Origin of the sequence: Candidatus Hartigia pinicola (genome assembly GCA_020541205.1) — a bacterium.
GTDB lineage: Bacteria > Pseudomonadota > Gammaproteobacteria > Enterobacterales > Enterobacteriaceae > Hartigia > Hartigia pinicola.
This window is the reverse complement of the sequence record CP048208.1, coordinates 173,015-230,685: the sequence shown is the minus strand read 5'-3', so window position 1 is coordinate 230,685 and position 57,671 is coordinate 173,015. Positions and strand designations below refer to the sequence as shown.

Annotated in this window: 15 protein-coding genes; 8 read left to right on the top strand and 7 right to left on the bottom strand. The window is 24.3% G+C overall.

Annotation, left to right across the window (positions count from 1 at the left end; all coding sequences use genetic code 11):
- Positions 1–2,370 precede the first annotated feature (2,370 nt).
- On the bottom strand, positions 2,371–4,029 hold the full coding sequence (glnS, locus tag GFV14_RS00475) for a glutamine--tRNA ligase (protein ID WP_457914398.1): 1,659 nt from the start codon (positions 4,027–4,029) through the stop codon (positions 2,371–2,373).
- A 1,882-nt stretch (positions 4,030–5,911) separates the two neighbouring features.
- The gene (fis, locus tag GFV14_RS00470; RefSeq protein ID WP_457914397.1) at positions 5,912–6,208 is read right to left on the bottom strand and encodes a DNA-binding transcriptional regulator Fis; all 297 of its coding nucleotides are present in this window, start codon (positions 6,206–6,208) and stop codon (positions 5,912–5,914) included.
- Positions 6,209–9,530: 3,322 nt separating this feature from the next.
- Between fis and tusA the strand changes: the two genes are divergently transcribed.
- The 5 genes from tusA (at position 9,531) to GFV14_RS00445 (ending at position 29,048) form a co-directional block, all read left to right on the top strand.
- Positions 9,531–9,773 carry a sulfurtransferase TusA gene (tusA, locus tag GFV14_RS00465; protein WP_457914396.1) on the top strand — a complete coding sequence of 81 codons (243 nt, stop codon included), beginning with the start codon at positions 9,531–9,533 and terminating at the stop codon, positions 9,771–9,773.
- An 8,228-nt stretch (positions 9,774–18,001) separates the two neighbouring features.
- Positions 18,002–18,868: an RNA polymerase sigma factor RpoH gene (gene rpoH, locus GFV14_RS00460; protein ID WP_457914395.1), complete on the top strand. Its 867-nt coding sequence runs from the start codon at positions 18,002–18,004 to the stop codon at positions 18,866–18,868.
- Between the two features lie 2,349 nt (positions 18,869–21,217).
- Positions 21,218–22,144, top strand: coding sequence for a high-affinity branched-chain amino acid ABC transporter permease LivH (livH, locus tag GFV14_RS00455; protein WP_457914394.1), 927 nt, complete (start codon positions 21,218–21,220; stop codon positions 22,142–22,144).
- Positions 22,141–23,439, top strand: coding sequence for a high-affinity branched-chain amino acid ABC transporter permease LivM (gene livM, locus GFV14_RS00450; RefSeq protein WP_457914393.1), 1,299 nt, complete (start codon positions 22,141–22,143; stop codon positions 23,437–23,439). Before livH ends, livM begins: the two co-directional genes overlap by 4 nt.
- Positions 23,440–28,445: 5,006 nt before the next feature.
- Entirely contained in the window at positions 28,446–29,048 is a 603-nt protein-coding gene (locus GFV14_RS00445) for a peroxiredoxin C (protein WP_457914392.1), read from the top strand.
- 5,255 nt (positions 29,049–34,303) lie between these two features.
- On the opposite strand, the gene fabB is transcribed toward GFV14_RS00445, so the two are convergent.
- Entirely contained in the window at positions 34,304–35,518 is a 1,215-nt protein-coding gene (fabB, locus tag GFV14_RS00440; RefSeq protein ID WP_457914391.1) for a beta-ketoacyl-ACP synthase I, read from the bottom strand.
- Positions 35,519–38,452: 2,934 nt separating this feature from the next.
- On the opposite strand from fabB, the gene sixA reads away from it, so the two are divergent.
- Positions 38,453–38,917, top strand: coding sequence for a phosphohistidine phosphatase SixA (gene sixA / locus GFV14_RS00435; RefSeq protein WP_457914390.1), 465 nt, complete (start codon positions 38,453–38,455; stop codon positions 38,915–38,917).
- A 9,277-nt stretch (positions 38,918–48,194) separates the two neighbouring features.
- On the opposite strand, the gene era is transcribed toward sixA, so the two are convergent.
- From era to lepA, 4 genes are all read right to left on the bottom strand, one after another.
- Complete coding sequence (gene era, locus GFV14_RS00430) at positions 48,195–49,103, bottom strand: GTPase Era (protein ID WP_457914389.1); 909 nt, start codon at positions 49,101–49,103, stop codon at positions 48,195–48,197.
- Positions 49,100–49,780 (bottom strand): ribonuclease III, encoded by a 681-nt coding sequence (gene rnc, locus GFV14_RS00425; protein WP_457914388.1) that lies wholly within the window; start codon positions 49,778–49,780, stop codon positions 49,100–49,102. Before rnc ends, era begins: the two co-directional genes overlap by 4 nt.
- A 401-nt stretch (positions 49,781–50,181) precedes the next feature.
- The gene (gene lepB / locus GFV14_RS00420) at positions 50,182–51,150 is read right to left on the bottom strand and encodes a signal peptidase I (protein ID WP_457914387.1); all 969 of its coding nucleotides are present in this window, start codon (positions 51,148–51,150) and stop codon (positions 50,182–50,184) included.
- A gap of 20 nt (positions 51,151–51,170) precedes the next feature.
- A complete protein-coding gene (gene lepA / locus GFV14_RS00415) occupies positions 51,171–52,964 on the bottom strand; it encodes a translation elongation factor 4 (RefSeq protein ID WP_457914655.1) in 1,794 nt (597 codons plus the stop codon).
- Positions 52,965–54,611: 1,647 nt separating this feature from the next.
- On the opposite strand from lepA, the gene pdxJ reads away from it, so the two are divergent.
- Together pdxJ and acpS are read left to right on the top strand one after the other, a co-directional pair.
- The gene (gene pdxJ, locus GFV14_RS00410; protein WP_457914386.1) at positions 54,612–55,343 is read left to right on the top strand and encodes a pyridoxine 5'-phosphate synthase; all 732 of its coding nucleotides are present in this window, start codon (positions 54,612–54,614) and stop codon (positions 55,341–55,343) included.
- The gene (acpS, locus tag GFV14_RS00405; protein ID WP_457914385.1) at positions 55,343–55,738 is read left to right on the top strand and encodes a holo-ACP synthase; all 396 of its coding nucleotides are present in this window, start codon (positions 55,343–55,345) and stop codon (positions 55,736–55,738) included. The genes pdxJ and acpS overlap by 1 nt, the downstream gene beginning before the upstream one ends.
- Positions 55,739–57,671 lie beyond the last annotated feature (1,933 nt).

Here is a 57,671-nt window from a genome sequence, read left to right as displayed (position 1 = left end):
TAAGATAATTGATAATTATTTTAAAAAATAACACTCTCACTGAGAGACTAATATAAAATAACACCAAAGATGAGTATGCATAAATCTTTTGTGCATTCACTATTCTATCTATAAAAGCCTAATGAACCTTATTTCGTTATCAAACTCGATTTAGATCGTCATTTTTATTTTTTTAGAATTTATTGCAATACCAAATACAATGTAAATATTCATGATATATTTTATATAATACTAAAAACATAAATGAATAGTACTGAATTTGGATCTAACATATACCCACGCACTTAGTTAGAAAGATTAACAATCCGTCCCATCAATCTATCTTAAAATTATAAACAAAAATCACTATCTGTACAGTTGTCGATTACGTTCTGTATTTTGCATCCAATAACAACGTAAAATTTTTTAAACACAGTCTTAGGTTAATAAATAGCCAAGTTATTCATTTTCTTTCTATATTTAACAAAATTGATATATTCATCGAGGCTATGCGCTAATAATTTGAATTCATCAAATAGTACTATTACATAAAGTCGTATTTATCTTCTTTAAGAAGTTTTACAATAAAATAAAAATTCTTTTTTTAAGATACCGATGAATTATAGTCTTGCTACGAGCACTAACACACCAAGACTCTTGAAATAAACTATACTCACTGCACATAATTTTTGCTTTTTTGTCATATTATCTTCATAACATTATTTCAAACGATAAATAATAACAACTTTTTTAAAAAAAATTACAAATTATAAACGAAGATATTATAAATTAATTAAAATATAACTTTGATTATATTTTAAAAATTAAATAAAAAGCATAATCACTACAATTAATACAAATATTCAATAAATAACTTAATTGCAATAAATTTAAGTATTTCATAGCGATTTAAGATCTACATCAATCTAGTTTAGCACTTTTGATAGTTAAAATTATTCATTAAAATTTAATATAATCAATCATACAATATACTTACCACACCTCTCACAACATATAAAAATTATATCAAATTTTTAATAGTATTTAAACTTGTAAGTTTCACGGTAAGTAGTGAACAACTTAAAACACTGTTCTACTGTACTTATCAACAATATATATGTATTGTCTATTATAACATTGCATTAAGATACTAAACATAAGAATATTAACTCAATCATAGTATGATGATAAAATTAACTAAAGAATTAAACATGATATAATAAGAATGATAGTTGAGTACATAAAATACTATTTATTATAAACAGCACTGACTGACAAAAATAAACTTTATAATATGATTAACTTAATAAACTGAGTAAAATATCAAACAGAGAGTCTTATTCATGCCTATATAAAACAACGTTGAGTTTGAAGTTAATTGCATCATCATTGAGGAATATTAACTGAGTTTCACAAATGATTGTATCTATTTTTTTTAGTGATAATCACAATGTTTTATTGAGAGATAAGTAAAATCTTAACAACACCTAAAGTTATGTCTATTGACACATACATGAAGTATTAAGTGTTAGGTATATTGATATAAAATATTAATTTAATATAAAATAACCTTAATACACAAAAACTCTAAGTTATATCGAAAAATTACAAGTATTGAAAAGCGTAATTTACATTTGCAAGATCAAAAAATACTTGTAATAATACATGTTAAGTATTATTACATAAATTATATGCATTAGCACTTAATACTAAAAATTAGTTATTATAAAGAGATATTTTAAAAAAAGATATAGATTATTTCTCAACCAATAGTAAAATTAATGACTAATATTAATACAATTCATTTAACTACCAAGTAAATATCACTAATAATTAATATTATTTTTGCAACATATCAAACAATCAATCTTATTTTAATTTATTGAAATAAGTAGTAATAAAAATCTACTCTTTGTCAGTTTTATAAATACTACTTTGCAATAATACTGATCTCCTACAATTATTTATCTACTTAAATAAATTGCAAAAATATTAGATAATGATTGAGCGCTTACAGAATTATACTTGACATATTGGATGATAATTACTTAGAATATACTATATTAGATAGAAGTCTTACTTATACACATATACTGTACTTCTACAGAAAAAACTAAAAATAAATTTTTAACCTGAATCACCTGTGATCCAAACAAAAAAATAACTACTGTTAATGATACTATAATCATTAACACTTACTAATTATATCAAAAGATAGATTCATAATTCAAGATTTTATAAAACATAATTACTGAAATTATTTATAAAATAATCCGAATTGCAAGCTAACCGTTAATTCATCAAGTTTAAATAATCTACAATGGTTATTATTTAGATCAATTAACGTCATCAAAAGTATGCTACCGCAGGAATAATAGAGAATGATTAATTTTAAATCTTAGCCCATACATCACGTAACCCAACAGTGCGATTAAATACTAATTTACCTTTACTGTTGAAACTCTTATCCAGACAAAAATAACCTATACGCTCAAACTGATACGGTGTATCTGTTTTTGCTGTACGCAGGCTAGGCTCTACGAAACCATGACAAATAACCAATGATTCAGGGTTAATCACAGACAAAAAATTCTCTATTTCTCCAGGATTTGGCACAGTAAATAATCGATCATAAAGACGAAATTCTGCTGGTAGCGCATGTGCGATACTCACCCAATGAATAACTCCTTTTATTTTTCGACCATCCCTAGGATCTTTATTACGTGTCAATGGATCATAAGTGCAATGTATAGTCGTAATATTACCTTTTTTATCTTTCTCAAGATATTCAGCTTTAATAATGTACGAAGAACGTAGACGCACTTCTTGACCTAGAACTAAACGTTTATATTGATCTTTTGCTGTTTCACGAAAATCAGCACGATCAATATACAACTCACGGCTAAATGGTACTTGACGTACACCCATCTTCAGTTTATTTGGATGATTAGGAATTGCTAAAATTTCTTCACTTGTCGACATATTGTTAATGACTAAACGAATTGGATTCATTACCGCCATTGCGCGCGGTGCATTCTCATTCAGATCGTCACGAATACAAGACTCTAATAACGCCATTTCAACATTATTATTTTGCTTAGTTACACCAATACGCTTACAAAATTCACGAATAGATGCAGCTGTATAACCACGACGACGTAAACCTGAAATAGTTAACATACGTGGATCGTCCCAACCATCAACTAATTTCTCAAACACTATTTGATTTAACTTACGCTTAGACATGATAGTATATTCAAGATTTAAACGTGAAAATTCATACTGACGAGGATGACAATCAATGCTAATATTGTCTAGAACCCAGTCATATAAACGACGGTTATCTTGAAACTCCAACGTACACAATGAATGCGTAATACCTTCTAACGCATCAGAAATAGAATGTGTAAAATCATACATTGGGTAAATACACCATTTATTTCCAGATTGATGATGCTCTGCAAATTTAATACGATAAAAAATAGGGTCACGCATTACAATAAAAGGTGATGCCATATCAATTTTAGCACGTAAACAAGCTTTACCTTCCTTAAAACCACCAGCTCGCATTTTTTCAAAAAGTACTAAATTTTCTTCGATATCACGATTACGATAAGGGCTATTCTTACCGGGTTCTTTTAGTGTTCCACGATATTCGCGAATTTTCTCAGCGCTCAGTTCATCAACATAAGCCAAGCCTTTTTTAATCAATTCTATAGCGTATTGATAAATCACATCAAAATAATCTGAAGAGTAATGAACCTTACCGCTCCATTGAAAATTTAACCAATGCACATCGTATTGAATTGATTTTACATATTCAATATTTTCTTTTATGGGATTAGTGTCATCAAACCGTAAATTGCACTGTCCCTGATAGTCCTGCGCAATACCAAAATTTAAGCAAAGTGATTTGGCATGACCAATATGTAAGTAACCATTAGGTTCAGGTGGAAATCGTGTTTTCACGGAAGTATGTTTTCCACTCGATAGATCTTTATCTATGATCTGACGGATGAAATTTGTTTGTCGAGTTTTTACTTTATTCACTATTATAATTCCTTAATACAAAACGTATAACAACAAAATATCTTTTTACTATAAAAATTAGGAAATCACTATTTAATCAGTAACCTTTATAATACTGAGTAATATAATAATTGTTACAAACCTGTAAATAACTAAATAAACAAATTATATAGCAAAAATAAACCACATCACCTATTTTATGACAGGTATAACATATGAATTATTTAAATAACATATATCCTAATGAATATATTGAATATTTTTTATGATATAACGTGATTATTAAGAAATTACTCTTATAAAAATTTCATATTCTCTATTCAACAATTAGGTAATCAGTGCTACTGTAATATATACTAAAATCGTACATTTGAATATCATTGATCTTATTTTAAATTTTAATTATTTTTCTATCAATACGATACTCATTAAAACGAAAAAGCTTTTAGAATCATATTGCACATATAAAATGTATTATGTCTAGACACCTTAAGAATTATATCTAGTTTAGAGTATTACACTATTCAAAAATGTTTTATATATATCAGCATTATTCACCAATATATTGTCATATAAACCAGTGGTTTTTGCACAGACTAAGAATTATTAAATCATATCTCTTTCTTTAAAGATGCCGGCATAACTACAATTGTATTGAGATAATATTTCAACAATCTACCGCGAAAACTGTTATTAAATTATGCACCCCTTTTTGAAAGGTATTTAAACTTTTATAAGTCACCTGCGGATTTTTAATACTTTCAACTGTATCATTACTACAGTAATTTATAGCATTTTAGACGCATCTAAACTTTATATATTCTCTTTAGAAAACTTAGATTTGTTTTTGATTAGTTTCTACGTTTTAAATAGTGATGATGAATATATAACACCTTTTCTTAAAATTACTAAAAATACCTTATCAGTACATACTTTTTTGAATATATAATAGCACTAGAGATACCTTACGTATGATACAGTGACAAAAAAGGACGATTACAATTAGCTAAGTAACAAAAGTTCCATTAATTGCGACATGTCTTAACTCATACAATAACTATAAATTTTTCTTCGTCTGAAAAAATATATAAAATAATGACTTGTAAAAATAATCATAAAGATATTCTAAAGTTTCTCTCTCATGACCAGTCAAAAAAACATTAAAATCACAATCTAATTAAAAATATTAAACACCAAAGATAATAAGTTTTTATATCAATTAAAATTTATCTGCAGGAACTGACTAGTCAATATCATACTTTACTTTTTTACTATTACTTTTTAAAAAACAGTATTAAAAATAAATAAAAATTATTTTATGAAAACTATAAAATGATTAACAAATAGAAAAGAAGCTATAGACTTAATGCTAATTCCAAATAATAGATTATAAAATATATATTTTTTATTTCTACTTAAAGCGATTCTTATAATAAAAATATAAAAATGTAATCTTCATGTAATAGGTGACAAAAATTAAAGAGAGAAAGCTAATACCTAACTAATAATATATGCATTCAAAAAGATTAGATTGTTTACAACAATATGCTTCATCAAGAACGCTAAAAAAATATTTAAAAATTAACTTTATAATATAAAGTAATTTAATATTTAAATGTTTTTAGTTTTAACAATACTCTCTATCTTATTTTTAAGCACCTTGTTAACTTGCTTATTGCAATAAAAATATCAGCACTTAATATATATCTCAATAAAATTCACAAAAAAAATATAAATATATTTATTTATAAAATCTGTAGTGATATTGCTATTTATCTCAGAAGCTGATAGCGCAATTGTTTAAATAGATCTGTATTATCACATATTAATATAATGATATCAACAAAACAGCCTACTGTGTGAAATAGCAAATTCTTTTATAAATAACAATATCTGATAAAATTTAGTTCATGCAATATTTTTTCAGTTTCTTACGCAAAGTACCACGATTGATACCCATCATTAGAGCTGCGCGAGTCTGGTTTCCGCGAGTATATTGCATAACCATATTTAACAAAGGTTGTTCTACTTCAGCCAGTACTAACGCATATAAATTGTTAATATTTTGATTATGTAACTGAGCGAAATAATGTTTCAGTGCTTTCTTTACTGAATCACACAACGGTTTTTGTGTGACTTGGTCTTGTGAATTTACAGTAGAAATAGTTAATACATCAGAATTTACGCGTTGTTCGAACATAGTTCTGTTAGCTCTTATCTTTGTTTACACCCAATATTTAAAAAATGCTTTCAACACTTCAACTACTTACTGATATCATAAATCGTGTTGAATTAGCGCCGGAATTGATCATTAAGTACATAACTTTTATAAATAACAAAAATTCTATTCCCATACATGCTTATTTATATTCAATATCACAGTCATTAAGCGCCTGTACGTAGGCTATTATAATACACTTTATTTTTCTATTGAAATTAGCGGAAACACATTGCTTGCTTTCAGATAATGTTGGTTTTCCGAAAGATCTAAAATCTTACTTAAGAAACCACTCTTATGGTAAAAAATTAAACTTTATATAAGCTAAGATAACTCTGATTTTAGCGGGTTTATACTAATTTTACTACTAAAAGTAAACAGGGATCAAAAACACCGATTCTTAACTTTAAAAGGCTGAATGCTTAAATAGCAAAATTTTAGTTAACGTAATATTATCTATAGAATTCCGTTTTACAGTAACTAAATTCTGCGATTAGCTCGTGATACTAACACATCAACCGTCTTAATTATATTTTACAAAGGATAAATACACCACTTGAAAATAACGCAAGAACACTAAACTATAAGTGTAGACTTCATTTTTAGATCTTCATATCTAATATTAATGCTCATGATATACTCGACACTTATAACCTTTATATAAATAGTAATTTAAACAAAATATATTCTTATCTGATTAAAGTAAATAATATAAATCTTCAATTTATCAAATTCGTATAATAAAAATACATTTATACTGTAATTATCACAACTGATATATTACAATCTTAAGATATAGAAAATAAATGTTGAGTATATTTTAATAAATTGATAATTTTTCTGCATTGTTTTAAATATAAAAATAATTACAAATAACAATTAATCTACTTGATTTCAATAAATAAAATTTGTCATTATTATTTTTGAAATATAGACATATATTCACTGGTTAAAAGCGAAAAAACCTTTTCTTAGAAAAGGAACTTATTTTTATTCTTCATTTCAAAGAAGTTATTTTTTGATTTTTATTATAATCTGTAAAAATTTTATATTAGTGCGCATATTAATACTCCTAGCGTTTAATTTTTCTGAATACAATACTAAAATCTGTATGAAACACATAATGAACAATATATTTAATAATATTTTATCGATTTTAATCAAATACTAAAAGTGTTAATAAAAAGCCGAAATATACGAATGACTTTCATCATTCATGAAAGTGTATTAAAATTTTTCTAAACTATAAATCACTATAGTGTCAGCGTAATACTTTTTGGTTGACTGTCTGTATAGAAAAAACAAATAATAACCTAAAATATTATGTAGCTCTACATTTTATTATTACGACCTACTTTATAACTTTAAACTCAATCTTAATATTTTAAGATTCATTTAACTATTAATTAACAAATACTAATAGTATTACATTCACAACTAAAGTCAATAAAAATTTCTTTTTTATTCACTTAAAGCCATTTTGTCCATAAAAATATTTAATTAATGACAGTATTAAATGAAAAAACTTTTGAGCATAACTTAGTCAAAAAAAAGATCAAGAAAATCAGATTAACTTAGCTGATTCTTAATCATTTTTTTTAAACATATTGGCTATAGTTATCTATTGATCTATTTGCTTTCTTGGCATTTATTTTTTATCATTATATTTAGTAGCTCAACTAATCTCCAAAGAATAGAGAAACGTTTTTATTGAATAAGAAGACTTTTATCTTTATTCTAAAAGTACATAAACTAATAATATACGCGTCACTATCATAGATAATCTTCACACAGTGAGAACTGAACTCAAGACGTCATATCATAAAGATTTTAAAATATAAAACAAATAACGCTGCTTTTAATAAGTTGTTATTCTAAAGATGAACATCTACAACAGATTGAATTAAATTGTCACTTCACCTCATAAGTATTATATTCTTTTTTTCTAAAAGAAGAGTCTTTAAAAACGTCTTAAATTTTTTATATTGACCGATATTATACTATAATTCCATAAACTTTTACAAATTATGTTTCAGTATGACATTAAATATATAACGTTCATTGTATTTTTCTATTTTAATAATTAAGTATGGCGTCTGTAATACAAGACTATTCACGAATGTTATTCGCTTATGGTCTGAATTAATTCAATATACTTTTACACAAAAATTCTTTTATACAGACTGTATGTCTTAGTAAGACATCTTTTGTCCGCAACATTACTAGTATTGACTACAATAGTATAATATAATCTTAAAAAGATGGAATGATATATCTCTTAATACGCTAAAAACTTTTTACTCATATGATAAAATGTTAACTAGAACTATTTATATTTTAATATCTTTTATATCAATAATAAAAGTATTCTTTATGTTCTGTGGCTACTGCTAATAAAAACCTAAATAAGTATTTTTAAAATTTACTCCAGAAAACTTGATTTACTTCAGCGATTTCTGTTTTTCAGGCTTTAAAATAATAATATATTATATTCTTTCTAAGAAGCCTCTCGCTAGTATCTTCTATCGAAAACTATTTTTACAAATATACAGAAATATAAAACACTCAATATATTTTCGTTATTTAACACTATCTTCATATCTTTTCTTACTATACGTTTGAATTTATTAAAATATTTGGACTGATATTAATATATAGCCTTTTCTTGTTCTCAAACATATACAGAAAAAATATATTAAAATAAATCCCACATTAGTTTAAGATTAGGTAATCTTGATGTGTGACTTTAGCATGTAATATTTTCTTATAATACTATTATTAGAATGTTCATAAACACATAGGTAAGAATAGATTTTCCAAAAATATTGGAAATAAAAATCATTTTATTGTGACTGCATAACACAAACACTTATATAGTAAAAAAATTATATTATTAAATATCAATGTTAATTTTTAGTTAAGCAACTGACTCTCAGTAAAGAGAAGTGTTTACCACATAAGTGTACTAATCTTAAAATGTATCTTATACTGAAAAAAAAGAAACTACTTCAACTTCTAATGAAGTTAATAGACAAATTTTTTAAATCCTCTGACACTCTTTATATATTAATTGCAAAGAGATGACTGAAATGCAGAACGCTTATAACTATTTAGTTATAAATTCTATTAATTTTACGTAAAACTTTAAAAAAGATAAAATAATTTTTTTAAAATTATCATGATTATTATAAATGTATAAATACTATTATTACAGTAAGTGTACTTATTAAAAAAATAAAATTATTTATTAAATAAGGATTTTATCTTATCATTACAAATGTATTTATTTTTTAGAAGAATTGTGATGTCTCATTTATTTGTAAATGTAAATAAAACCTTGCATATAATTGGATTACGTTGTCCTGATCCTATTATGTTAGTTCGCAAAACAATTCGTAGCATGGATACTGGTCAGACATTATTAATTATTGCAGATGACCCTGCTACAGTACGAGATATACCCAGTTTTTGTCGATTTATGCATCATGAGCTCCTAGAAATTAAAAAAGAAAAAGAATTTTATCGTTATCTAATACGTAAAAAATAACAAAACTATAAATTGCATTGCAACATACATATACACCCATGTATTAACATCTATCAATAATAATTTCATGAGAATTTTCTAGTTGTTTGAAACTAGCTTCACGAGAAATTACACGTAAATTTTTGCATTTAATATCAATCAGTATTCGTTATTATTAATATACTTTACATTATCCTTGTATCGATAACATTTCAAAAAGTTAGCAAAGATCAAATTTTCCTATATCATTATACTTAATATTTATTAATCAATATGTATAGTTCTTTAAATGTAATTTAATATTTTATTTTTTAAATTTTAATAATAATTAAATACAATTAGTTATGAAAAACATTTGTATTTATCATAAAAAGTATCTCCAAGGTATTTGGATAAGTATTCAAAAAATGTTTTTAAATCTAAATATTTTATTTTTAATACAAATAAACCACAGCTAACTCAAAAAACTATACAATGTCACTTCAATCAACTATTGTTTAAAAACAATTATCACACGATATAAAATAACCTCTCATAATTTATAGTAATTGATTATAAGAGAATGATACAGATAAATACGTTAAATAATTTTAGATAAGTAAAGAATATTACATATTATTAACATAATATCTGTACACTTTAATTGCAAATTAATACTAGAGTAATTTTTTGTAAAAGAATAATTAATTCCATGTTTAAATATTATTATAAAATAATAATTCAATCTCATTGCCTAAATGAGGTGTATTTTCTAGTAAAAACTAGTCCGATAAATAGCCATGCTAAATATAACTATTAGTGATACTAGTTATACATCGGTATATATTCTATGCATATAATAGACATTAAAGTTATCTTTTAATATTACTGATACCTTAAAAGCATTCATTAGATCATGTACATTTCTTGCATAACAATCAATCTATCCTTAGATTATATTTAAGAATTGCAAATAATTATTTTAATTTATATTTTTACTTTTTAAAGTATATTTTATCAAACAGTCTTTAGCATTATATTTAATTAATTTAACTTATTTTCTAAAATATATTTACTATGAAAATGACATCAAAACTATCTTAGCTAACTCTTTACAATTCTCTGATTGCATTACAGTGCATAATTATCTTTTCAGCTATATAAATTGCAGATTTTACAAGAAGTAGTGATAGAAATCAAGCTAAAATAGTAATCTTCAATACTAACCTCCTTTTTGATAAACTGTTAATACAAGCATATATTGTAATATGCAAAGACTTTTAATCAAAATAGCTTTTCAATTATAGAACATTTATTATTGTTATAAAATATTAAAAAATGACTATAAAATAGCTGTTAATATAACATAACATAATATATAAGTCTATTAATACTGCTGAAACTGGTATCGTATTATATCTTCAAAAACAGCGTGATGTTATTTAAAATTTTACATACGTTGTAAAATACACTTTATGAATCTCTAACCTTAATCTGATATAATTTTACTTGTATTGCATTATCTTTTAATACGTAACCTTCTGTTCTTTTAATTATATTAGATTTAAAAAGAATAAATTAACCAGTGAAAAAATCTCATCACAGTTTGAAAAACTATATATCCGTTCAGCACAAACAAAATAAACAATCTACTCATCATTCTTATAATGATATCAATTTATTATAACAATAGCGCTAGGTATCTATACTTTTCTGCTGACATTTTATTACAACTGAATCTTTTAAAAATAACGTTATTGATACACTGGTAGTATCAAAATAATTATTTTAAGTTTTTAGTAATATAAATTAAAAAATAATACTACTAAAAACACTATCATTAATATTAAGCAGCTAAGATAAACCTGTAACATCAAGCTTCATGACTGATAAGTGCTTTCAACTATCACTTACACAGAGTGTCGATAATTAAAAATTAAATAATAATGTCTTGGACTTCATTCATAAATCTTTATATAGTATGATAATTCTCTATATTATTACTGATATTTTAGTAGTGTACAATATACTAAATTAAGTTGTTTAACAAGAGTTAAGAATTTTACTTATGTAATCCTCTGTAATTTACTTAATAATCTTTGCAATCTTTTACGACATTTCAAAATCTATTATATAAATAATTAAGTTAAAACATTCACTGCCGTTTGTATAAAATAAAATAATTAAGTAGAATTTATGAATAAGTTGCAACTACTTTTTATATTAGTAGTAGTCTTTATAATTATAATTTTTATAAAAATGCAGTAGCATATCTACTTTACATATAGAGATAATAGTAATGCCGAAGTCTTTCCATTGTTTCTAATTTGCATATCAATAAGCATACATTATGTATTTTTTTATAAATCAAATGTAGATAAACTATTACCACTAAATCAGGCAAAACTCACTGTTTATATAATGCTTTATAGGTATAGGTTTATCTATATCTTATTATTCAATCATTAGTTTTGACTTATTTTATATTAATCAATGAATATTGTAGAATTTACTATATAGCTATAATTACAATAAAAATAAAAACCTATTAAAATACAACATTTTTAAGAATTTTATAAAATTTCACAATAATCTAATTATACTCAGATTATACTGACAATAAACTATTCCCAAAATAATTCAGTGAATTGTACAATAATTTTTACGGAATTTAAACATTTACAGTTAGCTTAATACAATTAAAGATAACCAATAGAAATAGCATGATAATAATTGTAAATGTGTCATCGTGAGTAAATTTATCAAATGAATCACCTGTTACCATACTATTCTAATGCTCATTATAAACTAAACCAGAATTATTATTCTAAAGTTTTAAATTGACTCTAAATTATCACTACAACAATTAGGAAAATGATGAAAAGCTAACAAGTAACGGAATACACAAGTTACACAAAGATATATATTAAAAGTTATGCATCAAGAGAATAGATGGTAATTTTAAACCTTATAGAAAAAATATTCATTGGATAATATTTTAATTGTATTAACATACCAACAACTACTAAAAAGTATACATTTAGTATCTTTTTAAAACAATCAATCGACATTACATTCTCAAAAAATATAATAATATAAATAAAATACAATAAACAAAATGATTATTTAATTAAAGGAATTAACCATGTACGATAAAAATCATCAGAGAAGATTTCTAAAATTAGTTGTAACGATGTATAAATATAGCCTGATAAATGTACGTAAATAAAATAATTATAATAATATTATTATAATATCAATTACATTAAAAATACTGAGTATAATAAACCTTTATCGTTATTAATAATATTTAACAAACTCAAATTATGTTATTTCTAGTATAAATGCAAGATTCATTTCTTACTGAAATATAACATATATTTTATAATATTATAATCAATTTGTAAATCATTCTATTTTATTAATTATATGTCTTAGCATTATAATAATATTAGAAAATACGTATTGTTATTCTCTTAATCAAAATCACATTAACGATAACGTTTGATTTGTGAAGTCTCTGCTTGTTATAAATAAGCAAAAAATAATCCGAATATGTATAAGATATTTTACACACAATACAGTATCATCAAACGCTTTTACTATGCAGCTCATTTTCAGTCATGAAATCATGCAACACATTATTTATATACTTATACATAAAACCCTATGAGTAAAATGCTGATTAAAACACATTGACATCACTCTTTTGTATAAAAGAAAAATATTTTATTTGTTTTCATAAGACTTAATACGTGTCAGATCTAGTTTCTATGATCTTGACCAATAGAAAATCAATAACTTTTAGTTAAACTAATATTTGTAAAATAAATACCTGAAACATCTCTTGAAACTTTTACATCCAGTGATAGTTTCTACATACCATGCTATTTTCTAGAAATATTAACGTGAGGGTATAATTTTTAAAATATCCAGTGTATGAATTATATTTTTATAATTAATGATTAGCACTACTATATAATACAAATTATCTGAAAATATGTTTTCTAACACATTGGTTGGAAGACATCGCAGACATAAAACGTACACATAAAAGTGTTTTTATAAGTTAATTACTGGTGAAACTTTTTACTCAAATAACCTATTTGCTATTTAATATTCCATATTCTCACTTTAATGTTATGAATGAACTTTTAGTTTCTACAGAGATTTTATATTCATACGAAAGTTTTGACCTGTATTGTAGATGTTTTTAAAATATGTTTATATACTTAACTCTATACACATCAATAATTATTGAAGTAATCCTAAAACTTTGATCACCGCAATATAAAATTTGCTAATCATATTTTTAACGTCTAATTTAACAAACTTGATTTTATTCTTGAAAAATATTTTCTAAAATTAAAAAACAATCATTCATAGATACTCTTTAGTACAAATGATTCATGAGCAATAATAATGTAATATGTTAAAATATTTTAGATGAATGTCCATTCTATATATTTTTTTGTAATTCTAATAAACACATAAAAATAATTAGCTTTTCAAAAAATTTGAATGAAATATGGTTAATACATTATCTTATTAAGTCATTCTTTATACAATGCAAGCCAATAAAACACATCAAAATTATTTACTATCTTACTTAGTACTGCTATGTACGTACGATTTATTATCTAGAAACATGTCACTATCCTTTATTTTTTAGAGCATAACTGAGATTTTTGTTTAGTACAATAAAGAATATGTTATCAAAAAAACGATATATAATTAACAAAATCACTCTTTGTTATTTAGATAAAAATTTAAAAACTAGAATCTATCACAATAGTCATTAGCTGATGCAATCAGATGTTGATAATGTCATTATCCTTAGGAACTAGACTTTTAGTGTCACGAAAAATCAACTCTATTTTGCAATCAACTATGCTAGAACTATTTTCTATATTTAAACTAATGTGTCAGTTTATATTTTCACTTCAAAATTAGATTACATAAATATCATTTTTAAGATATATATTCCTATACTAAAATACAGTAAACTCTATCTCATTGCATTATAATTTACAAGAAAAATAATATAAGTTTCATGCAAGACAATACCAAATTTATTTTAGTTAAAGAATACGCATAATCGTACATAAATTATCTTTTTATTATTCTCATAAACCTAATGCATACTAACTTGAACTATGATAAATATAATTTAAGTTTAGGTTGTTAAAATGAAAACACTACTTAACGACTTACAAATAACAAGTTAAATAATAAACAATCAGACACTGGAAAAGAAAAAATTCAATAAATCAGGAAATTCAATCACTGTTAAATCTTTAAAAATCAATATTAAAAATAGAACTAAATAAAAGTATCAATTGAAAATTGATAGTGCAAATAGAATATGAACACAATAAATTTAAAGGTAATAACAGTCAGATTAACTTCGATTAAAAAGAAAACGTATAATAAGAGCAGTAAAAGAATTAAAAAATAATATATTTTTTAAAAGAAAAAACAAAATTATATATAAAAAATCTATAGAGCATTAGCAGTAAACAACATGAATACTTCTGAAGATTAAGTAAAAAATAAAAACAATCTGCCATAGTAGATAGAATGAAATGGCAAAATAAAATCTTAAATAAGCAAAAATGGATACTTTAACACATTAAATAAAATAACCTAAATAATAAAAAATTGTATTAATTTAAAAGCACTTACTTAAACCTTGGTTAAATACAGGCGTAATTTTTATAACTAGTTATTTACAAAATAATTAATAATTTTCTTTTTTTCAAATCAACCGTAAATTATTAATAATTTCACTGAATCAAGAAACTGTTGTAGAAATCTAAAAAATATTAAAACACTATATATTAAACTTTATTACAAAATATAATCAGTGATCCAGCGTGAATAAATAATGAGTTATTAAAAACGATATTCGTTTATATAAAAAGTGAAGTATATTAAAGATATATTGTAGTTATCAATACACTAATCTCAAATATCTTTAATCAGAAATAAAATATGATATTTAAAAATGTTATATATAATTCATGCCATTTCTGTTAATAAAATAATGTGTTGAGAAAAACTATAACTAAATTTCTATTTTTATATAAAAGATGAAGAATACTCTTAATTTTGTTATATTGATCTAATTTAATCGGTTCAAAAAAAGCAATATCTATTTAGCTCTAAACATCACCATGTTTTCATATAATAAAAATTAAATATAATGACATCATTATTAAATTCTTTTAAAATTCAAGGTAAATATAAAAATAAATTACTATCAGTTAGATAAAGTGTTTTATGTTATAGAAAATATCAGTCTAACTTTTATAAAATAAATTCAACTAAATAATACAAAATAGAATAAATTTTTTCTAGAACTAAGTCATTTAGTATTTTTATCAAAAAAAATTACTCTAGATAAAAAATCTACAGATGTACATTTATTTAAATTGCATAACTATTTTGAAATTCTGCTTGTACAAAAGAGCTCATTTAATACTTAATTTTAATAAATTGATAAAAGTTATTAAGAACAGTTGATCATATTTCTAAAATTAAGATACTATTTCTAGATCATAGAATAGTATTGTTAATAGATAATTAAATAATAGAAAAAAAGAAAATTATCTAAATATGTTTTTTCTATTAAATAATTATACATAAGATCTGTATTTCATAGGTTATACTACAAGTATTTAGAAAATCTACGTTATTTTTTTAGATAGACACTTAAAATAATAGTATGATAATGTAAAAATACAGCTGATTATTTAAATATAATTTCCACAATACTCGTAAAAAATTTTTTTCGAGTTTTAAAAAAATTTTGTTTATTTGATAACAGTAAAAATATTTTTTAATTTCCTATGATCGTATAATAAAAAACACGTCAGCATTATTCATAAGTTATCAGTAAACTAATTATACCACTTAACTAATGAGCTATTTTTAAATATTAATAGTTATCTCTAAAGCTGAAGCCTTGGGTTATTTCAAAACAATTACTATCTTTTATGATTATGTTAATGGCTGCTCATGTTGTTTTTCCTAATGATACAACGACACACCTCGAGCTCTCTGAATTAAAAAAAGATTATCAGAAAGTAACATGATTAAAAATGATCATAAAGATACACTTAACCACTACATACAAATACAAAGTAATGCATTTAAAATTCAATAACGTAAACAATTATGTTATGATGAACTAAATAGATTGATCGATATATTTAAACGCTCTTTAGTTATCTTCTTAACTATAGTCCTTATTGCAACTTCACTGATTTTTTCAAGTCTTTTATATCTTATGGAATATTTCTCAAGAAAGACAGCAATAATATCTAACCCCACAACCAACTATTATCTAGATTAAGCCTTAGGCAAGTAAGGAGAATAAAATATAGTCACTTAGCTGCAAACACTAAATGTAGCCTAGGTTATATGAATTATGTATCTCTAGATCAAGCTATAAGCGAGTTGCGTGTTTAGTTAAAATTTAGTACGAATTAGGTATATTATTAAAACCTATTACCTGAAGTAACGAATATTGCCTAAGAAATTAATTTCCAAAACTTGGATCTCATATCTACTGTGGACTATTAAATAAGAAAACATAATGGCATGAAAGCAATACACATGCATGATGATTAGTTCTTTTGCTTAACGACACGTTAACCTAATTAATTGAGAACATCATATGATATTACTGTCTTGATGATAATCTAACTATTTCTAATTATCAGTAATAGTGTACATTTAAATATCTTTGCACGAAAAACAATTATAGTTATAAATCCAATCGATGAAACATGGTTTAATTATACGAGAATTTCTATAATAACGCTCTACTTATAAAGATGTTTTATACAGTGATCTCACTGCTATTATGAGAGTTATTGCTTTAGAAGTTATCTGATACTATAACACCGTAGCCCATATTTTTGATACGAAATACTATATTAACACGCTGATATGAAAAGAGTCATTGCTGGTAATTTTAATTTCTGCTATAATTATTGAAATTGCAGTATAAATTATTAACACTCAAGACTCGTGTGACGTTTACCCTTGAATCACATCTAAATGCATCAGAAATACAATGTATATTCTTATTCAAGATACATATCATGAAAATTTTTATATATACAATATATCCGAGATTGACCTATTCTGAACTGTACAAGTTTAATTGATTAAATCTATTAAAATTAATATAGTCATACTAATCACATTTATGTATTACTATCAAATTAATTTCTTTTCTGTTATTTCCAAAGAGGATTTTAATGACTAAAACTATACAATCATTAGTATTTGTTCCGAAAGGAAGTATTGAAGCTTATATACAAATTGCAAATTCTTATCCTATCCTTACTGCTGAAGAAGAAAAAAAACTTGCTGAACGCCTGCATTACAACAGTGATTTAGATGCAGCAAAGTTTCTTATTCTATCGCATTTACGTTTTGTGATTCATGTAGCTCGCAGCTATGCTGGTTATGGCCTACCGCAAGCTGACTTAATTCAAGAAGGTAATATTGGGTTAATGAAAGCCGTGCGCCGTTTTAAAGCTGAAGTTGATGTCCGTTTAGTTTCTTTTGCTGTTCATTGGATTAAAGCTGAAATTCATGAATATGTTTTACGTAATTGGCGCATTGTTAAAGTTGCCACAACCAAATCTCAACGTAAATTATTTTTTAATCTAAGAAAAAATAAAAAACGTCTTGGATGGTTTAATCAAGATGAAGTAGATATAGTTGCTCGAGAGTTAGGAGTAAGCACAAAAGATGTACGTGAAATGGAATCACGAATGGCTGCTCAGGATATGGCATTTGATATATCTGATAATGATGATTCTAATGAGTTCAGCCAATCGGTTTCTCCAGTGTTATTTTTACAAGATAAGTCGTCTGATTTTGCAGATTTTATTGAAGAAAATAACTGGGAAAATTATGCAACAGATCGTCTTACAAACGCTCTGAATTCTCTTGATCATCGTAGTCAAGATATCATTCGTTCGCGTTGGCTTGATGAGAACAGTAAAACTACGCTCCAAGCGTTAGCAGATAAGTACAAAGTTTCTGCTGAACGAATTCGACAACTTGAAAAAAATGCTATGAAAAAATTGCGCGTAGCAATGGAAAAAAGCAAATAAAATTATTTTTATATCACACAAGGATTAGCGACATTAATTATAATATATCTATTAAAATAGATACATCCAGATACGTAAAATAAAATATTGTATGTATATAAAGATTTATCCTTTTGTATCTTAAATACATACGACATATTTTCTGAAATATACAATCTACTGATTAAAAATAATCTACACAAAATTGAAATCCTTTACGTCATAAATTTTAAAATAGATGTACATAAAGTGCATATTAAATCACTTAGTGTGATTGATAAATTTTATCAATTGTAAACATGTTTTTCTAAGACTTTATATTCAATCTAACAGCACTATTCTAATTATCTTAATCTTATAATGAAAAATATATTAAATACAATAATAATCTTATCTAATAATAGAGATTTATTGATTCTATTTACATTGTATGCACTTCAAGTTCTTTTTCTATTTTTCTGTATTGTATATATCTTATATTAAGTAAAATTCACAATATGTAATAAATAAATGCATTATATTTTTTTCTAAACATTTTATAAACTAAAAATCCTAATATTTATTTTAAAAGTTTTAGTGATACTTTTTATTTATAAAAATAGAAGAATCATCTTAAGGATATTTGAGATAACGTACTATCAAATTAATTAACATTTCTTCATGGTTATTGATATGTATTTTATGACGAAAATGAACAAATTATTAAAATCTGTTTCAGAAATTTTCTCATAAACTTTTCCGCTTTATAATCTATTTTCATTGTATTTTATCTAGTTTTTTTTAATTTAAGGCATGATTAATTAACAAGATTTATTTAAAAATAACAATAAAATTAAGATGCTTTATCTATTTCATCTTTTATTTTTAATTACCCTGATATACGCAGTAATCTATAATTAGTATTTGTATTTTAGAAAGAAAGTTTCTATATAACTTCGTTTTCCTTTATCACTTATATTCATTTAAATATAATTAAAACATACAATTAGTATTGCGTCAAACAATATTGAATCACACTTAGTTTATTATTCTGCTTATTGTATAATAATCTAACATATTAATTTTCTATTCACCATATTTATGTTGTTTAATATTATGGATGTATAACATTATTAAATACAGAATACAATATTGAGTGTTATCACTAATAAATATAATAATTTACTACAAAGCGAATATGTGCATTCAGAGCTATTAAAGAGAACAATAAAATTAAAAAAAATTAAAAAATAAATAAGATATTATTAGTAATATATAGTTCGGTCGTATTAGTTTTATTAAAATAAATATAAAAATTAAAATTACAATAGTTTTAATACTATAATCAAGCTGCGTTACTTGCTATAGAATATGAAAAGCATGCATAAATATCATATCATTTCACATCTTATCTTTTAAAGAAGATAGAAAATAGTGTACAGTTATTTTAGTTAAATATGATCACACTATTTTACCCACAAAGTCATCATAATTTCTAATAAAATAACTAATAATAATATTAACTGTCTAATTAAATACCTTTAAAATTGATTAATGAAAATATTATCGTAAACATACGACTAGTAACAACGAATATGATTTTAACTAAACGTCATGAATGAGTAGCTATGCCACACCACAAACGTTTACCCAGGTTTAACATCTAGTATAATAAAATTATATTATCAAAAAAAATTCAACCGAAACGTGGTAGTGTAATACATGATAAACTGTAGTAATAATTCAAGGTTGTTACGTTCAACACATACAAAGTTAAATAAAAGAAAGTGTAAGGAAATAATATGTAAAAAGTAATTATAGGTAATAAAACTTCTATCAAATCTGAGTTAATCTTAAAAAATAAAATATCGATTTTATATGCTTCAAAGGTTATTATCCAAAATAGTCACATGTTGTATGCAGAGATATAACTTAATTTCAATATTCATCTTCTTAAACCAGCAATTATACAATAACACTGTGATAGTAAATATTAATGGTAAGTACGCATTTTCTGATATGTTAGGAAGATAAAAATAACATCACGACCTAGTTACGAGAATAAAAATGTCATCCAAAAGATTTTTTTATTTAAACTCTTTATGCCATAAAGTAGGGATTGATAAAAGTTATAAAGTATACAGACGCATTGGGGCTGAAAATTTATCTAAATTTAATCTCGTTTAGTAAGCGCGATTATAAAAATATTAACTTTGGAACCTCATAACCACCCTACAGGTTTTGAATTTAATGTATTCTAATATCATGGATATAATACATTATTCCGTGAAATAGTCGTCATTATTGAAGTGATGAAATAAATCTATAGTAAACTTAGTTCTTCTAGGAAGTTTTTTGTATTAAAAGACTGTAGCATAAAAGGATAGTTATATGTCAAATCAAATGCTTTATTTTATTCAACATGTGATTGATGGTTTCACTTTAGGTAGCACTTATGCATTAATTGCCATTGGTTATAGTATGGTGTATGGCATTCTTGGTATGATTAACTTTGCACACGGTGAAGTGTATATGATTGGTAGCTATATCTCTTTTATTGTGATTGCTGGATTAATGATGCTAGGTGTTGATGTGACGTGGATCCTTATCACTGCAGCCTTAATATCTTCAATTGTAGTTGCTAGTTTTTATGGCTGGAGTATCGAACGTATTGCTTATCGACCAGTGCGTCAATCTAAAAAATTAATTGCTCTAATTTCAGCAATCGGGGTATCAATTTTCCTGCAGAATTATGTCAGCCTTTTACAAGGATGCAGTGATCTGAGATTGGAAAATTTGATAACTGGTCAATGGATTCTCGGTGAAAGTGATGGTTTTAAAGCTACAATCACTAAAATTCAGCTAACGATTTGGGTCGTCACTTTTCTTTCTATGTTGGTATTAACACTATTTATTCGCTATTCAAAAATAGGAAGAGCTTGTCGTGCCTGTGCAGAAAATTTAAAGATGGTGAATTTGCTTGGTATTAATACAGACCGTATAATCTCATTAAGTTTTATAATTGGTGCAACAATGGCAGCAGTTGCAGCTGTCTTACTAGGACAATTTTATAACGTTATTAACCCTTATATTGGTTTTATGGCAGGAATGAAAGCTTTCACTGCAGCAGTACTTGGGGGAATTGGCAGCATACCAGGTGCAATGTTAGGTGGATTAATTTTAGGTGTTACTGAAGCTATGACATCCGCTTACTTAAGCGAAGAATATAAAGATGTCGTATCATTTTGTGTATTAATAGGCATGTTATCGATCATGCCAACTGGTATTTTTGGACGTCAGGAGGTTGAAAAAGTATGAGAAAAAAACATTGGATTAATGCTATTATTACCTCTATTGTTTATTTTATTCTTGTAATCTTTATCATGGGGTTACAATTAAGATCAGATGATACAAAATTAATCGTCTCCAGTGCCGATGCTGTTCGATGGAATTTAATTTTTTTAGGTGTAGTAGTTGTATTTATTTTTCAACTAGTGAACCCATTACTTTTTTATATATGGAATAATGCACGAAAAAAATTTTGGATAACACCTCTTTTTGATAGATCAACCTTTAAAATCAAAGAACTAACAATTTTAGTTATTATTTTTGCAATTCTTTTTCCATTCATAGTTTCTCCTAGTAGCTTAGACATAATAACACTCACGTTGATTTATATAATGCTCGGACTTGGTTTAAACGTAGTGGTCGGACTATCAGGATTATTAGTATTAGGATATGCCGGTTTTTATGCTATTGGTGCTTATACTTTTGCATTGTTAAATCATTATTATGGATTTAGTTTTTGGGAAAGTTTTCCAATAGTAGGATTCACTGCCGGACTTGCAGGATGTCTTTTGGGTTTACTAGTTCTTCGACTACGAGGTGACTACTTAGCCATTGTAACATTAGGCTTCGGTGAAATTGTGCGCATTCTACTACTTAATAATACAAATATCACAAATGGGTCAAATGGAATTAATCAATTACCCACACCTACATTTTTTGGATTAGATTTTGGGTATACAGAGAAAACAGGGTGGGATACTTTTCATCATTTTTTTAATATAAATTACAACCAAAATCATAAAATTATTTTTGTTTATTTTATGACTTTTCTACTTGTAATATTAACTGTATTTATTATTAATCGGCTATTACATATGCCATTGGGTCGTGCATGGGAAGCTCTAAGAGAGGATGAAATCGCTTGTCGCTCTCTTGGTTTATCACCAATACGTATTAAATTAACTGCCTTTATCATTAGCTCAGTTATTGCAGGTTTTGCAGGAATGTTATTTGCATCTCATCAAGGTTGTATTAATCCAGAATATTTTACCTTTTCTGAATCAGCATTCATATTAGCTATTGTTGTTCTTGGTGGTATGAAGGGCTCGCAAACATCAGTAATTATATCTGCTACTGTATTAGTAATATCAAGAGAAATGATACGCGATCTTAATGGATATAGTATGCTAATACTAGGTGTGCTAATGGTTCTTATAATGATTTTTTTTCCTCAAGGCTTATTTCCAATAAAACGTCGTCAGATAAAGTTAAATAAGATACTTCCACTAAAAGATCAATTAAATAAAAGTAAGCTCAACCAATAATGTATTTATTATCATTTCATGCTTTAGAGTAAAATTGAGTAGTTACTGGTGGTGAATAGTTTTTGGATTCACTGTCAATCAAAATAACATTACTTGATTGATGATCTCTACTACAGTAAAAAAATAATTTCAATATTTCATTACTCTATACAGGAACAAATTAATCAACAGGCAAAATGTATACTATGAAAATATTAGAACACTAATCAACAACAGATAATTATTAACCTAAGGAATAATTCTTATTTTAGTACATAACTTACTTACAGAGATAATGATAATTAACAACTAATTAGTAATTTAGTCTTCTCACTTTTAGATAGCTCTCTAAAATGACTAAAACAGTAAATGTATAGCATTTTTTACTCTTAACTATATATAACTAGATTGTAATTAGCAGTGTTAATTGCACATTGCTTATTCATATGATAGAATGCAAGGTAAGTTATTCATACTTTTATAAAGTAACTTCTAGACTACATTTTAAAAATTAATAACTGCCATGAAAATAAAATATTAAATCTATATTCTCTTATTAGCTTTTTATTTTATATTATTAAATATAATACTTAATAAGTAATATAAATTTCTAAAAATCATAATACTATATATATGATACGTTAAGCTAAATCTATCAGAACATTAATATGATTACTGTTCTTTTTACAAAAATATGATAATGTAAAAATTTAAATAAATGTATCTAAACTATAGAAAAAACACTTTCTTAGATATACTCAATACAAAAAAGAAAAATTTAATCTAAATTAATAATTAAAGTATCGTGAAAAAAATTTTTTTAACTTAAAAAGATAAATGTTATATTGTAATTTATATTAAACGACTAAAAAACGATAACATTATGCATGAAAATACTATTATTTATACTAAATATTAAGGTATATTCTACGTATAATAGTTAAAAACTATTTAGTATCAGCTATTTCTTTCAACCTCTAGAAACATCAAAAAAAATAATAAAATATATATGAATTTTTTATCTTAACATTGATCTCTCTGATCTCTTTAGCCTAAGATGCTGAAGGATTGTATTAATACACAAAAGTAGATATTTAACATAGACGGAGTATTAAATAAATCAAACAGCATTGATTCTTTCTTGATAAATACTATTGAAAGTCATAGCGTGATTATCATTATAAAAATTTTCTATTACTTAACAAATGTTAGTAGTAGAAAATACTATCGTCTCTCTAAAGAAAAAATACATTAGGAACTAAATATTATCAATTATAGTTATTATATATATACTTAACATAAAATTTTCTATATTAGAATAAGAATATAAATATTCAGGTAGTACTAAAAATCAAGAGATTCATAATGTTTATTGAAGATAATGATAATCTAATAAATAGAAAAATATTACTAAGCTCAGTTATAGTAACTTTTTAAATATACAATTATGTTTTATAAATATAAGTATTGATTAATACACTAAAGTTAAACTATATAAATATAGTATATAAAATATTAATATCATAGGTTAAAATTATGATTCTAAAATAAAATATTCTTAGAAAAGTAATTTTTAATATAAAATTAAAAATAATGTATATTTTATATAAAATATTGTCATATTATAAAAAATTTATCATTTATTAAAATATATCATTAAATTAATAAATAAGTTTTTTAATTTCTATAAAATATAGATAAATGAATAATATTAGATAAAATATTTATAATTCTCACAAATTTTACAGTATCAACAAATCACTTCACTTAATTGTTTTATATATTTAAAATAACATTTCAGTTATTAACTTTTCATATTAATAAAATATTAACACTATTAAATCACTTCAAAGAAAACTTTCTGTAATTTTATCAAACAATAAATTTTCCTTACACGATATACTTGTTGTATTAAATTGAATGCTTAAGTTATCTGTATAATTTCCTGATATTTTCTGCCAAAATAATTCAAAATAATGACTAAAGTAACGCTTGTTTTAATGTTTTTAGAAGATTATTATATTTCTAGATATATTAATACACGTTATAAATTTATAATTTTTTATTAAATAATTTTTGCTCTTCTGTAATAATTGCATAGAATACAATCTGCCTAATCTTTCAAAATTAACTTAACAATAAAATAAAATATTCGTTTCAAATACTCATGTATGTTTTATCATAAAAGAGTAGAAATACGTGTAAATCACTTTAAAAAACTAAAAACTAAGTTAGTGATATAGTAAGAATATAAATTTTATTAGATATTAGATATTATAAATGTTTAATATTAAAAATAAAAAAAACTAATTAATACGTAAAAAATATGAACTCATTTAAGAGTTATACTAATTAATATGTTAAACTTAAAACATTTTACCTAATACACAATATGTCATAATATAAATAAGATAGCGCAATAACGACAGATTATTCCTAATGATATTGCACGACTGTAACAATATGATTACATATTTATCAAAAAACAATATATTAAAATATAATGTACAACTAAAACTAAAAAGATAATCTTTTTATATATTAATATTGTATTTTCATTGAGTAATGTCATTATTATAAAATAAAAACGTTTCCATCAAAATAAATATATTTATAAAATAACTTATCATAAACCTAAATAATAAAATTAGTTTCTTAACAAATGACTAAAAAACATTTTAAATTTTTATTTCTTCCTTAACTCATTACAATTAATGTTAAAACATACTTCTAATACTGTACACTATAAGTGTAGCTATTCTTAACTCAATTAATTTACTATATACAATTAGAACACAGTTACATATAATTAAAATTCAATGACGTGTCACATGATAATATCAAATATTCCTTTCGTTACTGAGATACTATTAAATTGTTTAGTATAGTCTCTATAGTATTCAAAACTTAAATATGATTATCAAAATCTAAATTACAAAAAATTATTCTATTACCAAGTGCATATGTTTAAATGCAGTAATATTAAATTTATTTACAGTAATACACAAGATATCATATAATCTACGTAATAAAATTTAAAAATAATCATAAAATAAATAAAATGCTATTTATTAGAAAAATTTTTATACCTGCATATAAAAACTATAATCAACACTACATTAAAAAGATAAAATAAGCACACATTGATTCTTTATCTTCAATATACTTGAGAAAAGAATTTCAATTTTATTTGATTATTATTCACAATAACCAACCAAATTTCTCAAGAGTTAGATCTATAATTTTAGAATGATCATATTGATTTAGTTACTTATTTCTACATAAGTCATAATAACTTAAAAGCTATATCTAAAAAGGATAGTCAGCTAAATATACATCAGCTATATGTTGAATATCTACATAAGGTTAACAAAAAAGAAGACTCGAACAGCAATATTTCTTGATATTATGAATATTATATGATATATCATTCAAAAAAAGAGAAATTAAAATACAAAAGATCAATAAATATCACCTTAACAAAATTTTAAAACTAAATATCTCAATATCATTGATAAAATTAATTAGATAAAATTATTAATTATCTTTAAAAATATTCATCTATATCAATTGTGATCTACTGAACATGGATCATAATATCAATAAAAAGATTATTGTTCGTTTACTTAAAGTATAACAATGAAATATGTTCTGATTTTTTTCGTCTACACTATTAAAATCTCTAATCTTTACAGTTTTGTATAATATTCCTTGCTAATAAAACATTTTATCAATCCCATGCTATGACTTCTCATATCAATATAGTTATTGACTATATCTAATACTTAATAATAATTATCCAAAATTTAATATACTGAAATATTATTTTAGATTTTATTAAATAACTCTTTACTAAATTATTGATCAATAATACTACTTATAAGTAGCGGTTCAATATGCGTTATAAATTATAACATAACTCCATAGTTTATATATCTCAGTAACTATTGTTATTGTTTTATGACCCATAAAAAACAATAAAACATACTAAGATACATGGTATGTGATAAACTATTTTTTTAGATACGTTTATATTGATAAGCATATAGCTTATTCTCAGATGCGTTTATTTATCTTGTATCTTATTAAAAATCTTTTTTAATAATATCCAAGCAATAAATGCAGATATATAAACTACAGATTAGTATTTAAAAAACTTCTCATTATATTTCTATATTCTGAAATATTTTCACTAATAAAGTAATCAACGCTAGAGAGCAAATGAATATTGTAAATATTTGATTAATATTAGTATTTTAGGGTACATATTTATATTCTCAAACTTTACAGATAAATAATTACAAACTACTTGTAAACTTTCTAAAATAAACCCTGAATGGAATGTCATTTTATTTTCACTATTATTTTCACAAACTTAACAATCTTTTTATTACTTATCTTATAAAGTTTAAGATTAATAATATTAAATACTCTTCTTAAAAAGTTACTCAAAATAACATTATCTAATATTTACAGAGCATAAAAATATAAAATTACCTAATATACATATATATCGGCATATATACGCTCTTATTTTTCTAGAAAACAGAAATGAAGATTTCTTGAAATATTTTACCTATGTCACTATTATAAAATTTTTTTTGTTTTCAGAATGCTGCATAGAAATAATTAACTTTGACAAAATTTAAATAAACTTTAACATCAGTTGAATTATAGACACATTATCAATTATAAGTTATTTTTTTAATATATAATATAAAACATCATTAATCTTTCTATTATATGAAAGATAAAGTATATTAATTAACGTGGATCAATCATATACTTAAAATTCATACACAAAATACTATAGCTATGATGATATTTATATCTCTAACCATTAGATAAAGTGTTTTATTAGTTTCTAGCATGCTATAATATATAATCTTACAATATTAAGACGCATATAGTATTTAATCAATACATAAGTCGAATCATTACAGTAAGAACTCTTATCTAACTCTCAATATGAGAAGCATCACATTGTCAATTTTCGTATTTTTATTTTAAACTTATAGGAATTAATCATGGTTCTAGTAACGCGTCACGCGCCTGACTTTACTGCCTCTGCTGTTTTAAGTAACGGTGAAATTGTTGATAATTTTAATTTCAAAAACTATTTACACGGTCAACCAGGTGTAATTTTTTTCTGGCCGATGAATTTCACTTTTGTATGTCCTTCAGAATTAATCGCGTTTAATCATCGTTATAAAGAATTTAAAAAACGCAATGTTAAAATTGTAGGCGTCTCTCTTGACTCGCAATTTGTTCACAATGCATGGCGTAACACTCCGATAGATCACGGTGGTATTAGTGTAGTTCAATATCCAATGGTTGCTGATATTAAACGTGAAATTATTAAATCTTATGGTATCGAACACCCAGAACTAGGTGTTGCTCTGCGCGCTTCTTTCCTCATTGATAAGACCGGCATTATTCGTCACCAAGTTGTTAATGACTTACCACTGGGTCGTAATATCGATGAAATGTTGAGGATGGTAGACGCGCTACAATTTTACGAAGAGTATGGTGATGTTTGTCCTGCTCAGTGGGAAAAAGGTAAAGAAGCTATTAATGCCTCTCCTCAAGGTATTGCTAAATTCCTCACAAAAAATGCAGCTACTTTATAATTAGAACTTTTACTTTTTTAATCTGCCGACATAAGATACACATCTTGTGTCGGCTATTTTATTTTCAATAATTCTTTATATCAATCATTGACTTATTGATTAGTTTCCTTTTCTTGATCTATTTAGATAGTGGTTCACTAGAAACTTTCTAATAAATATCAAATATTTAACGGATTCTGATTTTTATTAAAATATTTATCTTTCACTTTTTGAAACATCAAAGTTATTTTAACATATCATTATATTTTATTAATTTTACCCCAATAACATGTTCTCTTTTTAGATAAAAAAAGAAAAAAGTTAAATTAATAAAAGATAGGTATTTAAATAACTTTCATCGTTTTTTTATATAGTCAAATGTTCAGGACAACGAAAGCAACGTTCAACGAGTTAACATACTTAAAAGATCTTACATGAATATATATGCAGTAAATTTTCTGATCTCAATAATTGAATGTGCTATAGAACATATCAAAAATAAAAAATTTTTAATCATCTCAACGCTATCTAATAAAGATATCTTATAGCAGTGCAGGTATTTTGATATAAACAGTCATACAGAGACTGTTTATTTATATATTTTCCTATTATTACGGAAAACTGATCAAATTAACCGATACAGCGTTCTTATAGTAAAATATTATTAAATTTTGAAAATTTTTGACTTCACTCATAATTTTTAGAAATTGTACTGACTTTTATTAATGCTATAAACACTTTATATATCAACAATGTATTAAAGCATTATTAACGTTCTAAAATCTAATATGAATTTTATTAATCACGTTTTATATCTTTACTACAATAAATTGATTTCTACTTCTCAAATAGTGTATTACAATACTTTTGCATTGTTACACACAATACTTTTTTCAAAAAAATCACTAAAAAGACATTGGCCAATATAACGTAAGATCTATTAAAAAATTCAAAATACACAATGCAATTTATAAACATTCACATTTCTTAAAGATTTATAAAATGTGAATGCTTAAAAAATTTACTTTTAAAACATTTTTTCATTATATCAGTATTAGTAGATTTTGTTATTTTTATAAGATATATAAAATAATTCCAAACGAGCTATTTTTCTCTTTCGCTCTCCTTGTACTACTTATTAATAATCTATCATTAATTGGTATCTAAATGCTTTTGGTAAAGAGTATCTTCCTCTACAACTAAAACGATACACTATTGATAAAATTATTAAATTTATAATAACTACTTTTGTAATATGGTGGACAAAATAGTTATACTCAATATATTGTAACTTTAATTATTATTCAGTAGTGTAAAAACACAATCAGTTTCAGCAAGATTTTTAAAGTTAGATTCTAATAAAATTATATTCTTTACTAACATTGCAATAAAAATATTCAGACCAAATCTTATATTCTGACAATTTTCTAGATAAATAATAACAGTTACACAAGTGACTGTTATATATTAAGATATAGTTGATATTATTAAACTCTACCAATCAACGATTTCATTGTAAATAATACACACTCATTGTATAATATTAAATACTATAATTAGTGAACAATTTTCCATTTACTAATTCCAAATAAACTGTTCCATTAATGATCAATTGATTAAAATTAATACAATAATAAAGTTCTAAAGAATAATACTTGTCTTCAAAGAATTAGCTATTAAGATAGTCAGATATGTTTATATCATATACTGTTTCTAGTGGTATATTACCAATATAAATAAAATAATCTTCGCTAAGTTAGCAATATCAACTCTAGTCCAGAAAAATATGTATGCATGAAATTAAGATACTGCTTATTCTTAGAATAAATAAAATTTTCATAACTGAATTCACCTGAATATACAATTTTAAACTTGTTTACACTTTAATATTTAGATACTGCACCCTGAGAATAAAAATGGTTTAGACAAACAATTTCATCTTATCCTACTATAACTAAAAGTTTTTCAATATATAAATCTACATTCTCTTTTAAGAATCATTCAGAATTCAGTATGTATTTTTAAAAAAAATTACTATACCACAATATATTATAACACTTATTATTATACATTTTCTAAGTTCAGAAGACTTTTTATAAATAAATAAAATAAAAATGATTGTATTAGATTTATATATCTCACTTTAATTAATTTTAAAAAAATTAAAAGTATATAAAATTATAAAATCTTAGTTCCTACTACGAGGATATAATTAAGCTAAAAAAACGTTAAAATTAAAAATAATAGCATTATTGTCTAGAGATTGTTTTATTATATTTAATTCGTATTTTAATTGTTTTTAAGTAACATACAAATTATGAAATATTATCCTTTAGACTAACCTACTGCATTCACCTTCATTTAAATACTTTTCTATAAATCTAATAAATAAACTTATTTATCATCATAGTGAATGGAGTTTTTAAATAATATTAATGCATTGTACTGTATTAATATTAATAATATCGACGCGTTTATTAAGATAAAATTTCCCTTGCATACACAAATTGTGTATCACTACATTTATCGAGAAAATATTCATTAATAAGCATATATACCTGTAATTTATTTAAAATTAACACTTTTGAACATTCAGATACTATATTAAAAATGTTTCCTCATTAAAACTCAATTCGACTTAAATTCTTGTAATACAGAATATGAATATATTTCAATTATAACTCAGTAAGGAATCATTAAATCAGTAGCTTTATTATAAATTTATACTAATATACTACTTTATAATTAAAATTATCTCTGATTATAATTTTTATTATCATGCTTATGATTATCAATCAGTAACTGAATTTTTCTATTTAAAGAAAAAAAGAAGTTACTCTAGAATACTTCTTAAAAATTATTTCTCAATTATCAGAACGATATGACTTAAGCAAATTTAATATCATATTATTTAATCTCAAAATATCTCAATAATCATTCTTGATTTTCTTTAAATATTTTACATATAAAAAACTAATATCAAGAGTTTATCATTTATGTAACAAATTATTACTAAATTATAAAATTCATACTCTCTATTATGGTCCTAAAAAATTAGGAAAAATTATTTTGAAATATACAAAAAAATAATAACATACTTTTAATAAAATTATTGTTGAAATATAACTAATTATCATTAACATAATAATAAGTGTCGATAATTAATTAAAAAGAATAACTGTTACTTAAAATTCTTTAAGTTACACTGAATAATATATCAAGTAATGAATTTAGCAAGCATGATATATATCACTTATCTTGTGACACTTGAGATTTTATTCTATAATTATAGGTTCTTTCTATATTAAAATTTCAACTTTTGCAACAAGATTTGACGAATTCCAAACATAATTCAAAAACTCTTTAAAAACCTATCTTGAACTTTAGTAAAAATTATTACTATTTAATGAATTTTTAACGTGCATCTTCCAAAAAAAATCTATTTAATGTAATGTGTGTTAAAATATTATAATAGCGTCTTTACAAGAAAAACAAAGACGATGATAATTTACTTAATATTTTCTAAATACAATAACCTAGCGTCTTCAGTAAGACACAGATGAATAAAAACATAATAAATTTAACATACAGTAATGTAATGCAATTATATATAAACATCAATTTATATTTTCATACCCAGTTAACTTTCTACGTGTAGAAAATTATATCTGAGAATGTAATAATTTTAGCACTAAATAGATTATAATTACATTAATGATTAAGTTAATACTTTTATTGACTTATGTTGACGTAATAATTAATTAATACAGCTGAAATAAGTTCAGAATTTCTAAACTTTAATATATCAATACAATGATACAACAAAAATTAATTTATATATTTTATAATAAGCATGCTTGAAATATTTTCTTAGAAAATTCATAAACAACAAGTCATGATACTGAGTTATTTTAGTAAAATTAAAATTTTTTAAAATCTTTTAATCTGCAGCCTCACCATAATTATTATCATATTTGCACTGATAACCTATGATACTAATTGAGCTGATAATGTTTACTGCTTTCAAAGTTGTCTCGATATCTTACATAAAATTTTTAATACTCATACTCACAGTAAAACATATTGAATATATACGTTTAAATTTTAAGTTATCTAAATAACGAAAAAACTTTTCAAGGGTGGATGATACTAATTTTAAAGTATTAAATAGATTACTTTCTTATTTTTCCTTATTAAAAATTCTTTTCAAGATTAATTTTTTTATTCCTACAAAAACAATTATATTTACTAAAATTCAATTTTTCAACGAAAATAAATATTATTTTATATATTACTACGTGTTTTTTATAATCAAACATATATTTGACAACACTATTTTATTAATAACACTGTTATAATATTATTTATAATTATTGAATATTATTCAAATTATCTATGATGATTTATCTTTTAAATTTGTATAACGGATATAAAATAATAGGTAAAATTATTGCAGTATAAAATATACATCAGTATCAAACGTTATATTTAGTCTGACAAAGATTTATAAATTTATTGTTATTTAATAATCAGTCCTAATATGAGCCATCAAGATAAAGTTTGATGATATAAATAGATTGATTGTAACAAAGCTAAATAATTTATAAGATCTTTTTAGTCAATGATAGTCATACTAAAATTTATTTTGCATTAAAAGATGTTAATGTTTTACTAAACGTCTAACAATAGACGATACAATCAAACTTATTAAATTAATTTATTTCAATCAGATTCGAGATGATTGTTAAAAGTCTTTAATAGATTTTCAGATATTCGAAGAATAATTTAGAGAGGAGCATCTAAAGGAAAGTAGAATCATATTCTAGAAGTTATATTGAATGTAATCATTTAATAGTATAATATAAAATATCATTTTTCTAAAAACATCTAAGTTTAGTGCTAGCATATTATATTAATTTCATGATAAGACAAATATAAGAAAAACTTGTGCTATGAACGTAACCTAATAACTCCATAGAGTAAATTGTAATTTTTTGCATGATTTTATAATAAATAAATTATTACCTTTAAATAAGATAATTAAATAAACCCTTTATTCGATAAAGAGAATCAACTTTAAATTAAGAAAAAATGCACTACGAACATATCTAATATTTTTAATATCACTTCCTGAAAGATTTTTATTTTAGCGTTCAATATGATAAATGTTCACCATTAACTTTATTAAGTATAAAACAACCCAATAACTGAATATCTAATTATTGGGTGCTACTTTAATCAAGGTTACTATTTTTTATTAGCAATAATATTGTAAATTAATTTTTATATTTACTCATCACTAATGTTGCATTAGTACCGCCAAAACCAAAGCTATTTGACATAACAGTTTTCAATACTTGCTCAGTTGTTTTTGTCACAATATTCAACCCTACAGCTTTTTCATCCAAATTTTCAACATTAATACTAGGTGCAATAAAACCGTGCTCTAACATTAGTAAGCTATAAATAACCTCTTGAACACCTGCCGCACCTAATGAATGGCCACTCATTGATTTTGTTGAAGAAATAGCGGGTAAGTCATTCTCAAAAAGTAATTGAATAGCTTGTAACTCTTTTGTATCACCTATAGGCGTAGAAGTCCCATGTGCATTAATATAATCAATTTTATCATTAATACCCTGCATCGCCATTTTCATACAACGAACAGCTCCCTCACCTGAGGGTATAACCATATCTGCACCATCAGATGTTGCACCATAACCAATAACTTCTGCATAAATATGTGCACCACGAGCTAATGCATGCTTGAGCTCTTCAACAACAACAATACCTCCACCACCCGAAATCACAAAACCATCACGGTCATTATCATAGGTTCTTGATGCTTTAGTAGGTATATTATTATACTTTGTTGATAATGCACCCATAGCATCAAACTCACAGCTCATCTCCCAACTGAGTTCTTCACCACCACCTGCAAATACAAGATCTTGTTTATCTAATTGAATTAATTCTACAGCATGACCAATGCAGTGTGCAGAGGTTGAACATGCAGAACTAATTGAATAGTTAACACCTTTAATTTTAAATGGCGCTGCTAAGCAAGCAGAAATACCTGATGCCATCGCACGAGTAACCATATAAGGACCTACGCCACGCAGGCCTTTTTCGCGCATACCATCAGAACCTGCTACTTGATTACGTGGAGAACCTCCACCAGAACCTACAACTAAACCAGTACGCAGATTAGAAATGTGCTCATCTGTTAAATTTGAATCACTAATTGCCTGTTTCATAGAGAGATAAGCGTAAACTGAACAATCACTCATAAAACGACGTATTTTACGATCAATCTGATTGCTAGTATTTATTACTATATTACCCCAAACGTGACTACGCAAACCTGCTTTTTTAAATTCCTCTGAGAAAGTGATACCAGAACGACCTTCCCTAAGAGAAGTTATTACTTCTTCCTGACTGTTACCTATACTAGAAATAATACCCAGGCCAGTGATAACTGCACGTTTCATTTATTACCTCTTAGTTTATAATATAATCAAAAAAATTACAGCTAACACTTTAGCTTACACTTATAGGCTGAACAAGTCCGTTCGGGATCAAGATGTGCACTTTTATTGTGTTAATCAATATGAGTTTTACATAATACGAGGTTTAACTGCTACTTAGTACTAATATTCTATAAAGATAGATAGTAGATAAGGAAAAGTATAAAATTAGCAATAAATATTAGTAACCTTAACTAAAATTATGAAAATAAACGCTATTAAAATAATTAAATAATGTTTATTTTGTAATTAACAGAAATAAAAAAAGTAAGGGTACGTATTGTTTAAAATACTACTACTTTATACGATATATTTCTTATATATTTAAAAGTTGTATTATTAAAATAATTTTTAATATCGTTTTGATATTTTTACGTTATGGGTAATTTTTTAAAATTTTTAACTGAATCACTTTCAGTCAGCATTAAAGTTTCCAAACTTGATTAGATTTGAGATACATATTAATCCAAAAAGATTTTAAAGTAGTTAACTAAGATTGTTTTAAATCGATTTTATTATTAATAATTAGCATGAAATAGTTATTTCAAATATTATGTAGTAATAAAAAATACCTTATTCCAATCATTAAGGAAATAATTTTTAATTTATAATATTGAGATATTAATAAATAATTATTTTAACTTAGCAATAAGTTACTTTATAAAATAGAGGTATGTGTAGAAAAATTAGCTATATTATAAATATTTAACATCTATTGACTAAAATAATAGATTCAGACGTAAATAAAAATTTTTCTATTTATATGAGCTAGTTAGATGAATTTCTATTAATAATAAGCTGGTTCCCCCCCTATGTAAAAAACATTCATTCAGAAATGAAATATTTCTACAAAATATTTTAATAAAATACAAAATCCATTGAACCTGAGTATGCTCATAAACCTATCATTAAAAAAATAATGTAGCACTTACAAGATAAAAATGACTAAATAAATTTTTAAAATCTATAAAGTCTTCGCATTTACCAGTCATCGCGTATGATAATGGATGATATTATTTTAGTATATTTTTTAAATAAACCAGATCTCCTATGATCAATAGATGCACTTAAATATGCAATTTATATTAACCATCATATAGAATTTTAAAATTTATTTAAAATAACAGAAAATGATACTATATTTTAGTCTCCAGGCTAAAGTTTTTTTACTGGAGAGTATCAATAACAAATCATTTAATAATCTTTAATGTTCATCATGATTATGTTCACTATCATGAGCTAATTAATAATTATCTAGAAATAACTAAACTATCTAAACTCGCTCCACTTCTTAATTAAGATAATATTCAGTTTTACTTTAAGTAAAAATATTACATTACGTAACAATATTCATAATAACAAAAGAATGAGCATGCTTACTTCAGGTAACTCACGGAGCACTCAATAAAACTACTTAATTATAAAATTCTATTCAGATTATAGTATTTCTGATATTTTATAGGTATACTTTTAAATAAAAAAATAAAAAATTAATAACTTGCTTTTTACTTTTTTTAAGAAGTGTCCTAATACAATACAACACTTTAACATAAAAAATAATTTTAACTTAACTATCTTGATCTGATCTTCATGATTTATTATGACACTTGCTATGAAAAATATTCATACAACCATCAGAGTTTAAAAAACTGAAATATCACAGTGGATAATAATTCACACTTTAAACTTGAACAATTTTTATTTTTTTATAGTATATCGATTATATATTAAAAAGAAAAATTACAGTAACTGTTTTTAATGAAACTAAATAAATGACAGAAACCTGCTGTTAATTCATTAAGAAAAAAAGTATATTACATCAATATTTAACTCAAAGATATACGGTGTTAAATCCATGTTAATTTTTTATTAAAATATTGTCTCAATACATTTAAAAGCTTATTCAACATTATTCTATACATTATAGAAAAATAATAAGCGCTATTTTAATAAACAAAAAGAAAACTTCAAGCACTTCTCATACATTTGCTATAGTAAGCTATATTTTAATTAACTTAACTCAGTTTTTCTGATCTAATATTGAGGAGTCATATTTATAGTATTAAAGTTCGCTACATTATGCTATTTGAAACGAACTTAATATATGACACGTCCTAGAAAAATATTTATTTATATAACTATAATAAACTAATATATATTTCACACAAAAATAATTTTTAAAAACGAAAGCAATTAAACATTTTTGTTTTTTCTTTTTTTTAATAGTCCTTATTATAACTGCAGTTGCATAGATAATATTTTAATATCTATAACTAGTATATAATGTGATGCTAAAAACATTTTTACTACTACTATATATTTTTTCATAAGTCATAGCTGCATTTTCAATTGTTTACGCGTCAACATGCTGAAAGATAATATTAACATTACGCTTATATTAACATACAACTAACTAAGATTTTTCTTTCTAAGAATTTTAAAATCACTTATACAGCAGTTTTATTAGAAATATTTTAGAGAATCTTATTCTACTAAAAACTAATTTTCAGAATATAAAGTAAAGCTAGAATACTTAATATATCACATTTTTAAGGGTTACTCTATATTTAGCTATTATATAATAATAGTTCAATTTACTAAAATATATTTTAATTAATATTGTATTATTATTTTACACGTTATTAATTTAGATAAAATAATATAAATCATTACGTTTAAAAAATTAAATAAGTTGTTAATAATCTATCTTTTATAGTAGAAAATATTTTAAGACAAAAGGAAATTATGATTGCATGCTTCTATAAAAAACAACAACCTCTTTAAAAGATACTGTTATTATTTTAAAATTGAAAAGATTTAATCATTAAACAAGTTAAAAGATATAATTTTAACAAAAATAATAATATAATAGTATTTAAAAAATTTTAAGGATAAATTATGAAAATTTATATTATGCGTCATGGTGATGCTGTATTGAGAGCTAATAACGATATGGAAAGAGTGTTAACAAAAAAAGGGAAAAATGATGCAATCTTAGTAATCAAGAAACTACAACAACAAATATCTACAGTTGAAAAAATACTTGTTAGCCCTTATCTGCGTGCACAGCAAACCTTACAAGTAATCCTCGAAAATCTTTATATTCCAGCAAAAGTTGAAGTGATGGATATATTAACACCTACTGGAAACGCAAAATCTGCTGCTAATCACATATTAAATTTAACTATTATGGGTACTAATTCAGTATTGATTATATCACATTTACCACTAATTCACTATTTATTCTTGACACTTTGTCCAGATGAAACACCTCTAATATTTCATACATCTTCAATTGCATGTATTCAATTATATACTCACCATCATAAAGCCTGTTTTAACTGGATACTTCACCCATTTTAATTATTGATATTAAATATATAGAATTTAGAAGATTAAGAATGGTTTTAAAATTTACCTACTACTCATTTATAATCAACTACACCTCTCATATTTCTGTATTTTATTTAAAACAAGTCATTAAAGATGATTCCAATTTTTTTCACGGAATAAAAACCATAGCATGGGGGTATGGAATACACTAAAATTACATTAATTTTTTAAAAAATATTAGCAGTATCCATAGATCATGTAATAACACAAATACACTATTGATTTTTTATAAGCACCAATAAATTTTCATTCTTATTTTTATAGTATGCATATTAAATAATATACATTAAGAAAAAATTTTTCAATATGATCACACAAAAAATTTTGACTTCATAAACTTACAACCAAGATATTAAATAATATATTCGACCTTTGTCTGAAACATTCTTAAATGTAAATATTCTAAATAGTACAATGTTATACATAACTTGTTCTACTTATATTTTTATTTAACTGATCGTAAATTTATGCGAATAATTATCTATCAAAGCTTATTTTAGGAAATATTGTTTTTTAATCTATTTTTAATTTTTTATAAATATTATTTGTGTAATTGTATTTATTTTTAAAACTAATTGTTATCTCTTTATTTATAAAAATATTATTCAAAATATGTTATACATAATTATTATATATATTTTAAATAAAAATTTACCATAGCCAGTAATCTTAGGCAATAAAATTTTAATAAACATAAGACTTTTTAGGTAGAAGACTGACATATAGATACCCTTAAACAATATATATCAAATATTTTATATAGTGCTCTATACTCTAATCAGCACTCAATCATTTAATACACTCTTAGTTAATTTCAGTGAACACAGCATACTAAAAATAATATTATTCCCATGGTGTTAAATTGTTGTATATTTTTCAAGTTAAAATTTCATACACCTCTTCATAAAAATTAAAACATTGGTTTGTTAAATATTTTATAAAAAATAAATATATTATTATCAACATTCTTCAATAAGAATGGATCGTAAGTTATTTATTGAACTATTAATCAAATAAATAATAAACTACCTAAAGCACACTAATTTTCTATCACACTAATCTTTCGGTGTTGAATAGTGATTAATACAGAGAATTAAATAACCACTAAGATTTTTCCGTCATCTTGATCGAACTGTTATATTTTCATTCCAAGTTTTTCACTAAAAACTGTAAAGTTTTATAAAAATATTTCAAGATTTTCTCAATGAATACAAATATTCTGAGTTTATTGTTGTAACTTTAATGTAATCCCGAAGTAAATATATTTATATATTCACCTAGCATAATAAATATAAAACATTACGACCAAAGTAGTCATCGATAAATACATAATCATTATCATTACTTAAATTTAGTTCATGTAAACTACGTTTTCTAATTTATCATAATGATCAACGACAATAAAATTAATTGTATACTGCTTACGACAACGGTCCTCAAAATAAAACTCACTGTATATGTTGGTCTTTTGAGTTTTTATTCCCCTCACCATAAATTATTACTAGTAAATAAGGTTTAATACTCTCTACAAAAATATTAGCACCTTATTATCCGGTTATAATTTCCAGTGATCTAATAATGTACCGCGCCTAAATAAAATATAATTATATTTTAAAATATCTAGTTACAAATAATGCAATGCTTATTGATATCTTTCTAAGATCAAAGCTATAAAGTTTTCCTGTCCATATTTTATAAATCAATAATTAGCGATGTAAGCATTGTAAGAATGTACGTATATAATTTGTATTTTGAAAATAACTATTAACGTGTCTATACGCTTAGAACATGTTTATATTATTTTTTTTGCAAGATAACTAAAAACTCTCTAAAGTATCCTAAATACATTAATAAAATATATCATAGCAATAGTTATGTCGTTAAGTAAATGTAAGATACATGTTGTGATTTTACGATCAAAAAATATTATATAAAGGTTTTATCTTTTCTCTAAAACTAGAGATTTTAATAATCTACTTTATTATTTAATTTTTATTTCAAATATTTCTCAAGATTTATTGACTTTTTTCAAGAAAATAAAAAAATCTCTAAAACCTATTTAACATTTGTTATTAACGTAATTCTTTTTATATATATCTATCGATATGATATATCGACTTACAATCGTAAGATCAATAACATATTGTGAATAAATAAATACCTATTTGCAATATTTGAAGACTACATACTAACCATGAAATTAATGTATAAAATTTTCACTACTATATATTTTATAATTCATTTCCTTTCCTATTCTTCTCCGAAGCTATGTTCCAGAAAAATACGTATACAGACTATATTAAATTTTAAAATTATTACAAATCACTCTAGGTTTTTTTAAATAGCTTTTAAAAATTAATTCATACAATTTATATTAAGATTAATCACAAAATTCACATCACTATCATAATTATTAATTAGAAAATACTATAAGTAAAATCATACCCTACTTCAACACACTATGATTCATATATAAAATTTCTCGTCTTAAACACTATCTGTAGATAGTGATTAAAAGTCTATCGCATATCATTTCGATAACCACTGCTCATACCATGGACAGAAGAATTTTCTTAGATTATTGTGATTTATATAAAATATTACTTATATACGTAAATCTTTTATTATAAGGCAACGATTATAGGCATGCAAAATTTGAGAATATATGTATTGTATACTCTTAAAATCATTCAGGTTATAAAACATAATGTATGACATACTTTTAATATGATCTACAGTGTGTAGCTATCAATGACATATTTAAAAAGCTAAAAACACAACTAAATAAAAAATTAGTAACCAATATTTTAATATTTATCTTCAATTGTTTAATCTAGAAGTTATTATGTTTTATTATGCAAATAAATACTCAATAATCTTTTATATTTACTGTATTTTAAGTGAATTAACTAATAATATAATCTTTGCATTATCTTTTTTAGTGAAAATATTAACTTTGTCTTTAATAAAACATTATCTTCGTGAAGTTATAATAATGTCATTTTTATTTATCCCAAAATTATTGGGACATATTTCATCATCTTTCATTATTATTTGAATAACGACTCTAGCTTATCTGATAAAAAATTATTTAAATTAAAATACAAGATTAGCATTCACCACCATATTTTTAGCCTTGATAACTCTGATAGAGATATACACGTTTAAAATAAACTCTTCATCATACTTCATTTCAGGGAGATTAAGCGATATTAATATCATAATTTTAGTTAGTGAAGCTATTAAAAGCGCGATTCTAATTAAAACTTATTAATATCTTAAAAGAAATTTGAAATTTTATAATAATTCTGACGACATAAAACACATTAACATTCATTAAGATCATCTATTTATCCAAACATCTGATAAAATTACAAAACAGCTATGCATGTGTCTCTCATATTCATAAAATACAAATAAACAATAAAACAATGAAAGAAACATTAACATAGCAGAACATTAACAAGTTTTAGTTCTTGAACTATGCATGTAAAATTAAATAATTAAAATTGAATAATGTATTCTTCGTATAATAATTTGAAGATATAAAACACTTTTTTTTAAAATACTATAGGAATTCATCTTTTAAATGCTAAAATATCAATTAAAATTTATTAATAGTATACAACATTATATTAATTATAATATTATTTTAAAGGTAAAAATAAACTACTATTAACTTGACGTTGTAGTATTTTATTTAGTTAAAACTTAGTACTAAAAACTTATTTTCATTAATAATCACACAAATTTTTATGAAATTCTAAAGATCATCTTAACACAAATTCTATTAACTATACTTTTTAATATTTACTTTAAAAGTCTTCACTATATTTGTAATGTGTTCAATAGCAATATCTAGCATTTTTTAAGAAAATACTAAGAGTAACTAATATTAGTAATTGATTTTAAGAATATGCAAGAGTACAACCACTTTTCTTTACCATTACTTTATGAAGACATATGTATTTTCAGCTTATTTATAATACGTATTTAATATATAGAAAAATGTCCAGAAAAACATTCTACGGTAACAATATGTCGTAATGATAAAATGCATAAAATAATTACATTTGAATAATAGACTCAACATTTCTTTATAATAAATTATATACGACGTATAAACATTTTATTAAAAAATACAAAATCACCTAATGCAGTAAAGAATCTAATATATATACAAACAGTTAAACATCAATTGATACGGTGATTATTATATAGTGAATAAGATTACAATCTTGCAATAGACATGCGAAAATTAAAAAATCATCATTATAGAAAAATATTCAGGAAACATGAAAAAATTTTTATGAAAACTCTTAGAAGAAACTTTTATATTAAAATATTATACTACATAAAATAGAAACATGTTGACCCATTACTAATGTCATTAATATATACAATAATATTCAATTTATTTATAATAAGCATTACGCTATACTTTTTATATGTTTTTAAATTACACTATAAAAAAATAAAAAAGATTATTGTTGTGATTTTTGCGTTATATGTATTTTCTTCCATGAACGGTATTATTTTAGTTGGCATAAATTGTTACATACACTTCACTAGATCAGTAGAACAGAATCAACTAAAAAAATCTTTAATTTTTCCTTCAGTTAATCACACTCCATCATATTAAATGTATAATGGTAATTTTTTAATACTAAGTTGATTGCAAAAACACTTATAATACTCAGATCTTGTTATAACAAATACTAAAACTATTTTACCTACAGAATCTTAATATTTTGGCAATACTAACCAGAAGAAAATATTTTTCCTGATTTAAATATTTGTAAATAATTTCTATTGCTAATAGTATAAGGAATACTAAAAAATAGTATTTATATTAAAAGTAATGTATTATATTTCGTTTAAAATTTTAGAGATTTATAAATATATTACAATGCTCACTATTATAATAAAATCTTACTAAAAAATAACTTTTAAAACTAGGTACGCAAATAATTCTCCTTTGTCTAAGACCTTTATTAAAAAAAATGATATAATGCTAATATATTTAATCAACATCAAGTGTATAATCTTTTAAGTACATGAAAATCATATTAATTATATTAATATTAAGAACAAAACTCTATTGTACAAAAATAATAACATACTGATATATTCCTAGAAAAGTGAATTTTTAATTAATAATAATGTATCATTAAATAACTTATTAAAAATAAAATGCAATAACTTATTTTTTACTGAAAATATGTTAATTTACATATTATATTATTAAAATCTATCGTTTGAAGATAATAAATTGTATTTTGTCAATAACAACTAACTATATATCATATATATACAACTACTATTCATTTTCCTCATGAAATGGTAAAAAAATAAAATTCAAATAGAAAAATCAACTATTTTTATTAATAATAAATATATACAACTATTTTTTTCTTGCAGTTTACTTATAGTAACTAACTGAAAGTTTCTATAACTTTTCATAAAATTATTTCTATAAGTACATACTCGAAAATAAGTAAAACATATCAGTTGAACAAAAAACCTTGTAAACATCTGCAATCTAAATAAATTTAGAAATTTTTTTTAGTTATCATAAAGGTTAATCTATAATTAATTACTCATTCTTTAGAGTTAGTAAATTTAAAATTTACATAAAACTAATAATTAGATTTAAAAATTTTATTTTAGCCAACTCATATAAGAAATCTTGAAATAAAAATTTATATATCATCATAATAAAATTATAAATTATGATATAAAAATAAATTTCAAAGAATGTATATTAATGTAGTTCAGAAATTAATTTACTACCTCATGAACCCATTTTACAAGAAAATATTATGTACTTATGATAAATGATATTTAAAATAAAAAACAGTTAATAAAACTTCTGTTATTTAAAAAATAGAAGATAATTTAAAAAAACATAACTGATCGACATCACATATCTAAAACTATTGATTATTGACTATTAAGCTCACATGATTAGTAATAAAACGTATATACTTATAATTTTAAAATGAATGATAATATAAAATTAAGTACTACACTATAAATTATTGATTTAATAAATTTTTCTTGAGTTATTTCTATTGATCATCTACATAAAAATTAATTATTGTGAGCAATATGAAATCAACTGAAATATATTTGAATTTTTGAAAATAATAATTTTTTATTAAATATTCATGATTTTATACGCTATATTTTTATATATTATATATGAATGAAAATTCATTTATATCCGTACCTAGAGATGAGTTTAGTTTTCATATTATTGAATATTTTCTTCAAAAATTTCATCTAATACTTTGAAATATAATCATTTATATCTTTTACAGTTCAAAGAACAGCCTACAGTAGTAAGATGAATCAATATATAGTTTAATAAAATTAAAACCGTATTTCTCAGTAATGAAAATATAAATACTAGTACATAATAGAGATATCTAAATTTTTATATTAACTTTCGTGTATTCGAAATAGTCATTATTTACTGATATATTCTCCCTGAGTTGTATTTTAAACAAAAATAGCTGATATAATTTATTAGTGTGAAATCATTTTATCAAAAATAGAGCACAACCTTCTAGAAAGAATACTCAAATATAATGAGAAAAATTTTTGTTAAAATTGATCAGAATATCAATCTTACTTTAATGATCGTTAATGCATTATAATTAAGAAAACTAGTACTAATTATAAGATTCCAGGATATAAATCAAAAATTTTGCGACATTAAATAATGTATAACACTGCAGATTCACCTCTTACATTACTAAATAATCTTTTTGTTAAAAATGGATCTAACCCTATATTTTAGGATATCAGATTATTCACATTGTAATCCAGTGTTTTTTATCTATCATTAAAAAAATAGAAAAATGATAAAAATTAATATAATCAACTAATTAAACTATGACTAGTCATAAGCACAGTGCGTTTGATACACATTAAGTAAGACTGATAACTTAGTTTTAATTGAGTATTAATATAAGTGATTAAATGACAGGAAAGCTTGGCTATTACAGTAATTATCTCTTGACTTCATGTACTAGCATTTTTAAACTTTACTTTAACATAATAGCACATAATAATATTATTCAGAACGTTTTTTATATGCTACATTATCCCTCAATACTCCTAGTGTATATTTAATAAATTACGGTATATATTTTTTACTAATTATCTTGATCTAATTACTATGAGTGATATAATCATTTATTTAATATAAGTAAATAAATAACCATAATGATTATCTAAATTTAATTTACTCCACAATCTACACTAACGCTGCTAGTAACAATAAATAAAATACAATAAGCTTATCACTCAATTCTACCATACATTTGAAGATAAAATGTAGTTTTGCATCGTTCTACTTTATTTATTAAAATTTTTCCTTGTATCTTATTTTAATGATAACAACATCAAGGATAACACTTAAAATATTATTTTATTCTTTCTAAAAAACATATTATGTGACCATCTTTACAAATACATTTTAAAATTTACTACTAGTAAGTTTTACTTATCATGCTTTAGGATATAAACTTATCAATAGATCGACTAAATAATTCACATACTTTTTAATTAATATAACTACACAACTCTCTGAATAACCTAGATATTAAAGAATAATACTTAACTAATTTAAATTCCATTAGAATTGTGTTATAAGACATTGTATTCTAGCAGAACGATAAACAGGTTTGAAATATATATGTATACTAGCTATACTTTTATAAAATCGTTTTAATTCCATCTGAGTTTTTAAACTAAATTAATATAATGAAAAAAACGATAGTGAAAATAAGAATACATCAAATTTATGCTTAGAGTTAATGTTCAAAATATCAGTCAGTAAACGTTTTTTAGTATTTTGTGAGACTAATAAAATAATTAATTCTTTTAAATTTTTTACAGGTACGTGATTGAAATTTCTTGACTTCTTTTAAAAGAATACTTTTATATACTAAAAATCAACATTTATTTTTACACTTCATGAAATTCTATTTACAAACTAAAATATACTTTAACCAACTATACTTGGTTAAATTGTAGTAAATATTAAATTTACGTTTTCATTTTATCAAAAAAAAGATATTATTGTAATCTTATCATTAACATAATGATAAGATTACAATAATAGAAAACTGTTTAAGTCATAAGAGGTAATTAATTAGCTTTTCTAAATAACTGTCAAATAATAGATATTCAGTTGATACACTAAAATTAGATGTGTCAGTATCTTACATAATCCTTCTAAATTTTTTAATTTTATTCTTGTTTGTCATATGTATATTTGACAAACACATGCTAAAGCATCACACTACAATACGTCAGTTTCTTATGCTTTACTATTTTGAAATTTTTTAATATATAAAAAATAATATTTGAAAATTTTCTACATATCAATATTATATTGATAATATAGACATTATTTATCAAATTAATTTTTATATAAAATATAAACTATTAAAGTACTTTTTGCGTAACATAATGTATGTTTATACTACAATTGTATAAAATAAATTGTATTATATTTAGCAAGATTTACCACCTCATACTAAGATGTTTTTAATCTGATTCAAAAACAGAACATAACTTTAATATACAATAAACACATTGAAGACTATTTCTGTCTGTAAATATTTCTAGCATCTACATAAATATCAGATATTCTACTTTTTTAAAACATGACTATAGTACTTTTTCCCACTAGAAAAACTCATGAGGATACATAATAGTACACAAAATACCGTACATACATTAACTCTTCAGAAGTATTAACATTTTTCTCTAATGGAAAATAGTTTAATCTTCTGTACTATTTGCAAGCACTGTCAGTCCTGTAATGGTTTATTATTTTAATATAAAATTATATTTAAAACAGATACTAAGTAATTTATAATAATTAAAAGTATTCACTGAAATTATATGATAAAACTCATTTAAAATTAATCAAGCTTTTTACAGCATTTTTTAATTAACAAAGAAAGAAGTAAAATAATATAATCACTTAAAATAACAAAGAACCATTTATATACCATTAATAATATACGTAAAACATATTAAGACACAAAGTGCTATCCTGAACTATTTAAATTAATTTAATAAAGTATAAAATTAAATTTACGTTTTGTCATAATATGATCTTGAAATAATTTTTCTAAAAAATAATATTGCCTTTACTTAAACTTCTTAGTATAAGGCTAAAATTGAAGTAAAACACTAACATTTTAATAAATTATTATTTTACTTATTATTTTAAATTATTAATATAATCTAAGTCAGGTGATGTTGCTTCGTCATCTACCCACCCAGATGTAACCTTAACCCAAAGTGCAAGATATACTTTGGCATCAAATAATATTTCTATATCAATACGTGCTTCTGTTCCAATTTTTTTAAGTTTTGTGCCTTTATTACCTATTATTATTTTTTTTTGACTTGCACGTTTAACTAAAATTAAAGCATTAATATAAAAAATACCTTGCTTTATCATTTTTAACTGTTTAATTTTAACTACTACACAATAAGGTAGTTCATCACCTAAAAAACGCATTAGCTTTTCACGAATAATTTCTGATGCCATAAAACGTTGTGAATGATCAGTGGTATAATTATTGGGAAAATAATGATTAGCTTCTGGAATATGCCGTCTAACTATTTTGCTAATCATATCAATACCTTTATATTTTTCTGCGCTCATTAGAAGGATATTAAAAAAATTCATTTTTTTGTTTAGAAAACTAATATAAGGTAAAAGAACAGTTTTATCAGAAATATTATCAATTTTATTAATTGCTAAAATTACAGGACAATGAAAACTTTTTACTGTATTAAGAACAATTTGATCATCATCATTCCACCTTACACCTTCAACAACAAAAATAACTAACTCTACATCATTAATAAAGCTAAATCCTACTTTATTCATCAAAAAATTTATAGCCCATCTTTCTTTAATCTGTAGTCCTGGAGTATCAATATAAATAATTTGGTATTCATCTTCAGTATGAATCCCTATAATACAATGACGAGTTGTTTGAGGCTTTTTAGACGTAATTGATATTTTCTTCTTCAATATTTGGTTTAGCAAGGTTGATTTACCCACATTTGGTCGACCAACAATAGCCACAAAACCACAATGGGGTTGTTTTTGACTCATTCAATCTCCAGAATTTTTAATGCTTGCTCTGCTGAGGCTTGTTCAGCTTTACGGCGACTTGAACCTACACCATCAATTAATTGATCTATACCACTAATCTCGCAGTGAATCGTAAATTCTTGATCATGAGCTTCACCGCGAACCTGTACTATTATGTAGTTAGGTAAAGGTATATGCTTCCCTTGTAAATATTCTTGTAATCTTGTCTTTGGATCTTTTTGCTTGTTACTCAGACTAATATTATCCAACCTAGTATGATACCAATCAAGAATAATTTTTTCTATGACTTGAATATTACTATCAAGAAAAATGCTACCAATCAATGCTTCTACTGTATTAGCGAGTATAGATTCACGACGGAAACCACCACTTTTAAATTCTCCTGGCCCTAAATATAAAGATTCACCAAGTTCAAATTCACGAGCAAGTTCTACCAACGTATTTCCACGCACAAGAGTGGCTCTCATACGACTAAGATCTCCTTCATCCGCTGTAGGAAATCGGTAATATAAGTCATTTGCAATTACAAAATTTAAAATAGCATCCCCTAGAAATTCTAAACGTTCATTATGTTGGCTGCTTGCGCTACGGTGTGTAAGAGCCTTAATCAATAACTCATATTGATTAAAATCATAGCCAATTTTACGTTGTACTTTTTTAAGTAAATAAGGATTCATGTGAGCCAAACTATTTTTTCTAATTTACAAGAAGCGCAAATAACAGACCTGTAAAATACAAAACTGTGACGTTTGCACTAACTCCTTAATGTTATTCAACTGTACTTGATGCAAAGAATTCATCTAAAAAACAAAAATTAGTTGATTGGTAAAAATTTTAAATCCTTTACAAACTAATTGATATAAATTAAATATATTTAATAATATAAAATAAATAATATTTTTTATCATGTTTGTCATATACAATCCAAAAAACTAACTATGCTAAAAATTATATAAACTATTCAGTATAGTCTAACGACTATTTGAGTAATGTAATACATCCATGCTTTTCATACTTACTTATCTTTGCTATTTTCTAGAATCAAACTACAATAATCAAGAGATATACAATACAATGATTAAACTAATGGGCCAATACGAGTAAATCGTATTCCAGTCGGCCATTTTTTCTCTTGTTTCTCTAAACTTAACCAAATAAATACAACGCGACCCACTATATTCTTTTCAGGAACAAATCCCCACATACGACTATCTGAGCTATTATCTCTTCCATCGCCCATCATAAAAAAATGTTTGTCAGGTACAATCCATTCATTAGTTGGCATATTTGATTGAACATAAAGCGATTCAGTGAATGCCTGACGAATAATTAAGATCTGATGCTCCACTATATCAAGTTTTTCACTTTTTTCATACTGACGTAACGCATTACTAGGAATTTCTTGATCAATAGGAACTTCATAGTTACTAATTTGATTTTCACTAAAAGAGTCTTGATTAAAGAACATTGTCCATTTACTTGGTAAAAGTTCAGTATAGATAATTGGTAAGTGCTGTGTACAATTATTATCTGAACAATTAGGATAAATAATTAATTCTTTCAAATCTGGATTATAAACAATTTTGTCGCCCGGTAAACCAATAATACGTTTTACAAAATCAACATTCGGATTTTTAGGATATTTAAATACTGCGATATCACCACGAGAAGGTTTACCTGTTTTAATAAAAGTAGTATGTGTTATCGGATTTTTCAAAGCATATGAAAATTTTTCAACTAATATGAAATCACCAACTAACAATGTTGGCATCATAGACCCAGATGGAATTTGAAAAGGTTCATAAATAAATGAACGCACTACGAACACAACAGCTAATACAGGAAACATTGAAGATCCGATTTCAACCCATAATGGGCGACGTACAACATTTTTTGTTTTATACAAAATTAGCGAATATTGATTTTTTTCCTTAATTTTTTTTAGATTTCTCTTCCGTTTAGGCGAAAACTTAAAACGGTCCAAACACCAAATAACCCCTGTTATAAATGTACTAAGGGTTAAAATTAAGGCAAAAGTATTCGCCATTGAGATTCCTTATAATTTCACTAGTTTTTACCAACATGTAAAAGAGCTAAAAATGCTTCTTGTGGTAACTCAACATTACCTACCTGTTTCATTCGCTTCTTACCATCTTTTTGTTTCTGCAAGAGTTTCTTTTTACGGCTAACATCACCGCCGTAACATTTAGCAAGTACATTTTTACGCAACTGCTTAATTGTAGAACGAGCAATAATATGGTTTCCTATCACTGCTTGAATTGCAATATCAAATTGCTGTCGAGGAATTAATGTTTTCATTTTTTCAACTAAGTCACGACCACGATACTGTGATTTTTCTCGATGAGTAATCAAAGATAACGCATCAATATGCTCACCGTTAATCATTACATCAACTCTAACCATATCTGAAATTTGAAAACACTTAAACATATAATCTAACGAAGCGTAACCACGAGATGTTGATTTTAATCGATCAAATAAATCTAAAACAACTTCTGACATTGGAATCTCATAAGTTAGTGATACTTGATTACCATGATAAAGTATATTTTTCTGAATCCCGCGTTTTTCAATGCAAAGTGTAATAACATTGCCTAAATATTCTTTTGGAACCAAGATATGACATTCAGCAATTGGTTCACGCAACTCTTTAATATTATTTAATGATGGAAGTTTTGTAGGGCAATCAACAAATATAATTTCACTATTTATTTGTTGTACTTCATAAACCACTGTAGGAGCTGTAGTAATCAGGTTTAAGTTATATTCACGTTCTAAACGTTCTTGAATAATTTCCATGTGTAGTAAGCCAAGAAAGCCACAACGAAAACCTAAACCGAGTGAACTTGATGTTTCTGGTTCATAAAAAAGTGACGAGTCATTTAAACTTAGTTTACCAAGCGCATCTCGAAAGGATTCATAATCATCTGAATTAATAGGAAATAAACCTGCATAAACTTGTGGTTTAACTTTTTTACATCCCGGTAACGCTTTATCTGTTGGATTATTAGCACCTGTTAATGTATCACCTACTGGTGCACCAGTAATATCTTTAATCGAACAGACCAACCAACCAACCTCACCACAATGTAAGATGTCACGATCAATTTGTTTTGGCGTAAAAACACCTAAACGGTCAGTAGTATACGTTTGATCAGTGCTCATCACTTTCAGCTTATCACCTTTACGTAGAGTTCCATTTTTAATGCGAACAAGTGATACAACACCTAGATAGTTATCAAACCAAGAGTCAATAATTAAAGCTTGCAAAGGAGAATTTGCATTTCCTTTTGGACAGGGTATTTTTTGAATTAATCTTTCAATAACTTCTTGAATACCAATACCTATTTTTGCAGAGCAACATACTGCATCACTCGCATGAATACCGATTATATCCTCTATTTCATCCGAAACACGATCAGGATCAGCGGAAGGTAAATCAATTTTATTCAGTACAGGAACAACTTCTAAATTCATTTCAATCGCAGTATAACAATTCGCCAGTGTTTGTGCTTCAACGCCTTTCCCCGCATCAACAACTAATAAGGCTCCTTCACAAGCAGCTAAAGATCGTGAAACTTCATAACTAAAATCAACGTGACCTGGGGTATCAATAAAATTTAGCTGATAAATTTCACCATTCACTGCATGATAATTAAGAGTTACACTCTGTGCTTTAATAGTAATTCCACGCTCACGTTCTAAATCCATAGAATCTAAAACCTGATCTGCCATTTCTCTATCTGTTAAACCACCACAAATCTGGATAATTCTGTCAGATAAAGTGGATTTACCATGATTAACGTGAGCAATAACAGAGAAATTTCTTATATTATTGATTTTCAATGTAATATCTTCTTTTAAATTGTTTAAAAAATCAATATTTTATATAGATTTACTACACTACCAAATGCTATAAATTATTAAAAAATTACTAATTTTTATATTTTACATAAAATTCCGCTCATACAAAATAATATTCCATGACTTTAGCCTATACAGTGATATACCATTAGATTAATATCATTAATTTCACCTAAGATAAATTAAAACCAACTAAATTCTAGAATTAGAATTTTTATTTATCCATTTATTTAAATAGAAAATAACCTAGTGAGTTACTCTATTTTAAGAACAATAGATCGAAAGATATTTTTATCAAGTGAATTAAGAAGCTATTTTACAAACTAAAAGAACTCAAATCATTTACCTATACTTAAATGATCACTAATAACTACCATAAATTTTAAGTACTGTTAATAATTCCATAAAAAACAAAAATAAAGAAGTGAAAAGAAACTAAAATTACACAACGCAGTGGAATAGTAGTGCCTTGTTAAAAATGTTCTCTGCAGTTTTTTTTGTGTCCACTTCTCATTAATACTTTTATAGTTAACGCTATTTTTTTGAATACATAAAAAATAAAAACCATTCGTTAATTTCAAATATCGAAGATATAAAATAAATTATAGCATAATAATGTTTTTCTTCAATACCAGCTTATAACTATTTCCACTGTTCAATAATGCTTTACTTCTTAAGATAAATTTTATAGTTGTTCACTACATTAATAATATTATAACTCATCACTTAAAGTAATAATATTTTATTTCTGTATCATTACATCAATTATATAAGAAAAGTAAATATGTTAGACCAAAAATACTATTTGTAGCATAAGATCTTATTCAATGAGTTTACATGACAAGAAAACATAAATGCCACAGTCATAAAGCTCTCATCAATTATTGACTATTACAGTTTTCTGAATATCGAAAATATTTTCTAGATAAAACAAGACATTGTCAACCTCTAACCGCGTAAAAGCTCTCCTTAAACTTATGACGTTAACGACATAGAAGTGTTATAATTTCTTCTCTAGTATATTATATAAATATTATCTAATAATGTTTTATCAGTATTATTTCTATCTAATGTTATAATATTTTACATAATAATGATAATGACTCTTTTTAAAAAATCACTGTGATTATATTTAATTAAAAATTTTTTGCAGATATACTGCAATGCAGTAATACACCTTATCCAAATTAACTTCCTAATAAGGTATTACTCTGAGTCATTAAAAAATGTTTAATATATGTAAGTATTTCTTGATATACGTTATTAAAATAATTTTGTCTAAAAAGCAATATGCAGATAATATTACTTGAAACACTTTAAAAAACATTTACAGCGGTGACACACTTAAAATTATAAAATTTTGTTTACTTGGTCACTCCACGTTCTCCAATAACATTAAATGTCATATTCATTGATATTTTTTTAAAATAATCTTAATAAAATTCTAATATCTTGTATTGTGTTAAAAATCATTTTTTAAACTTATATAATATACCTAAAAATTAATATAAAACTTTGATTCATTCTCGCATTTATAAAAATTTATTCCTATAAAGTTTTCCACTGTAGTAGAATAGAAAGTATAAAATATGCTTATGTTTATAATATTTCTGAGGAATAAATATGACTGAACTTTTTTTAGGCGTTAATATTGATCATATTGCGACAATAAGAAATGCCAGAGGTACTCAGTATCCCAATCCTGTACAAGCAGCATTTATTGCAGAGCAAGCCGGCGCTGACGGTATTACTGTGCATTTACGTGAAGATCGTCGCCATATTACAGATAGCGATCTTGAGGTGTTAAAATGTACTATACAAACACACATGAATCTTGAAATAGCAGCGACTGAAGAAATGATTAAAATTGCATGCCATTTGAAACCTGCATTATGTTGCTTAGTACCTGAAAATCGTGAAGAAGTTACAACAGAAGGGGGACTTGATGTTAAAAATCAATATGAAACACTTACTGAAGTAGTGAATTGTTTATCAACAGAAGGGATTCAAGTTTCATTATTCATTAATGCTGATCATGCTCAAATTGACGCTGCACACGCAACAGGTGCGCATTGTGTCGAGATTCATACCGGTACTTATGCAGACGCAAAAACCGAACAAGAGAAAAAAAATGAGTTATATCGCATTCGTAATAGCGTTACTTATGCTGCAAATAAAGGCTTACAAGTCAATGCAGGACATGGTCTAACCTACCATAATGTAAAACACATCGCGTTATTACCCGAAATTTATGAGTTAAACATCGGACATGCGATCATTGGAAGAGCACTATTTAGTGGCTTATCTACAGCAGTGTCAGATATGAAAATACTACTTAAAGAAGCACGTTATTAATGGCTATTATCGGTCTCGGTACAGATATTGTTGAAATTTCTCGAATCGAAAGATCACTAAAACGCTCTACAAATAACTTAGCTAAGCGCATATTAACTCAAAATGAGTTTAAACAATTTCAAAAACAACCCAAGCCTGCGCATTTTCTTGCTAAAAGATTAGCAGTTAAGGAAGCTGCAGCTAAAGCTTTAGGTAAAGGAATAAGCAAAGGATTGGCTTTTAATCAATTTGAAGTAAGTAATGATAAATTAGGAAAGCCAATTCTTAATTTAACAGGTGAAGCAAAAAAACTTGCTAAATATATCAAAGCTACGAATTTTTATGTTTCGATCACAGACGAACGAAATTATGCTGTTTCAACAGTGATCATTGAAAGTTTGCATTATACCTTATAACCTTTCTTTGAAAATAAAAAAGCTTCTACTGTTCGGCAGCATTTCTTCATAAAATATCAATAAATTTTAAAATTTTATATCATTCTACTTATTACAACAGTTAATCATGAAAATCAAGATAAAATATTTTAATATTTATTACAAGTATAATCCATGCAAAATTATGGATTCCAATAAATAATTAAAGTGTCATATAAAGAGCATATCACTCTTGTAAGATAAAAGTCTTTATAAATGAAGTAAAATACTCTAATGAAATGCATTATACAGTCAGTCAATAATCATGTAATTCAAGTATTACTTTCTGTAAAGTATAAGAACTTATGTAATTATCAAATAAAATCAAACATGATGCAATAAAGTAAAAACGTTTAACCTTGAATACAGAATTGAGATAAAATAAATATTAATTCTTTGTTATCATTACAAAATTATAAAAATATCTTTTTAAGATTTTTATGTTTATAACATTAATATTTTTGAGAAAATAATAGCAGTAATACTTTTATATACTATTGATTTCTTCTACAAATTATTAAACCGAGATTATGAAAATATTTGATTATTTTAATACCTCATAAGATATTATGATTTCAATAAAAATAGTTTAGATGCAGTATAACGAAATCGATAGTTAGTAAATATAAAATGATCAAATACTTATCTTTCATTTACTTTACATTTTATCAAAAACAGTAAATTACTAGAAAGATATTTCATAACTGATTTTATGGTTTATTAAATATAACTTATTGTTATGTAAGTTAATTACAACATATAATATGTTTATGAAAAAATTTAGTATGCATTTTTTTAAATTTAATTACTAAGATCAAGTTCATTATTTTTTATATTTTCATTTATATATATTCAGTTCATCTCTTTAGAGGAGTAAAAGTATTATTTTATCTATGAATAGATAAAATAGTTAATAACACTCCCTGTAATTACTTTTTAAGTGAAAGAATTTCATATTAAATTAACTTATTTTTATAATAATACATTTTATATTTTAGTTTATGACATTCTTTGATTATTTTTTAAAATAATTACTTATTAAATAATTTTAATTATTATACTAATTTTTAGTACAGAAAAATTATTATAGTGAAATATACGAACTCTAAATGAAATTAATTTTTATTTATTATATAAAAATAATTTTTTAATTACAGACATCTCATGAATTGAATTTTTAAATATTATTAAAAATTAACTTAAATTATATTTATATAATATTATTGAATGAATATTAAAGTAATATTTATTGTTATATAATATTATATTATATTATATAAAAAATAATAAATACTATCACTTAATTGTCATATTTCATCAGTCAAATAAACAATTTTTATTTTTTAATTAAAATTAGTTATTGTAATTAAATATTTATCTATAATTACAAATTTATATCTTAAAACATTAAAATATATGCTTTATTTATACTTCTATAAGGTATACATACTGAATTATTATATAAAATAACATTATATTTAAAATCATACCATCATTATAACATATCCTCTAGATAAATAAAAATATTGATGGTACTAATATTTACACATGACAGTGATGATAATAACATATTCAAAATTTTCAAATCTTAAATATTTAAACTGACTAAGTTATATTGGTTTCAAATATAACTCCATTAAAATAAATAATCTTTTGATATAAAATTAATTGTATAACCGTGTCTTAACGCCATGAGATTGTAAAACTGTATTTTTCATATTACTTAAGCATATTTTATAATACGTGTTTTATTTTACTTTGGTTACTAAGACTACGCTGACTTTATGTATTATTCTAATAAGATTTATAAAAGTTTACAAAATTCAAAATAGTAAGATTGTGTGCTATATATTTAACACAAAGCGCTCCCTACGCACATGAAGACTATTGTAGTCAACTTAAGAAAATACTTTAC

Coding starts and splice junctions, on each gene's coding strand:
- lepB (WP_457914387.1), bottom strand. CDS start 51,150: ATGGCGAATACTTTTGCCTTAATTTTAACCCTTAGTACATTTATAACA.
- fabB (WP_457914391.1), bottom strand. CDS start 35,518: ATGAAACGTGCAGTTATCACTGGCCTGGGTATTATTTCTAGTATAGGT.
- fis (WP_457914397.1), bottom strand. CDS start 6,208: ATGTTCGAACAACGCGTAAATTCTGATGTATTAACTATTTCTACTGTA.
- acpS (WP_457914385.1), top strand. CDS start 55,343: ATGGCTATTATCGGTCTCGGTACAGATATTGTTGAAATTTCTCGAATC.
- pdxJ (WP_457914386.1), top strand. CDS start 54,612: ATGACTGAACTTTTTTTAGGCGTTAATATTGATCATATTGCGACAATA.
- livH (WP_457914394.1), top strand. CDS start 21,218: ATGTCAAATCAAATGCTTTATTTTATTCAACATGTGATTGATGGTTTC.
- era (WP_457914389.1), bottom strand. CDS start 49,103: ATGAGTCAAAAACAACCCCATTGTGGTTTTGTGGCTATTGTTGGTCGA.
- rpoH (WP_457914395.1), top strand. CDS start 18,002: ATGACTAAAACTATACAATCATTAGTATTTGTTCCGAAAGGAAGTATT.
- livM (WP_457914393.1), top strand. CDS start 22,141: ATGAGAAAAAAACATTGGATTAATGCTATTATTACCTCTATTGTTTAT.
- sixA (WP_457914390.1), top strand. CDS start 38,453: ATGAAAATTTATATTATGCGTCATGGTGATGCTGTATTGAGAGCTAAT.
- GFV14_RS00445 (WP_457914392.1), top strand. CDS start 28,446: ATGGTTCTAGTAACGCGTCACGCGCCTGACTTTACTGCCTCTGCTGTT.
- tusA (WP_457914396.1), top strand. CDS start 9,531: ATGTCTCATTTATTTGTAAATGTAAATAAAACCTTGCATATAATTGGA.
- rnc (WP_457914388.1), bottom strand. CDS start 49,780: ATGAATCCTTATTTACTTAAAAAAGTACAACGTAAAATTGGCTATGAT.